Raw genomic sequence first — 56540 nt, 5'->3', positions numbered from 1 at the left:
CCGGAGTTGCAGAAGAACACCTTGCCCGGCTCGCCCGCGAGGTGCAGCAGGCGCTCGGCGAGCTGCAGCGCGGGCTCGTTGACGTAGAGGTTCGAGGAATGACCGAGCTTGCTGATCTGCGTGGTCACCGCCTCGACGATCTTCGGGTGCGCGTGCCCGAGCACGTTCACCGCGATGCCGCTCAGCAGATCGAGGTAGCGGTTGCCGCCGGTGTCCCAGACGTGGGCGCCCTCGCCGCGTTCCAGCGCGAGCTGAGGCGTGCCGTAGTTGTCCATCATGGACTCTTGCCACCGCGTGGTCACTTGTCCCCCAACACCATCGTGCCCACACCCGAGGAGGTGAAGACTTCCAGCAACACCGAGTGGGCCAGCCGCCCGTCGATCACGTGCGCCTGCGGAACCCCGCCGCGCACCGCGCGCAGGCAGGCCTCCATCTTCGGCACCATGCCGCTTTCCAGGTCCGGCAACATCTTCTCGAGCTCGGACGCGCGAACCTGGTTCAGCAACGACGACTTGTCCGGCCAGTTCGCGTAGAGACCCTCGACGTCGGTCAGCACGACGAGCTTCTCCGCGCCCAGAGCGACCGCGAGAGCACCCGCCGCCGTGTCCGCGTTCACGTTGTGCGGCACGCCGTCGACGTCCGGCGCGACCGACGACACGACCGGGATGCGGCCCGCACGCACGATGTCGAGCACCGCGTCCGGGTTGACCTCGGTGATGTCGCCGACGAGACCGATGTCGACCTCTTCGCCGTCCACCAGCGCACCGCGCCGCGTGGCCGTGAACAGGTGCGCGTCCTCACCGGAAATGCCGACCGCGTAAGGACCGTGCTGGTTGATCAGGCCGACGAGCTCACGCCCGACCTGACCGACCAGGACCATCCGCACGACGTCCATGGCTTCCGGGGCCGTGACGCGCAGACCGCCGCGGAACTCGCTGTGGATGCCGAGCCGGTCCAGCATCGACTTGATCTGCGGGCCACCGCCGTGCACGACGACCGGGCGCAGGCCGCAAAGCCGCAGGAACACCATGTCTTCGGCGAACGCCTTCTTCAGCTCGTCGTCGACCATGGCGTTGCCGCCGTACTTGACGACCACCAGGGCGCCGCGGAACCGCTGCAACCACGGCAGTGCCTCGACGAGGACCGCCGCCTTCTCTTGTGCGTTCATGAGGAGTAAGCGCTGTTCTCTTCGACGTAGTCGTGGGACAGGTCCGTGGTCAGCACGGTGGCCTCGGCGCCACCGACGTTGAGGTCGATGACGATCTCGATCTCGCGGCCGCTCAGGTCCGCCTCGGAGCGGTCGCGGTCGCGCGTCCCGTTGCGGTACAGCGACACCCCGTTGATCAGGATCTGCAGCACGTCCGGGTCGATCTGGGCGTCCGCGCGGCCCAGCGCCATCGCGATGCGGCCCCAGTTCGGGTCGCTGCCGAACAACGCGGTCTTGACGAGGTTGTCCTCGGCGATCGTCCGTCCGATGTGGACGGCCTCGGCCTCGGTGGCGGCCTGCTTGACGGTGATGCTGATTTCCTTCGTCACACCCTCGGCGTCGCCCTGGAGCTGCTTGACCAGGTCGGCGGAGACCTCGGTGAGCAGAGCCACGAAGTCCTCGAACGACGGCTCGACACCCGAAGCGCCGGAAGCCAAAACCAGCACGGTGTCGTTGGTGGACGTGCCGCCGTCGACGTCGAGGCGGTCGAACGTGCGGCCCGTCGCGGTGCGCAGCGCCTGGTCGAGCTGGTCACCGGAGATCTTGGCGTCGGTGGTGATGACCGACAGCATCGTGGCCATGTTCGGCGCGAGCATGCCCGCGCCCTTCACGAACCCGCCGACGGACCAGCCCTGCACGGAGGCCTTCCACGACTGCTTGGGGTGCTTGTCCGTGGTCATCACGGCGGTGGCGGCGTTCAGACCTGCCTCGACCGAGGAGGCCAGTTCCTTGGCGGCCGTTTCGACACCGCTCAGCACGTTCTCCATCGGCAGCCGCTCACCGATCAGACCGGTGGAGCACACCGCGACGTCGACCGCGCCGGTGCCGAGCACCTCGGCGACCTTCTCGGCGGTGGCGTGCGTGTCCTGGAAGCCCTCGGGACCGGTGCACGCGTTGGCGCCGCCGGAGTTCAGAACGACCGCGGTGAGGCGTCGCGACTGGATCACCTGCTGCGACCAGAGCACCGGCGCGGCCTTCACCTTGTTCGTGGTGAAGACTCCGGCAGCGGCGTCGGAGGGCCCGTCGTTGACGACGAGCGCGAGGTCGAGCGCGCCGGTCTGCTTGATCCCGGCGGCGATCCCGGCGGCACGGAAGCCCTGGGGTCCGGTGACGCCCTTGTTGCGGTTCACGGAGCGACTCCAACGGTCGAGAGGCCGGTCGTTTCCGGCAGTCCGAGAGCGAGGTTCATGCACTGGACAGCGGCACCCGCGGTGCCCTTGGCCAGGTTGTCGACGGCGGCCACCACCACGAGCCGGTTCAGGTCCTCGTCGACGGTGACTTGCATCTGGACGGCGTTCGAGCCGAGAACGGCGTTCGTCGTCGGCCAGAAGCCTTCGGGCAGAACGTGGACGAACGGCTCGTTCGCGTACGCCTTCTCGTAGGCCTCGCGTACACCGGTGACGTCCTTGAGCTGCGCACTGCAGGTCGCGAGGATGCCGCGCGACATCGGCGCCAGCACCGGCGTGAAGCTGACCTTGATCGGCCTGCCCGCGGCGGCGCTCAGGTTCTGGCTGATCTCCGGCGTGTGCCGGTGGGCGCCACCGACGCCGTACGCGCTGGCCGAGCCCATGACCTCGGAGCCGAGCAGGTTCGGCTTCAGCGACTTGCCGGCGCCCGACGTGCCGGACACCGCGACGACGACGACCTCGTCCTCGATCAGGTCCACGGCCGGGGCCAGGGCCAGTGACGACACCGTCGGGTAGCAGCCGGGAACCGCGACGCGGCGCGCACCGACGAGCCTGTCCCGCTGGCCGGGAAGCTCGGGCAGCCCGTACGGCCAGGTGCCCGCGTGTTCGCCGCCGTACCACCGCTGCCAGTCGTCGGCGCTGGTCAGCCGGTGGTCGGCACCGCAGTCGATCACCACGGTGTCGTCGCCGAGTTGCTCGGCCAGTTCGGCTGAGTGACCGTGGGGCAGTGCGAGGAACACCACGTCGTGACCCTTGAGGGTCTCGGCTGTGGTGTCTTGCAGCTGTCGGTCCGCGAGCGGCAGGAGGTGCGGCTGGTGCCTGAGCAGCTTGTCACCGGCGCTGCTGTTGGCGGTCAGCGCGCCGATCTCGATGTCCGGATGAGCCAGTAGCAGGCGGAGCAGCTCGCCACCCGCGTACCCGCTGGCGCCCGCGACCGCGATCCTCACTGTCATGCGCATGATTATGCACGGCCATGCAAACTCACTCAACCGAGTATGGCCACCTGTCCACCCGATCGAGGCCACCTGGCGCTGTGGCCCCCGGTGCGGGTCGACCATGATGATCAGCGTGAACGTGAGGGTGCGCGACGGGCTGTGGACGGCAGTCGCCTTCCTGTTGGCGCTGGTGGCGCTGCTGGCACCGCTCGGCAGGCCGGTCCAGTGGTGGCTGGTGGTGGCCTCCGCGGTGTGGGCCGCGGCGCTCGTGCCGATCAGCGCGCGGTGGCCGCGGTGGGCGATTTTGCTCACCACTCCCCTGCACGCGGTGAACAACCTGCTCGCGATCGCCCCGACCTCGCTCGTGATCTTCCGGTCCGCCAGGTCCATCCGCTCGCAGCCGCAGTTGTGGGCGCTGGTGGGTGCCACCGCGGTGCTGCAGGCCGCGTTCGGTGCCCTGCACGCGTGGCGCGCAGGGGACAGCCTGTTCGAGTACCTGCTCGGCACCGCGTTCACCGTCGTGTTCCTGCTGGTCTTCCCAGCTGTGGCCGGTGCGCTCGTCGGGCGGCGCAAGCCGTTGACGCAGGTGCTGATGGAACGCAACGACTACTTGGAACACACGCGTGTGTTGACCGCGAGCACCGCGAGGTCGGACACGCGCGCGCACATCGCGAGCGAGATGCACGACATGCTCAGCCACCGGCTCCGGCAACTGACCGCGCACGCGGACGCGCTCGAGCAGTCCGCCGCCGAGCACGCCCCTGAGCTGCGGGAACAGGTCGAGTTGATCCGCAAGACGTCCGCGGTCGCGATGGACGAGCTGCGCGAGATCCTCGGCGTGCTCGGAACGTCCACCGACGCCGATGAGGACGCCGGCACGCGCGCGGACGTCGAACGGCTCGTCGCAGCGTCAGCCGCGGCGGGCGTGTCCGTCGCCTTGGACTGGTCAGGTCCTGATCTGGCCGACGCCGACGCACGCGTTCGCAGGGCCGTGCATCGGGTCGTGCGCGAAGCACTCACGAACGTCCACAAGCACGCGCCGTCGGCACGGACCCGCGTCTCGGTGCAGGTCGGCGAACGCGTGCGGGTCGAGGTCGTCAATGGTCCGAGTGGCGAGCCCAGGGGTGGTGGCACACGTCGCGGTCTCATCGGGCTGGAGGAACGGGTCGCGCTGATCGGCGGGTCGTTCGGCGCCGGTCCCGTCCACGGCGGGTTCCGGGTGACGGCCGACCTCCCGGCGCATCCGGTGGTGCAGGAGGAATCGGGTGCGGCGGGTGCCGTCGCGGAGGCGCCGCCGCCGATCACCGCCGAGGTGCTGACCGTGCCGCGGGTGATCGGCAGCGGCTGTCTCGGCACGCTCGCCGTCGTCCCGGCGCTCGGCACGGTGCTCGTCCTGCTGATCGTCGCGCTCTTCAGCCGTGCCGAGATGACCAGGCAGGAGTTCGACGCGTTCCAGGTGTCGGTCACGCAGGAGGACGACGTCACCGAGACACACGGCTTCGGCGTGCCGTCGGACAACACGGGGTGCTACCGCTACCACGTGCGCGACGACGCAAGCCGCGACTTCGAGCTCTGCTTCGACCGCAAAGCCGTTCTGATCACGAAGAGGGAGCTGGCCCGGTGAGGTTCGTCTGGCCGTCACTGGCGTTCCTGGTCGGCCTGGTGCCGCTGATCGCTCCGCTGGCACCCGTCCCGCACCCGTTGCTGACGATCGCCACGGCCGCGTGGATCGCGGTTCTCGTGTGGCTCGCCCCGCGCAAACCGGAGTGGGCGCTGCTGCTCACCGCACCACTGTTCGCGGTCAACAACCTCTGGGCGCAGGCCGCCACCGTGTTCGTGGTCTTCACCGCGGCCCGGCGGGTCCCGCGGCTCGGGCGGCTGTGGGCGCTGCTCGGGCTGGCGACGGTGCTGCAGAGCGCGTTCAGCCTGCTGCAGGAGAGCTACCGGAGCATGCCGCTCTGGGAGGCGGTGGCCGGAGCGGCGATCAGCGCGGTGTTCTTCGTGCTCTTCCCCGCCGTGTCGGGGATGCTCCTCGGCCGCCGCAAGCCGATGGTCCGGCTGCTGCAGGAACGCAACGACTACCTGGAGCGGGCTCGCGCGCTGACCGCCGCGTCTGCCAGGTCAGAGGAACGCGCGCACATAGCGGGCGAGATGCACGACATGCTCGGGCACCGGCTCAGCCTGATCTCGATCCACGCCGGGGCGCTGGAGCTGGCGACCGCCAGGAAGGCCCCGCAGTTGCACGAGCAGGCGGAGCTGATCCGCACCACCTCGTCGCTCGCGATGGCGGAGCTGCGCGAGATCCTCGGCGTGCTGCGGACCAACCCCGAACCCGAGTCGCTCGACGAGGACACCGGCACGCGGACCGACATCGAGAGCCTGGTCGCCGGCTCGGTTGCCGCCGGGATCACGGTGACACTCGACTGGACGGGCGACGACCTGCACGGCGCCGATCCGCGCACCCGCCGCGCGGTGCACCGGGTGGTCCGCGAAGCGCTGACGAACGTCCACAAGCACGCCCCTGAGGCCCGCACGCGGGTGCAGGTCGCGGTCCAGGGTGGACGGGCGCGCATCCAGGTGCTGAACGGGCCGTCCGCGACGGCACCCGGCAAGGGCACCCGGCGCGGTCTGATCGGACTGGAGGAACGAGTCGGCCTGCTCGGCGGCTCGTTCAGCGCGGGCCCGCCGGCCGAGGGCGGGTTCCGGGTGGCGGCGGACGTGCCGCTGCACCCGGCGGCCCAGGCGCAGTCCGCGGCCGAGGTCGCGGAGGTGCCGCCGCCGCTCGCGGCCGAGGTGCTGACCGTGCCGCGGGTGCTGGGCGGCGGGTGCCTCGGGCTTCTCGCGCTGCTGCCGATCGCCGGGGCGCTCATCGTGCTGCTGCTCTTCGCGTTGCTCAACCCGACGCTGATGAACGCGCCGTACTTCGACTCGCTGCGGGTGGGCGTCACCACCGAGCAGGAGGTCATGGACCAGTTCGGCGTCGGCCAGCTCGGGGTGGACGGGTGCTCGCGGTTCCGGACGTCGCACAACGCGGAGCTGTACTACAAACTCTGCTTCCGGAACGGCAGACTGGCCTCGAAGGAGCAGGAACGCCCGTAGTCTGACCCGCGTGATCCGAGTCCTCATCGCCGACGACGAGACGCTCATGCGTGCCGGAATCCGGCTGATCCTCGAGAACGATCCGGAGATCACGGTCGTGGCCGAGGCCGGCGACGGCAGACAAGCCGTCGAGCTCGCCCTCAAGCACTCCGTCGACGTCGCGTTGCTCGACATCCGCATGCCCGGCGGCGACGGGCTCAAAGCCGCCGAGAAGATCGCGTCGAGCACGAACGTCGTCATGCTCACGACGTTCGGCGAGGACTCCTACGTGGCGCAGGCGCTGAAGGTCGGCGCGACCGGCTTCCTGCTCAAGGACACGCCGCCCCAGGAGCTGATCAACGCTGTCCGCAAGGCCGCGAACGGCGACCCGATCCTCGCACCGCAGATCACCAGGCGCCTGATCGAGAAGCACCTCGCCGCGCCCGACGACAGCGGCGCGGCCCGCCGCAAGATCGACACGCTCACCGAGACCGAGCGCAACGTGCTCAAGCTCGTCGGCGAAGGACTGTCCAACACCGAGATCGGCGAGCAGCTCTTCATGGCGACCGGCACGGTGAAGGCGCACATCAGCCGGATCCTGCCCAAGCTGGAGTGCGCCAACCGCGTGCAGGCCGCCATCGTGGCCCACGACGCCGGGCTCACCCGGTCGTGAAGCGGTCCAGGGCGCGGATCTTGTTGGTGGCGTCCAGGGCGGCGACCTTGTACGCCTCGGACAGCGTCGGGTAGTTGAAGACCGTGTCGACGAGGTAGTCGACCGTGCCACCGCAGCCCATCACGGCCTGACCGATGTGCACCAGGTCCGTGGCGCCCGTGCCGAACACGTGCACGCCGAGGATCTTCCGGTCCACAGTGGACACCAGCAGCTTCAGCATGCCGTACGCGTCGCCGACGATCTGGCCGCGCGCGAGCTCGCGGTAGCGGGAGATGCCGACCTCGTACGGAACCGCGGACGACGTCAGCTCCGCTTCCGTAGCGCCGCAGTAGGAGATCTCCGGAATCGTGTAGATGCCGATGGGCTGCAACGCGGTCAGCTCGTGCGCCGCCTCGCCGAACGCGTGGTACGCGGCCAGGCGGCCCTGGTCCATCGACGTCGCGGCCAGCGCCGGGAAGCCGATCACGTCACCGACGGCGTAGATGTGCTCGACCGGCGTGCGGTAGTGCTCGTCGACGGCCAGCCGGCCGCGGCGGTCGGCTTCCAGACCGGCGGCGGCGAGGTCCAGCTTGTCCGTGCAGCCCTGACGGCCGGCGGAGTACATGACCGCGGCGGCCGGGATGCGCTTGCCGGACGCCAGGGTCGTGATGGTGCCGCCGTCGGACACCTCGACGTTCACGACCTTCTCGTCGAACCGGAACGTGACCGCGAGGTCGCGCAGGTGGAACTTCAGCGACTCCACGATCTCCGGGTCGCAGAACTCCAGCATCCGCTCGCGCTGCTCGACGACCGTGACACGGGTGCCGAGCGCGGCGAACATCGACGCGTACTCGATGCCGATCACGCCCGCGCCGACCACGACCAGCGACGTCGGGATCTCGGTGAGGGCGAAGACCTCGTCGGAGTCGAGGATCCGCTCCTCGTCGAAGTCCACGATGGACGGACGGGCGGGCGTCGTGCCGGTCGCGATGACGATGTACTCGCCGGTGATCCTGGTGTGGTCGCCGCGATGGCTTCCTTCCACCGCAACGGTGTGCGGGTCGACGAAGCGCCCGAAGCCGTTCAGCAGATCGATGCCGTTGCGGTGCAGCTGCGCGCGCACGACCTGGACCTCGCGGCCGATCACGTGCTTCGTGCGGGCCATCAGGTCGGTGATCGTGATGTCGTGCTTGACCCGGTAGCTCGCGCCGTACAGCTCGCGCTGGCTCATGCCCGTCAGGTACATGACGGCTTCCCGCAGCGTCTTGGACGGGATGGTGCCCGTGTTCGCACAGACGCCGCCGACCATCTCCTGCTTGTCGATGACGGCCACTCGCTTGCCCAGTTTCGCACCCGCGATCGCCGCCTTCTGGCCACCAGGGCCAGAGCCGATGACGATCAGGTCGTAGTCGTACGGCGTCATGGTCAGCAGCCTACTAAGACGGATCCGATTCCACCCCCGAAAGAAATATGAACCCTGCGGCTACAAGCGCCGTTCGTGGGGCCATGACCGAACTACGCACCTTCCGTCTGCCCGAGACCGTCACCGGTTCGGACGACGACGTCGAACTCGGCCGCCAGTTGATCGCAGCCTGGCAGGCCGACGGGATTCTGCAGATCGCGACGGACGCGGTGCAGGACCGGAAGACCGAGGCCGCCATGGCGGCCAGCAGGCGGTTCTTCCACGGGTTGTCACTCGAGGAGAAGTCACGGTTGGTCAGCGACCTGACCTACGCCGGTTACATCGCGTCCGGCGAGGAGGTCACCGACGGCATCGCGGACTACTCGGAGATCTTCACCGTCTGCAAGGACGTTCCGCCCGACGACTCACGTGTCGTCGGCAAATGGCCGTGTCACGGGCCGGTGCCGTGGCCGGACGACAGCTACCGCGACACCATGCGGGAGTTCATGGCGATGCTCGGCGACTCCGGCGAACGCCTCCTGAAGCTCACCGCACTGGGCTTCGGGCTCGACATCGACACCTTCACCCGGCTCACCGCCGACGGCTGGCACCACATGCGAGTGCTGAGATTCCCACCGAGATCGGAGGCGGTCGACCGCGGCATCGGCGCCCACACCGACTACGGAATGCTCGTCCTGGCCGCGCAGGACGACGTCGGCGGCCTCCACGTCCGGCCGCCGATCGAGGGCGAGGAACGGCCCCGCAACTGGCTGCCCGACGAGTCGGCGGCCGGGTGCTTCCAGGACGCGGAGGGCTGGACCTTCGTCGAACCGGTCCAGCACGTCTTCACCGTCTTCCCCGGTGACATCCTGCAGTTCCTGACCGGCGGCCGGCTGCTGTCCACACCGCACAAGGTCCTGCTGAACACGCGCGAGCGGTTCACCATGGCGTACTTCCACGAACCGAACTTCGAAGCCGTCGTGCGCCCGTTGGACGACCCTCACGGCGACGACGTGATCCACTACGGAACGCACTTCACCAGCATGTTCATGCGCTGCTATCCCGACCGCGTCACCACGCGGCGGATCCTCGACGAGGACCGGCTGACCGTGCTCAGCGAACTCCGGTCCGGGCTTCGCCACTCCTGAACGGCAGCAGGTCGAGCAGGCGGGCCGTGGCGCGGTACTCCGCGACACGGTCCGCGAACGGCCGCTGCACCAGCCTGCGCACGGTGTCCTTCGACAACCGCTCGTAGGCCGGAACCGTGTCGTTGCTGAGGAAGTCCCACCGCGCTTCCCGGTCCGCGTAGTTGAACGCGGGCAGCGGGCCGCCGAACAGCGGCCGGTACTGCGCGGGCGTCTTCCCGCCAGGCACCGGCATCGGACCGGCTACGGTGATCGCGTACGTGACGATCTCGCCGGGAGGCAGCAACCGTGCGCGCATCCGGTCGAACTGTTCGGGGATCACCAGGTTCTGCTCGCGCGACGAGAACTCCATGACGGCCTGCGCCGGATCCGCCCACGCGGCGGTCGTCCCGGCGTCGATGATCCCCGCGTCGCGCATCTCCTCCACTGCCTTGATGCCACCGTGCAGGTAGGCGGCGTGCATCGCGCCGAGGTCCATGAAGATGTGCTTCTGCATGGACATCAGCATCGACGAGAAGAACCGCAGCTCCGGCAGCGTGCCGAGGTCGAGCATGCCGGCGGCGAACGCGGGCGCGCCGATGTTCGCGAACCCCATCCACCGCAACGTGTCCGGGTGCTGCAGGTAGAGCCGCGCGTAGAAGTCGTAGACGGCGAAGATGACCGCGCGGTTGGCCTCCGCGGGACGCTGCGGGTCCCAGGCGGACAGGTCGACCCCGGCGTCCTCGGCGGCGCGGACGATCCAGTAGTGCCACAGCAACGCCTTGAACCTGGCCGGCGGGATGCCCTTGGCGCGATGGCGGTTCAGCGCGGCCTCGAGCGTGGCCCTGTCGTACGGCAGGTCGGGGTGGACGCCACCCCGCTGTTCACCGTTCCCGTTGGACAGCGGCAGATCCAGGTAGTCCACCGTGTCCGCCTTGGTGGCACCCATGCTGGTGAGCACGAGCGCCGCCACAACCATGAGCACACGCATGAATGCAAATGGTAGTGGCCAGCAGCGGCGTTTCCGTTCACAGTCGCACGCGGCAAGTGATTCGAGACCACTTTCGGACGGCGATGCGGCCAACGATCTCAACGCCCTACTCCTTCTGCCTATACCGTTCAGGCGTGGATTCGTTCGTCGAGGCGGTCCGGACAGGACTGCGAGAGCTGGCAGATCCGGTGAAAGCCCCGGAGATGCAGGCGTACATGAAGTCCGAGATGCCGTTTCTGGGCGTGCAGAAACCGGGACGGGTCGCGTTGCTCAAATCACTTCCCCGGATCGACTCGCGAGACGAGTGGCTCGACGCCGTGCGGACGTTGTGGCGGGAGGCGACGTACAGGGAGGAGCGGTACGTGGCCCTCGCGTTGAGCGGGGACCGCCGCTTCCAGTCGGTCGAGCTGCTGCCGTGGTTCGACGAGATGATCGTGACCGGGGCGTGGTGGGACTACGTCGACGAGATCGCGTCGAAGCGGATCGGGCCGTTGCTGCGGTCTTCGCCCGATGTCGTGCGGCCGCTGATGCTGAAGTGGTCGGTGGACGCGGACCGGTGGCGGCGGCGGACGTCGATCATCTGCCAGCTCGGGTTCAAGGGCGCGACCGACGTGGAGCTGCTGACCGCGTGCGTCGACGCCAACGTGGAAGACCCCGACTTCTTCCTGCGCAAGGGGATCGGGTGGGCGCTGCGGGAGTTCGCCAAGACCGAGCCCGGCTGGGTGCGGGCGTTCGTCGAGGCGCGGCCGGGGCTGTCGCCGTTGTCACGGCGCGAGGCCCTGAAGCACCTTTAGAGTTGATCTCATGGAGGGCAAGCACGTAAGGCTGGAACCGCTGTCGCTGGACCACGCCGAGGAGTTGTTCGAGGTCACGCGTGACCCGGCCATCTGGACCTGGTTGCTGTCCGGCCAACCGCGCGACGTCGGCGACATGCGGTCGTGGATCGCGGAGGCGCTGGAGCAACGGGAGGCCTTCGCGCAGATCGAGGTCGCTTCGGGACGCGTCGTCGGCACTACGTCGTTCTACGAGGTGGTGCCGGCGCATCGCAGGCTGGTCATCGGTTTCACGATCGTCGGCAGCGAGTGGCAGGGCACGGCGATCAACCCGGAGGCCAAGCTGCTGTTGCTGTCCGAGGCGTTCGACGTGCGCGGCACGCTGCGGGTCGCCTGGTACACGGACGCCCAGAACGTGCGGTCGCAGCGGGCGATCGAGAAGCTCGGCGCCGTGCGGGACGGGGTGCTGCGCGCCCACATGACGCGGCCGGACGGAACTCAGCGGGACACGGTCGTCTATTCGATGGTGGCCTCGGAATGGCCGGCTGCGCGCGAGCGGCTGACTAGCCGTGTTTCGCGCGACCCGAGTAGGTGAGCGGGAAGACCAGCTCGGCGCACGCGGCCGGCACGTCCTTCGCGACCTGGACCTTCATGACGACCTCGACCGCTCCCCCGGCCGGGATCTCCACGATGTCCTTCAGCGGCACCACGGTCAGCACGCCGGCCGGGCACCCGGCCACGCGCTGCTGGGTGGCGTCGAGCGGCTGACCGGGCACCGCGGACAGGCTCTCGACGATGATGTCGACGGGGTTCGGGTTGGACAGCCGCACCTTGCGCTCGCCCTCGGCTCCCGGGGTGAGTTCCACGGCCGCGCCGGAGATGTCGTTGATTTCGAACGGCTTCAGCTGCTGCATTCCGGACTCGCCACTGCTCACGGAGTACGCCATGGCCGGCAACTGCTGCTCGGGCCACGTCAGGTGCATGGCCGCCACGACGGCCGCGCCGAGCATGAGAATCGTCAACGACACGGCGATCTCAAGGCGCGGACCCAGACTACGCATGGCGCAACTCTCCAGAGTTGTTGCTCCAGGCGGTGGGTTCGCCTCTAGCTCCCCACCGGACCGGCGACCAGACTCGCCCGGTGGTTCATCGCTTCGCCCCTCGGCCCAGCGGGCCGCGTCGCCAATCTTGGAGAAGCTTCACGTACTGCGCAAGCGTCTGACGGGCGCCGATTTCCCCTTGTAATGCGGGACCTTTGGCACCTTGACAGCTACGCAGGGCTACCACCTGCTGATTTGATCCCAAATCCCGATTTCCGGGACTCGACCGATCGAGCGAACTTTACGGACAATCCATCTGGCTGTACGTCGTGGTCCAGCTGCCGACCTTCGCTTCACGCCGGTTCCCTGTTGCCACAATACTGTGTACGTATCGGCGCCCGGCACCGGCTGCCACGTCACGTCGGCTTGCCGGGGACAGAAGACGTGATCACCGGCGAGTTCGGCAGCGTGATCGTGACGGTCTCTCCTGCGGAACACAGGTCAGAGCCCTGATGACGCGGAGAGGCCCGAGATCCTCAGAGAATCTCGGGCCTCACCCGGAGTAACCGCTCAGGCGCGGAGGGCCGCACCCAAACGCTCGCCGGCGGCCGCGACGGCCGCATCGCGAGCACTCGTCGCTTCTTCCACCGTCAGCGTGCGGTCCGGCGCGCGGAAGCGCAAGGAGTACGCGAGCGACTTCTTGCCCTCGCCCACCTGCTCGCCCGTGTAGACGTCGAACAGGCGGATGTCCTCCAGCAGATCGCCCGCTGACGCGCCGAGCACCTCGGACACCGACTGCACCGGCACGGACGCGTCGACGACGAGCGCGACGTCCAGCAGCACCGGCGGGTACGGCGACACCGTCGGCGCCGGGCGGTGGTCGTCCAGCGGCAGGGCGTCGAGGTCGAGCTCGAACGCCACGGTGCGCTTGGGCAGGCCCAGCGCCTCGACCACCTTCGGGTGCAGCTCGCCGGCGTGGCCCACGGGCCAGTCGCCGACGCGCAGCTCCGCACAACGGCCGGGGTGCCACGGCAGCAGGTCCGAAGCCACGACGCGCAACGTCACGCCGTACGCCTGCCCGACGCGCCGGGCCGCCTCGACGGCGTCCGACCACTCGGCCATGCGGCCCTTGCCCCACCAGCCGGCGAGCTCGCGGTGACCCGTGAGCACACCCGCGACGTGCAGCGGCTGCTGCGGCAGAGCGGCGAGCATCGAGGCCACCTCGGCCTCGGTCGGGCGGCGGTCGACACCCAGCGCGGGCACCGGAACCTGTTGCGCGCGCGGCAAAGTCACCTGCGCGATGTTGTACAGCGCGACGTCGCGGGCACCGCGGGCCAGGTTGCGCTGGAGGGTCTCCAGCAGGCCGGGCAGCAGCGTGGTGGCGAGGACGTTCTTGTCCGCCTCCAACGGGTTCAGCACACCGACCGTGTTGCGACGGACGTCGTCTGACGACAGACCGAACGCGTCGAACACCGACGGGTCGATGAACGGGAACGGCTTCACCTCGACGAAACCGTCCTCGGCCAGCGTGCGCCACACCGTGCGGCGGCGGCGCTGCTGCTCGGTCAGGCCACGACCGGCGGGAGCGGGCGGCAGCGTGGACGGGATCGTGTCGTAACCCTCCAGCCGCAGCACCTCCTCGACCAGGTCGGCGGGCTGCACGAGGTCGGCACGCCACGTCGGCGGCACAGCCGTGACGATCGTCTGGCCGTCGTCGGACGTGGTCACCGCGACCTGGCAGCCGATCTGGCCCAGGCGGCGAGCCGTGACGCCACGCGCGTAGCGGACACCGGCGACGCGGTCCGGCAGGTCGATCGGCATCGACACCGGCTCGGGCAGCGCGGGCACGCCCACGTCGGTGCGACCTGGCTTGATCTGGCCCTCGGCGTAGTGGTTGAGCAGCTTCGCGGCCCGCTCCAGCGCCACGGGTGCCAGTGCCGGGTCGACGGTGCGCTCGAAGCGCTTGGCGGCCTCGGACGGCAGCTTGTGGCGGCGGACCGTGCGCGCGATGGACGCCGGGTCCCAGTTCGCGGCCTCCAGCAGGATGTCCGACGAGTTGTCGCGGACCTCCGTGGACGCACCACCCATGACACCGGCGAGCGAGATCACGCCGGAGTCGTCGGCGATCACGATGTCGTCCGGGTCGAGCGCGCGCACCGCGTCGTCCAGCGTCGTCAGCTTCTCGCCGGCTGCGGCACGCCGGACGGTCAGCGCGCCGGACAGGGCGGCCGCGTCGAACGCGTGCAGCGGCTGGCCCAGTTCGAGCATCACGTAGTTCGTGACGTCGACCGGCAGCGAGATTGAACGCATGCCGGCGAGCATCAGGCGGCGGCGCATCCACCACGGCGTGGGCGCGGTGGGGTCGACACCGGTGACCCGGCGCGCGACGAACCGCGAGCAGCCGGTGCGGTCCTCGATGTGGACGGGCCACACCTCGCCCTCGGCCTCGGGGATCTCGACGACACCGGGGTCGCCGAACGGCACGTCGAGCGCGCAGGCGATCTCGCGGGCCAGGCCGCGGACCGAGAACGCGTAGCCGCGGTCGGGGGTCGGCGCGACCTCGATGACCGTGTCGCCCAGGCCGAGCAGCTCCAGCGCGTCGTCGCCGGGCTGCGCGGTGCCGGTGGGCAGCACGAGGATGCCGGAGTGGTCGTCGCCGATGCCGAGCTCGTCCGCGGCGCAGATCATGCCCTGCGACACGCGGCCGTACGTCTTGCGCTCGGCGATCGTGAAGTCGCCGGGCAGGACTGCGCCGGGCAGCGCGACGACGACCGAGTCGCCCTCGACGAAGTTCGTGGCGCCGCAGATGATGTTGTTGACCTGCTCGGGGCCGACCTCGACCCGGCAGTAGCGGATCGGCTTCTTGAACTCGGTGAGCTCCTCGATCTCGACGACGCGACCGGCGACGATCGGGCCGGTCACGGGACCGAGCGGGCTCACCTCCTCGACCTCGATGCCGATGCGCGTGAACGCCTCGGCGAGCTCGTCGGGCGTGGGGACTTCGTCGAAACCGATGTGTTCGACCAGCCAGCTGACCGGGATGCGCACCGGATCAGGCCTCCGTTCCGAATGGCTGGGTGAAGCGGACGTCGCCCTCGACCATGTCGCGCATGTCGGGCAGTCCGTTGCGGAACTGCAGCGTGCGCTCGAGGCCCATGCCGAACGCGAAGCCGGAGTAGACGTCCGGGTCGACGCCGGTGGCGCGCAGCACGTTGGGGTTGACCATGCCGCAGCCGCCCCACTCGACCCAGCCGGCGCCGCCCTTCTTCTCCGGGAACCACACGTCGACCTCCGCCGACGGCTCGGTGAAGGGGAAGAAGCTCGGGCGCAGGCGCGTCTTGGAGTCCTCGCCGAACATGGCGCGCGCGAACGCGTCGAGCGTGCCCTTGAGGTGGCCCATGGTCAGGCCCTTGTCGACCGCGAGGCCCTCGACCTGGTGGAACACCGGGGTGTGGGTCGCGTCGAGCTCGTCGGTGCGGAACGTGCGGCCGGGGCACACCACGTACACCGGGAGCTCGCGGTCCAGCAGCGTGCGGGCCTGCACGGGCGAGGTGTGCGTGCGCAGGACCAGGCTGCTGTCGTTCGGCGCGATGTAGAAGGTGTCCTGCATCGACCGGGCGGGGTGGTCCTTGCCGAAGTTCAGCGCGTCGAAGTTGAACCACTCGGTCTCGAGCTCGGGGCCCTCGGCGATCTCGTAGCCCATGGCCACGAAGACGTCTCCGATGCGCTCGGCGAGCGTCGTGATCGGGTGGCGCGCGCCGCGCGGGAAACGGTCCCAGGGCAGCGTGACGTCGACGGACTCCTCGCGCAGCACCCGCTCGTCGCGCTCGACCTGGAGCACGGCGTGGCGCTCGTCGAACGCCGTCCTGATCGCGGACTGCGCCTCGTTCACCCGCTTGCCGGCCTCGGCCTTCGCCTTCGGAGGCAGTGCACCGATCTCGCGGCGGGCCAGCAGCACGGGCGACCGGTCACCCAGGTGGCCCGGCTTGACCGCCGCCAGTGCCTCCAGGTCGGCCGCTCCGGCGAACGCCTCGCGCGCCTTCTGCACGGCCGCGTCGAGGTTCTCGGCCGACAGCGCCGCGACCTCCTTGGGGTCGTACGGGTCGTTGGCTCCGGACATGGTTGGTGGACAGCTCCCGTCGCGGACTTCGGAAATCAACTCCCCGATCCTAGTGGGTGCGCTCTTGACCGCTCCCGGACGTTCCATTAAAGAGCGGCACCGGCCCCTGGTGCGTCCCTAGGATGGGCGGCATCATGTCGCACACCTTCCGCGTCGACCTGCGCGGCATCATCGACCTGCTCAGCCATCACCTGTACAGCAGCCCCCGCGTCTACGTGCGTGAACTGCTGCAGAACGCCGTCGACGCGATCACGGCGCGGCGTGAGCTCGACCCGTCCTGCCCCGCCGAGGTCTCGATCACCTGCGGCGCGGAGCTCCGGATCACCGACAGCGGCGTGGGCCTCACCGAGGACGAGGTGCACGAGCTGCTGTCGACGCTCGGCCGCACCTCGAAGCGCGATGACCTGGGGTTCGCGCGCACCGGGTTCCTCGGCCAGTTCGGCGTCGGCATGCTGTCGTGCTTCCTCGTCGCTTCTTCAGTGACGGTCATCACCCGGTCCGCCCGCGGTGGTTCCGCCGTGCGCTGGCAAGCGGATTCCTCGGGCAACTACACGGTTTCCGCGGTGGACGACGACGTGCCGGTCGGCACGACGGTGCTGCTGACGGCGTCGCACGGCAACGAGCACTGGCTCGAAGCGGACGTGGTGCGGCCGCTGGTGAGCGACTACGGCGATCTGCTCCCGGCCGCCGTGACGCTGGACGGCTCCGTCGTGACCCGCGGCGAACGGCCGTGGGACGACGAGGACGCGGACCTGTCGTCGTACTGCGAGCAGATCTTCGGGTTCACGCCGTTCGAGGCGATCCCGATCGACGTCGAGGCGGCCGGGCTGACCGGTGTCGCGTTCGTGCTGCCGTCCGGGGTGCATCCGGGCACGCGGCAGACGCACCGGGTCTACCTGAAGCGGATGCTGGTCGGCGACAACGTCGAGGGCCTGCTGCCGGACTGGGCCTACTTCGTGCGGTGCGTGGTCGACGCGTCCGCGATCCGGCCGACGGCGTCGCGCGAGTCGCTGTACCAGGACGAGATGCTGCTGGCGGTGCGCGAGGAGCTGGGCGAGCAGATCCGCGACTGGCTGATCAGGCTGGACGCGATCGAGCCGCGCCGCGCCGGTGAGCTGCTGGCCGCGCACCACCTGGGGATCAAGTCGCTGGCGCGGTCGGACGACGAGATGCTGCGGCTGGTCGAGCGCTGGCTGCCGTTCGAGACGACGGACGGCCCGATCCCGTTGCGGCAGTTCAGACGCAAGCACGGCGCGATCCTCTACATCCCGGACGTCGACGAGTTCCACCAGCTCGCGCCGGTCGCGGCCGCGCAGGGGCTGGGCCTCGTGAACGCCGGCTACGCCTACGACCTGGAACTGCTGAACCGCCTGAGCGCGCTGGACGGACCGGCCGTCGCGCGCCGGGTGGCGCCTTCCGAGCTGCTGGCGGCGCTGGCCGATCCGGAACCGGGCATCGAGACGGCGTTGCGGCTGCGGCTGTCCGAGGGCGCGGCGGCACTGGACCGGCACGACTGCGACGCGGTGATCCGCGACTTCGACCCGGTCTCGCTGCCGGCCCTGCTGATCAGCAACGCCGAGCAGCAGCGCAAGCTCGACACCGAGCAGACCGCGGAGGAGGTCACCGATCCGTTGTGGGCGGAGCTGCTGGGACAGCTCACGGCGGAGTCCGGTTCCGCGCGGCCGGAGCAGCTGGTGCTGAACTGCCGCAACCCGCTCGTGCAGCGGCTCGCGCGGTTGACCGACCCGGCGCTGGTGGAACTGACGTTGGAGTCTCTGTACGTGCACGCCGTTCTTCAAGCGCGGCGGGCGATGCGACCGAAGGACACGGCGGCGCTCAACCGTTCGTTCCTGGAACTGCTGGACCGCGCCGTTGGGGGTAGATGACCATGACCGACTTCACCGCCGAGGACGCCGAAAGCGCGTTCCTGGAGGCGTACAACATGCCCACGGGCATGCCGAAGCACGAGGCGCTGGAACGTGCCGCGCGGATGTCCGACGCGCTCGGGCACCTGCCGCTCGGGGTGTCGTGCCGGATCGCGTTGATCGACTCCGCCTACTACCTCTCGCGCTACGACCTGATGCTCGCGCCGTTCGCGTGGGCCCGTGCCGCCGAGGAGAAGGATCCGGAGGCGTTCAACGACTACGAGATCCACTCGCTGAACTGGTCGCACAAGTGGATCGCGACCGGGCTGCGGCGGGACCCGCGGTTCTCGCTGGAGCAGCTGGAGGCCGTGATCGGGCAGCTCGCCGACCGCTACGGGCGGCTCGGGTTCTCGGTGCAGCCGGTGCACGGTGCGCGCGCCGAGCTCGCCTACCACGTCGGTGACCTGACGGGACTGGCCGAGCACCTCGGGAAGTACCTGGCCACCGAGTCCGGCCCGATGGCGGACTGCGACGCGTGCGTGGTCGAGGAGCAGGTCTGGATGCTGGCGCGGCTGGGGCGGCACCAGGAGGCCGCCGCGCACGGCTGGGAAGGCTTGTCCGGCAACACGAACTGTTCCACGCAGCCGCAGGGAATTCTCACGGCGCTGCTGTGGCCGTTGCTGGAGATCGGTGACGCCGAACGGGCGGCGCACGCGCACACGACCGCGTACCGGTTGATCAAGGACGACGAGATCACGTCGTACGTGCACGAGCACATCCGGTTCTGCGCGTTGACGGGCAACATCGCCCGCGGCGAGGACATCCTGCGCCGGTCGCTGCACAAGGTGACCGCGGCGCAGCTGCCGGCCGACGAGATGTCGTTCGCCGAGTGCGCTTCCGTGCTGCTGCAACGGATTCCCGCGGACACGGTGTTCGAGGTGCCGTCCGTCGGCACGCTGACGGCTGCCGCGTTGCTCGACCGGCTGTCGGCGCGGGCGGTGGAGCTGGCCAAGGCGTTCGACGCCCGCAACGGCACGACGGCGTGGCTCGACCGGGTGACGAAGGCCTTGGAGCAGGCCGGTTATCCGCACGTCGAGCTGGCGGTCCCGTCCGCGCCGGTGGCCGTGCCCGCCGACGAGCCGGTCGTGTTCGGAGATCCGGTGGAGATCGCCGAGGCGATGGTGACGCTGTACGAGCAGGGCGACTTCGTGCGGGCGCGGCGGATGCTCGACTCGCTGCCAGCGGACATGGACTCGTTGCTGCCGCCCGATCTCGCTGCGCACGCGGGCATCCGGCGGATGACGACGGGGCTGGTGCCGTTCGATCCCGCGGTGTTCGAGGAGCTGCTGACCCAGCTGCCGCGCGACCACGCGCTGCGGTACCAGGCGCGGATGGCGATCGGGCTGGAAGGCGGCCTGGAGCTCGCCGAGCGGTGCCTGGCCGAGGCCGAGTCCGACTTCACGCGGTCGGTCGCGGCGCTGACGCTGGCCGAGTTGCTCGACGACGCGCACGCGCACGAGCGGGCTTCGGAGATGCTGGCTTTGGCGTCCTCTTTGGACGTTCCGGAGCTGCGCGGCCGGGTCCTGGTCGAGGCGGCGGAACACCGGGCGCGGCAACAGGATCTCGAAGGCGCCTACGCCGGCGTCGTGGCGGCCATGGCCGGTGAGCTGCCGCCGAGCGCGCGGTTCGAGGGCTTCCGGCTGCGATTGCGGCTGGAGACGGTGCAAGGTCGCGTGGCAGAGGCGATGGCGACGGCGCGCGAGTTCGTGTCGGCGTTCCCGCTCCCGGAAGCCGCCGAGGCGCGCTGGTACCAGGTCGCCGCCATCCAGGAGCTGGACCAGGAGGCCGCGTGCCTGTCCGACCTGCGCGAGGCCGTGGCGATCTCGCGCGTGCACCTCTCCCCCGGCCACACCGCGCACTTCTGCTTCGCGCTGAGCGGCGGGTACGTGCAGACGGACAGGTTCGTCGAGGCCGCCGAGGTGCTCGAGGAGTCGTTGCGGCTGCTGCAGGACGGCCAGGAGGACCTGCGGCTGCAGGTGGTGTTCCGGCTCGGGCAGGTGTGCCGCAAGCTGGGTGAGCTCCCGGCGGCCGAGCGGTACCTGCGCGAGGCGTCCGAACTGCTGCCGCCGGAGGAGGTGGCGCGCCGGGCGTTCCTGCTGGACGCGCTCGCCTCCGTGCAGGGCCGGATGAACAAGCACGACGAGGCCACGGCTTCCTGGCGTGCGGCGGCCGCGTTGTGGCAGCAGGAGGGCAACGTCTCGGAGGCGATCGGTTCGCTGGTCGAGCTGGCCTCGAACCTGCCGGACGACGACATCGTCGAGACCCGTGCCGCCGTCGACGAGGCCGAGGCGCTGCTGCCGGCGCTCGACGACCCGACGGAGGTCACGCGGCGGCAGGCGGAGATCGTCGCGATCCGCGCGTGGGTGCACGGCCAGGCCGGTGAGTTCGCGCTGGCGATGAAGCACTACCGGGACGCCGAGGCGCTGGTGGTGTCGCTGGGCGACGAGGGCTGGCGGGTGTTCGTCGTGCTGCGGGCGGCGCACGTGCTGCTGAACGCCGACGACCCCGAGGGCGCGGAGGCCGAGGCGCGCCGGGCGGCATCGCTGCTGCCCGACGACAGCCAGGTCGGGAACGTGCTGTCGGTGCTGTCGGAGGCGTTGCAGCGCCAGAAGAAGGCGTCCGGAACGGATCCGCTGGTGCGTGAGCTGACAGCCAGGCTGGACTAGCCGCTCAAGGCTTGCTCGGCGGCCTCCGCGATCGTGCGGCGGGGGCCGTCGTTGCCGAGCGTCAGCACGTGTTCCAGCGCCTTCTTGTAGGCGACGTCGAACGCCTCGTCCGCGGGCACCTCGATGTGGGGGACGACGCCGACGGCTTCCCAGTTCGTGCCGGAGATCGGGTTGATCGCGCGGCCGTTGGGGATCGACGACTTGAGATGCGGGCCGACCCGGTAGCGGTCGCCGGGGTGGGCACCGCCCCGGGTGGTCTCGCCGATGAGGGTGGCGCGCTTGTTCTGCTGCAGGTTGTAGCTCAGCTCTTCCGCGCCGGAGAACGTGCGGTTGCTGGTGAGCACGAAGATCGGCTTCTCGCCGCCGAACCTGGGGCCGGGAACGTGCGGCAGCGTCCAGTACTGCTCGGTGGTGTCGTCCGGGCGGTTGTAGATGTCGTTGAGGTGCACGCGCTCGTCGAACAGGTAGCTGCAGATCAGGGCGACGGTGTTGGGGTCACCGCCGCCGTTGTCGCGCAGGTCGATGATCAGCGCGTCGGTGTGGGCGATCAGGTTCATGGCCGCGGTGACGGCAGGCGTGGCGATCTCGGCGTCGTGCAGCAGCCGGAGGTTCAGCAGGCCGACGTTGCCCTTGAGCCGCTCGACCTTGGTGATGCCGAACGCGTCGAGCTCGGCTTCCCTGCGGTAGGCCACCGGGTCCCAGGCCGACTCCTGACCGGTCTCCGGCACCTCGTCGTGGCTGTACAGCAGGCGGAGGTGCTTGTCGCCGTTGACCGACTGGAGGTCGGCGGTGACGCGCTCGGCGAACCCCTCATCGTCCACATCGGAGTAAGCGCCCTCTGCCAGCCTGGCCCGCAGGACCTTGGTGATGTCCTCGGCGACGTCCGGGAAGACGTAGTAGGAAGCCAGCTGGGAGCATAGGAGTTCGACCTCTGATTCGCGCACGGGCGCACAGTAGCCGCGCACCCGGCTCGCGTCAGCTCAATTCCGTTGGTCGCGGGCGGAGGCGTAGAGGCACACCGCGGCGGCCGTCGCGAGGTTGAGGCTTTCGGCGGCGCCGTACAGCGGCACCTTGAGCGAGGTGTCGAGGGAGGCGACGACGTCGTCGGGCAGGCCGTGGGCCTCGCTGCCGAACACCCACGCGGTGGGCTGGGCCAGCTCACCCCTGACCGAGGCCTCGACGAGGTCGGTCTCGGCGTAGCCGTCGGCGGCGACGAGCCGGAGACCGGCGGCGCGGCAGGCGGCGAAAACCTCTGCGGCGTCACGGGAACGCGCGATCGGCAGGTGGAAGAGCGAGCCCGTGGAGGCGCGCACGCACTTGCCGTTGTGCGGGTCGACGGTGTCACCGGCGAAGATCACCGCGTCGGCACCGGCCGCGTCCGCCACGCGCGTGACGGTGCCCGCGTTGCCGGGATCGGAGACGCCGTGGAGCACGGCGACGAGGCGGGGTGTGCCCTGCAGCGCGGTGTCCAGCGGCTGCGGCACGGCGTCGCAGACCGCGACAAGGCCTTGGGGCGTCACGGTTTCCGACAGCGACGCGGCGGCCTTGTCGGTGACCTCGCTGATCCGGATGCCCGCCTGCGCGGCGCTCTGGAGCAGCTCGGGGTTGCGTTCCGCGGCCATCGCCGTGACGAAGAGTTCGTGGACCTGACCGTTCTTCCAGGCGAGTGCCTCGCGCACGGCCTGGGCGCCCTCGACGAGGAAGCGGCCTGCCTTGTCACGGCCCTGGCGGCGGGTCAGGTGGCGAGCAGCAACGACCCGAGGTGTCCGTTCGGTGAACGGAGCTGCCTCGGGTCGTTGTCCGCGTGCGTGCTGGCTCAGGCCTTGTCCTCGGCCGGGGCGTTCACGTCGGCCGGGAGCGCCTTGCGGGCGATCTCGACGAGGGCCGCGAAGGCGGTGGCGTCGGTGACGGCGAGGTCCGCGAGGATCTTGCGGTCGACCTCGACGCCTCCGAGCCGCAGGCCCTGGATGAGACGGTTGTAGGTCATGCCGTTCGCGCGGGCAGCGGCGTTGATGCGCTGGATCCACAGCTTGCGGAAGTCACCCTTGCGCGCGCGGCGGTCGCGGTACGCGTAGTTGAGCGAGTGGAGCACCTGCTCCTTGGCCTTGCGGTACAGCCTCGAGCGCTGGCCGCGGTAACCGCTCGCCAGCTCAAGGGTGGTACGACGCTTCTTCTGGGCATTCACAGCCCGCTTGACGCGTGCCACGGGTCCATCCTGTCGATCTCATGGGGGAGGGGTCGGGGCCCTCCCCCGAGTTGCTAAGGGGTGTCGAAGCGGGTCAGAGACCGAGCAGCTTCTTGATGCGCGGCGCGTCGTTCTCCGACACGACCGCGGTGCCGCTCATGCGACGGGTGACGCGGCTCGACTTCTTCTCCAGGATGTGGCGCTTGCCGGCCTTCTCCCGGACGATCTTGCCGCTACCGGTGACCTTGAAACGCTTCGAGGTCCCGCTGTGCGTCTTGTTCTTCGGCATTTCCGTCCTCGTCTCGTGCTACCCACCGGGTCGGGGGCGGGCATGCGTCCTATTCGGCGGCTTCGGCGGCGTCGTCCCCCTGGACGACGTCGTCCTGGTCCTGCTTGACCGGACGCGCCTTGATGTTCTTGTGCGGCGCCAACACCATGATCATGTTGCGGCCGTCCTGCTTGGGGTTGGACTCGACGAAGCCCAGCTCCGCGACGTCCTCCGCCAGCTTCTGCAGCAACCGGTAGCCGAGCTCGGGGCGCGACTGCTCTCGACCGCGGAACATGATGGTCACCTTGACCTTGTTCCCGTGCGAGAGGAAGCGGGCCACGTGGCCCTTCTTCGTCTGATAGTCGTGCGGGTCGATCTTCGGCCGGAGCTTCTGCTCCTTGATGACCGTCAGCTGCTGGTTACGGCGAGATTCACGAGCCTTCTGAGCGGTCTCGTACTTGAACTTGCCGTAGTCCATGAGCTTGCAGACCGGAGGTCGAGCCTGCGCGGCGACCTCGACGAGGTCCAGATCCGATTCCTGCGCGAGTCGGAGTGCGTCCTCGATGCGAACGATCCCGACCTGCTCGCCGTTCGGTCCGACCAGACGGACCTCAGGCACGCGGATGCGGTCGTTGATGCGCGGCTCGGTGCTCGCGGGAGCACCTCGGTTCGAGGGACTTGTCATTCACGTCCTTTGCGACTCGTTTGCGCCAAAAACAAGAGCCCCGTCGTCGATGTCGACAACAGGGCCCGCTTCCGACCGATCGCAAACCTGCACATTGGGCACCCGTGTGCCCTGATGTCAGGAGGACCGGACCCGGCCACCTCGTGAGGCGGTGAACGCGGGTGGGAGCGGGGCTCCACTTGCCGCTCTCGCACTAACGAGAGCTGGTCGCGTCGGAAATAGTAGCAGACGCCGTTGTCAACCCCCGAATCGCGGGCCCGCGACGTCCGCTTGCTTGAATGGTGCCGTGACTGAGCCGCTTGAAGACAGCATCCGTGACCTGGGCGATGTTCCCAGCATCGAGGTCATCAGCCGGGCGGCCGTGATGCTGCTGTCCGCCGCCGCGGAGCGCCTGGGCCTCGCCGACCCGGACCCGGACACCTCCCCGCGCCGCGACCTGGACGAGGCCCGCCGCCTGATCACCGCCCTGGCCGGCCTGGTCACCGCGTCCTCGGAGTACCTCGGCCCGCACGCCGCACCGCTGAAGGACGGCCTGCAGTCGGTGCAGCGCGCGTTCCGCGAGGCCTCCGTCGTACCCGACGAACCGGGCCAGGGCCCCGGCGAGAAGTACACCGGCCCGGTCTACTGATCCGCTCTCACCACGACGGGCTCCCAGGGCTCGGCCCTGATCTGGAACACCGCACTGGCCCGCTGCCCGGTGGCCGCCCTGAACGTGATGGCGCTGCCGTTGTGGAGCGGCCCGATCTCCAGGTGCTCGGCCGGGGGCTCGTCGTGCTGGGAAAGACCGAGCACCCTGCTCCCCGGCACCACGGACACCGTGAGCTGCTCGATGACGGCGGGCCCGCCGAAGTAGCTGAGCCGGAACTCGTCCGGCGCACCGGGCGTGATGGCGAACGTCGGCATGCCCCGCCTGCTCCGTTCGGCGGCGAGGGCCTCGGTGATCTCGTTGACCTGCTGCGTGGCCTGCTGGGCTGTGAGTTGCGCCTCATCGGCCAGCATCCGCGACGCCGTGGCCGCCTCCTGCGCCTGCGCCGCTTCCTTCCTGGCTTCCTCCGCCGCAGTCCTGGCCTGCAGCGCACTCGTCGCGGCCTGCTCGACGGCCTTGCGCGCGGCCTGCGCCTCTTCCTGCGCCCTGTTCGCGGCCTGCTCGGCGTTCCTGGCGGCTTCCTGGGCCTTCTTCGCCTCACGGGCCTGCCACAACGCGGCGGCCATCGCGCACATCGCCACGACGGCGGAAATCACGGCCAGCGCGATCATGCCCGCACCCCCAGCGCCGCGAGCTGCCTTCTGGCCAGCTCCTCGATGGTGTCGGTGTCACCGGTGCGCCATCCGACCGCGGGGTCGTTGGGGAACCTGCTCAGCTCCTTCGGCTTCAGGCTGGTAAGCGCTCTCAGGGCAAGCAGGTCCGGCATGTCCTTGAGTCTCGCGGTGTGGCCGGCTTTGAGGGCGTACCGGAGTCTGAGCGGCAGCCAGGTGACGAGCAGGAACAGGACGGGGATCGCGATGAGAGCGGTTGCAAGCCAGACCGCGGTGTCCTGAACCACACTGATCTGGGTGTTGCCCGCGCCGATGAGCGACTCGCCGGCCTTGGTGCCGTTGCCGAGCGCCCCGGACAGGTCGTCGCCGACGAACGGGACACCTTTGGCTTTGCTGGCGGCGTTGGTGAAGACGTCGCGGATGTCGCCGCCCGCGTTGACCAGGCCGTCGCCGGGGGCTCTCAGCTCGAGGACCCAGTCGTGGGCGGTGGTGGCCACCCAGATCCACAGGGCCACCCATCCGACGGCGAGGAGGTCGGCGATCAGCTGACGCGTGAGCCTGACAGGTCTGTCCGCGTACCACTTCATGGAGCGATGGTTTCACAAACAACAACCAACGGATCCGTGTCGTCCGTCGAGGAGAACGCTCACGCCGTGGTGATGAGCCCGGCCCAGTGCTCGCCCGGCTGCCGCCCGATCCAGTCGCCGTACAGCAGCGCCCACCGCCGGCTCGGCAGACCCCAGAACTCGTTGACCTTTCGCACCGACTCCTCACGCGACAAGCCCTGCGCGGTGAGGGCCTCGGCGGTGTCGGCCATGACCTTCTCGTGGTCCTCGGTGCACGCGTACAGGAAGTCGGTGTTCGCGGTGCTCAACAGCATCAACGGCCGGAGGTCGTCCTCGAACCCTTCCACGCGTGTGCCGCGGTCGGCCCAGAACGTCACTGTGGTGGTCACGGGGATGACGTCGTCGTACGGCTCGGAGATGGAGAACAGCGCGGTGACCGGTTTGCGTGCTTGTCTGAGGCATGCGCGCGCATAGGCCAATGACACGCCCAGCAGTTCGGCCACGTCGTTGCCACGCGGGATTTCCTGGCTGTTGATGTTCGCCTCGTAAGCGTGCAGGTCGCCGTCCGGGCTGGTGCCGTCGGACAGGTTGCGCAGCAGGTAGGCGCCGGAGTCGTGCTCGGTCCAGCCCTTGGTCGCGGTGGCGGCAGGGTGGGTGGCAGAGGGGCTTCGTCGGGCCTGATCGCGTGCAGTGCTGCCCGCATTCGGAGGTTGGCCTTCTCCGCTATCAACCGTGTCCTCCAAACTGGTGATGGCGTGCTTCCGGGTGGAGGCAGGCCATCAGCAAAGCACCTGTCGATCAGGGTCCGCGCGTTGGATTCCATCCAGCAGACCGACCGGGTCACTCCGGATGCGCGTCGAGCCACCGCCGGATCGCGTTCCGAGTGAATTCCGGGGAATCCGGCCAATCGGCCATCCACTCGCCATGGCTTCGCAGGACGGGCATGCGGTTCGGACAGCGATGTACACCAATGCCAACTCCGCCCTGCTCACGAGCAGCGCGCACAACCACATTCCCGTCCAACGACAGCATCACGAATGCCGGGTAGCCGGCTCCGGTCCCGAGCACGCCCGTTGCCGCACCAGCACCGGCGAGATCCCAACTGTCCATCAGCGCGACCTCAGCCCACCACCACACAGGATCCTCGTCGTCGCTCTCCTCGATCTTGACGCCGACGAGGAACCGATGGCTGTTGTCGAACAGACCCGCGTCTGTGCACATCCGCATCCAGGCAGCGTTCAGCTTCGCCACCCGCTGCGGGTCGTCATAGGCGACTTCCTCAGCACACACGAACTCGCCGCCGCCTCCGGCATGGGCGAACGTGACGAGAGTCGGCGGCGCGTAGGTGGCGGTGGTGGCGACCATCCCCACGTAGTCGAGCCCGGCGGTCGCAAGAGACTCCGCCAGGCCGATTTCATCCATTCTCACGATCTCCAACGTAGGGGGTGGGCCGGTGTGCGCCGCGCACACCGGCCCGTCGGTCATGGCCGGCCGCCGCTGTTGCCAACCGGCCAGGTTGCGCAGCAGGCAGGCGCCGGAGTCGTGCTCGACCCGGCCCCCTGGCAACGGTCGTGGGCAGCGTGCGCGACGCGGGTACTTCGTCTGGCCTGATCGCGTGCAGTGCGGCCCGCACTCGGAGGTTGGCCTTCGCCGATATCAACCGTGGCCTCAAAACTGGTGATGGCGTACCTCCGGGTGGAGGCACGCCATCAGCAAAGCATCACGCCGTCGTGGTCCAGTCACTCAGGCTCCGCGCCCCTCGTTGTGGCGAGTGTCCTGATCGCGTCCTGCAATGCCTCTGCCAAACCGGAACGACTGGTCAGGCGTCATACACAGCGTGCTGAAGGTTGCTGTCGAGGGCCGCCAACTCGGCCTCCAGCCGAATGCGTCCCCTGGCCCCGCCCATGTCGCCGAGAAACCACAGCGTCAACAAGGAGCGTTCAGCGATCCACTGCCCGACGAGCACTCGAACGTTGTGACCTACCGTCTTGTCGTCGGACAGCAGCCTGATCGCCAGGTTCGTGCCGGGATCGTTCGTGGGCGCCTCCAGCTCCTGCGGCGGCCTCCACTCATCGGGCAGCTCATCGACCCACTCCCAGCCGTCCGGCTCTTTCATCACGACCCCTGCCTCCGTTGATTCGCCGCGTGCTGATTCCGGAACCACGAATGAACATCATTCAGCACGTTCGTCGACGCATCCGGCTGTCCAGCGTGGGCCACCCGAGCACAGCAGTCGACCACGCCACCGGGCCACACCGGCGCCGTGAGTCAGCCGTAGCTGATCGCTGAACGGGAAAGGCGCACCCTGAAACCAGGGCGCGCCTTCCTCGTTCAACACCGGTCAGTCGACGACGGCCAGCGCGTCGATCTCCACCAGCAGACCGGCCGGCAGTCCCACGTAGACGGTCGTGCGGGCGGGCGCCGGCTCCGTCACGAACTCGCCGTAGACCTCGTTCAGCTCCGCGAAGTGCGCGGTGTCGGTGAGGTAGACGCGGATCATCACCACGTCGTCGATGGACGCGCCACCGGCGGCCAGCACCGCGTTGAGGTTCGCGAACGTCTGGCGCGTCTGCTCGGCCACCGTGGTGCCGACGATCTCGCCGGACTTCGGGTCGAACGCGACCTGACCGGCGACCTGCAGGATGTTGCCCTTGCGCACACCCTGCGAGAACTTCGCCACCGGCTGCGGTGCGTCGGCAGTCTTGATCTCAACCTTGGACAACGGATTTCCCCTTATCTCGGAACGTAACCGCACTCGACGGAGGCAGCTTCGGCGGTGGCGAGCAGGTCGGGCAGGTGGGCCAGCAGCCCGTCGAAGTCGAGCAGCACCTTCGGCACCGACATCGAGACCGCGGCGAGCACCTCGCCCCGCGCACCCTTGATCGGGGCGGCGATGCAGTGGATGAAGTCCTCGTGCTCGGCGTTGTCGACGGCGTAACCGTTGGCGCGCACGCGTTCCAGCTCCGCCAGGTAGGCGGTCGGGCCGATGATGGTGTTCGCCGTGAGCCGCGGGAACTCCATGCCGGCCAGCAGCTTCTGCAGCGTCGGCGCGGGCAGGTCGGCCAGGAGGATCTTCGCGACGGCCGTGCAGTGCAACGGCGCGCGGCGGCCGATGCGTGAGTACATCCGCATCGGGTGGCTCGACTCGTACTTGTCGATGTAGATCACCTCACCGTCCTCGTAGGACGCCAGGTGGATCGTGTAACCCAGGCGGGAGTTCAGGTCGCGCAACGCGGGCTCGGCCGCGCGCCGGACGTCGCGTTCCTCCAGGGCGCGGTTGGCGAGGTCGAAGAGCGCCGTGCCGAGGCGGTAGTGGTGCACACCGTCGCGCTGCACGAACCGGTGCGACTCCAGCGTGCGCAGCAGCCGCAGCGTCGTCGACTTGTGCACACCGATCACGCCGGACAGCTCGTCCAGCGTCTTCGGGCCCGTCGCGAGCTGGCTCACCAGCGTGAGCGCGCGGTCGAGGCTCTGGCTCATCTAGACCTCCAGGCGGGCGGACGCCCAGGTCCGCGGGTCGGCGCGCAGCAGCGGATCTGTCACGTCGTCCGGCAAAGGATCGCCGACGTCCTCCGCGGTGAGCAAAGCGGCAGCGGCCTGCAGGTGCCCCGCGCGCAACCGCACCGACGGCGTCTCCCCCGCCAGCGTCGCCGCCAGGAACCCGGCCGCGAACGCGTCACCCGCGCCGACCGGTTCCACGACCTCGACCTTCAGCGCCGGTTCGAAGTGCGTCGAACCGCCTTCCAGCAGGGTCGCGCCGTCCGCCCCGTGCTTCACCACCAGCGAGGCCGGGCCGGGCAGCAGCATCCGCAGCCGGGCCGGATCACCGGTGCCCCACACCAGTTCCGCCTCGTCGGAACCCGCGAGGACGATGTCGGACAGGTCCGCGAGCTCCCGCAGCACGCGCGGATCGCGATCGGCCCACAGCGCGGGCCGCCAGTTCAGGTCGAACGAGATCTTGAAGCCGTGCCGCGGCCGCCTCAGCAGCTCGCGCATCATCGCGAGGCACGAGTCGGACAGGGCGGCCGTGATTCCGCTGACGTGCACCAGCTTCACCTCGCGGAGGTCGAGCCGGTCGATCATCTCCAGCCCCATGCCCGACGCCGCGGAGCCCTGCCGGTAGTAGCGCACCGGGCTGCCGTGCGGTGAGGCCTCCTTGACGTAGAGGCCGGTCGGGCGGGCCGGGTCGACGCGCACGCGCGACACGTCCACGCCGAAGCCGCCGATCGTGTCGAGCACCGCCAGCCCGAACGAGTCGTCGCCGACCGCGCCGACCCACGCCGCGTCGACGCCGAGGCGCGTGAGGTGGCAGGCGACGTTGGACTCGGCGCCGCCGATGGCCCGGTGCCAGGTCCGCACGAGGTGCACGGGACCGGGCTCAGCCGGAACCATCATCACCATGGTCTCGCCGAGGCAAACGACACCGCCTACGTGTTCGAACCGCATGCGTGCTCCAGAGGTGTTCGTTGACGGCGGCGCACCCGAATGCTACACACTCCAGCATCACATCGCGCAATGGGAGTTGCAAAATATGCAACAACTGATGGAGATGGACCTCTCGGCCGTCGCGGACATCAGGTCGGAACGGATCAGCTGGCGGTTCAAGGGCCTGCCCTCGAGCACGTTCGGCTCGACCATCGGCGAGGTCGCCGACCGGCGGCTGGACCTCTTCGCCGACGAGTTCGTCGGCCCGCTCGTCGTGCTGGACGCGGACGCGTTGACGCACAACCTGACGACGATGGCGAAGTGGTGTGACAACCACGGCGTCAAGCTGGCACCGCACGGCAAGACGACGATGGCGCCGCAGTTGTTCCAGCGGCAGGTCGAGCACGGCGTCTGGGGTCTCACCGCGGCCAACGCGTCGCAGTTGCGCGTCTACCGGGCATTCGGCATCTCACGCGTCCTGCTGGCGAACCAGCTGCTCGACCCGGCCGCGCTGCGCTGGCTGGTGGCCGAGCTGGACCGCGACCCGCGCTTCGAGTTCAGCTGCTGGGCCGACTCCGAGGCGGGCGTCGCGCTGATGAGCGAGACGTTGCAGGAGCTGCAGCCGTCGCGGCCGGTCGACGTGCTGGTCGAGCTCGGCGCTCCTGGCGGGCGGACCGGGGCGCGCGACCTGGAGACGGCACTCGCCGTCGCCCGCGCGGTCGGCCAGAGCCCGGTGCTGCGCCTGGCCGGTGCCGGCGGCTACGAAGGCGCGCTGGCGCACGACGCGTCCGAGTCCTCGCAGTCCATTGTGGACCGATACCTGACCGACCTGCGCACGCTGGTGCTGCGAATGGCCGACACCGGGATGCTCGACGAGCTGGACGAGGTGATCGTCACCGCGGGTGGCAGCGCGTACTTCGACCAGGTCGCCACGACGCTGGCGCAGCCGTGGCCGGTACCGGTGACGCCGGTGCTGCGCAGCGGCGCGTACATCACGCACGACGACGGCTTCTACCGCGGGATCTCACCGTTCGCGCGCATCGAAGGTGTGGAGCCGTTCCGCAGTGCGTTGCGTGCGTGGGCCCAAGTGACGTCACGGCCGCAGCGCGACCTGGCGCTGCTGACGATCGGCAAGCGCGACGCGTCGTTCGACGAGGGCCTGCCGGAACCACAGCTGGTGCGCCGCCCGGACGGCGCGATCGCCCCGCTGACACAGGCGAAGGTGACCGCGCTGAACGACCAGCACGCGTTCCTGTCGCTCGGCGCCGAGGCCACGGTCCGGGTCGGTGACTGGGTCGGGCTCGGTCTTTCCCACCCCTGCACGGTGTTCGACAAGTGGCAGCTCATCCCGGTCGTCGAGGGCACGACCGTGGTCGACCTCATCCGCACCTACTTCTGATCGGAGTGCACTGATGGACGACGTCGTCCTGCGCGGACCACTGATCGCTGACGGCACGGGCACATCCGCCTACCGCGCGGATGTGGCGATCAAGGACGGCGTCATCTCGTCCATTGGACACGGGTTGACGGGCAGGAGGTCGATCGACGCGGACGGGCTCGTGCTCGCGCCGGGTTTCATCGACATGCACTCGCACTCGGACCTGCGGATCCTGGCCGAGCCGGACCACCTGGCCAAGGTCTCGCAGGGCGTCACGACCGAGGTCCTCGGCCAGGACGGGCTGTCGTACGCGCCGGTGAACGACGAGGTGCTCGCCACGCTGCGAGGCCAGCTCGCCGGGTGGAACGACGACCCGCCCGGCTTCGACTGGAACTGGCGCTCGGTCGGCGAGTACCTCGACCGGCTCGACCAGGGCATCGCGGTGAACGCCGCCTACCTGGTGCCACAGGGCACGCTCAGGATGCTCGTCGTCGGCTGGGACGACCGGCCGCCGACGGAGTCCGAAATGGACAGCATGAGATCCGTTCTCGCGCAGTCGCTCGCGGAGGGCGCGATGGGCATGTCGTCCGGGCTCACCTACACGCCGGGCATGTACGCGGACACGTCCGAACTCGTGCGACTCTGCGAGGTCGTCGGGCAGCACGGTGGGTTCTACAGCCCCCACCACCGCAGCTACGGCGCGGGCGCGCTGGAGGCGTACGCCGAGATGGTGGACGTTTCCAAGCGCTCGGGCTGTGCACTGCACCTCGCACACGCCACGATGAACTTTCCCGTCAACAAGGGCAGAGCGCCCGAGCTGCTGGCGTTGCTGGACGACGCGATCGCTCACGGCGCGGACATCTCGCTGGACACCTACCCGTACCTGCCGGGTGCGACCTACCTGAGCGCGCTGCTGCCGTCGTGGGCGACGGAGGGTGGACCGGAGAAGGCGCTGGCCCGGTTGTCCGATGTGGACACCCGAGAGCGGATCCGCGAGGAGATCGAGGAGATCGGTTCGGACGGGTGCCACGGCGTGCCGGTCGACTGGGACTCCATCGAGATCAACGGGGTGCGCAACGACCACAACACGCACCTGGTCGGCGCGAGTGTCCGGGCTTCCGCGCAAAGGCTGGGACGCGCGCCCGCAGACCTGTACTTCGACGTGCTGGTCGACGAACGCCTGGGCACGTCCTGCCTCATGCACGTGGGCCACGAGGAGAACGTGCAGGCGATCATGAAGCACCCGGCGCACACCGGCGGCAGCGACGGGCTGCTCGTCGGCGACCGCCCGCACCCGCGCGCGTGGGGCACGTTCCCCCGCTACTTCGCGCGCTACGTCCGCGAGCTGGGCGTGCTGAGCCTGGAGGAGTGCGTCGAGCACCTCACCGGCCGTGCCGCCAAGCGTTTGCGGCTCACCGACCGGGGTCTGGTCCGCGAGGGTTACGCGGCCGACCTGGTGCTGTTCGACGCCTCGACGATCGCCGACACGGCGACGTTCGACCAGCCTCGGCAGCAGGCCGCCGGCATCCCGTACGTGTTCTGCAACGGGGTGACGGTGATCGACGACGGAACCGCCACCGGCGCATTGCCAGGCCATTCACTCAGGAGCCGCCCGTGATCGACTGGTTGCAACACACAACACCGGGTCTGCTGACCCTCGCGGTGGTCAGCATCGCGGTGCTGCTGCTCCTCATCATCAAGTTCAAGGTCGAGCCGTTCATCGCGTTGATCGTGGTGGCACTGCTGGTCGCGCTGGCCGCGGGCGTGCCGACCGAGACGTTGGTCGGTTCGGCGCAGAAGGCCTCGGACTCGTTGCTGGAGAGGGGCTTCGGCGGCATCCTCGGCCACATCGCCGCCATCATCGGTCTCGGCACGTTGCTCGGCGCGATTCTCGAGGCGTCCGGCGGCGCGCAGGTGCTGATGGACAAGCTGATGCACGCGTTCGGCGAGAAGCGCGCGCCGGTCGCGATCGGCCTGGCCGGTCTGATCTTCGGTGTGCCGGTCTTCTTCGACATCGGCATCTTCGTCCTGGCGCCGCTGGTGTACGTGGCGGCGCAGCGCAGCGGCAAGTCGATCGTCCTGTTCAGCATGCCTTTGCTGGCGGGCCTTTCGGTCATGCACGCGTTCATGCCGCCTCACCCCGGTCCGGTGGCGGCTGCCGGTCTGCTCAAGGTGTCGCTCGGCTGGATCATCATCATGGGTCTCGCGGTCGCGATCCCGTCGTGGTTCGTCGGTGGTGTCCTGTACTCGTACTGGATCGGCAAGCGGATCAACGTCGCGGTGCCGGAGGAGATGCTGGTCGCGGCCGAGGAGGCCCGCAAGGAGAACGGTGACCGCCAGCCGCCGTCGCTCGGCCTGGTGCTCTCGATCATCGGCCTGCCACTGGTGCTGATCCTCGCCGGCACGTTCGGCTCGATCCTGTTGCAGAAGGGCTCCGCGCCGTACGCGATCGCCACGTTCTTCGGCACGCCCGCGGTGGCGTTGACGATCTCGGTGCTGCTCGCGTTCTGGCTGCTGGGTTTCCGGCGCGGCATGACGCGGGAGAAGATCGCGGAGCTGTCCGGCGCGTCGCTGCGGCCGGTCGCCATGATCCTGCTCGTGGTGGGTGCCGGTGGCTTCTTCGGCGCCGTGCTGGCCGCGACCGGCATCGGCAAGACGCTGGCGGGTGAGCTGTCCGGCATCGGCTTGCCGGTGATCGCGCTGTCGTACGTGATCAGCTGCGTGATCCGGATCGCGCAGGGCTCGGCGACGGTCGCGATCGTGACGACCGCGGGCATCGTGGCACCGGTGCTGGCGGACCTGAACTACTCGCAGCCGCAGCTGGCACTGGTGGTCATGGCGATCGCGGCGGGTTCGATCATCGCCTCGCACGTCAACGACGGCGGGTTCTGGATCGTCTCCCGCTACTTCGGCCTTTCGGTGAAGGAAACGCTGCAGTCGTGGACGGTGCTGGAAACCATCCTCTCCGTGGTCGGTTTCGTGGTTGCCGCACTGCTCAGCCTGGTCGTCTAATCGGACACAACTCAACAAGTTCGAACGCTTGACATCGTGAGCCCCGCGTCTCAGGATCGGCACATTGTTCATTTGTGTTTGATGTGGACGGGGCCCGCATGAACAACACGGAGGTCGTGCACCTGCACGACGCCACCTCCAGCGTGGTGATCGACGTCCCGGGAGCAGGACTCCCGGTCGTGACGCACTGGGGGCGAACGCTCGGCGACGTCGGCCAGGACGCCCTGCGCACCCTGGCCGACGTGCTGACGCGAACCATCCCCAACAGCGCACCCGATCACCCGGTCGCGGTCGCACTGCTGCCGGACGCGGGCGCCGGGCACTCCGGTCGTCCCGGCCTGCGCGGACATCGCGGCGGTGAGCACTTCGCGCCCGCGCTGAAGGTGACGTCGTTCTCGGTCGAGGATTCGATCTTCCGTTACGTGGCGGAGGATCCCGCGGCCGAGCTGACCGTGACCGGTGTGGTGGAACTGGCGTCGTCCGGGATGCTCCGGCTGCGGCACACCGTTCGCAACGACGGCTCGGCGCCGTATGCGTTGGAGGGACTGGAGACCGCGCTACCCGCGCCTGCTCACGCCACCGAGTTGCTCGACTTCACCGGGCGCTGGAGCCGTGAGCGTTCACCGCAACGGCACCCGTTCGCCTACGGCACCTGGGTGCGGGAGAACCGGCGTGGGCGCACCGGGCCGGACGCGACGATCGGGCTGCTGGCCGGCACGCCGGGGTTCTCGTTCCGCTCCGGCGAGGTGTGGGCGCTGCACGTGGCGTGGAGCGGCAACCACGTGACGTACGCGGAGAGCTTCCCCGACTCGACGCCCGTCCTGGGTGGCGGGGAACTGCTGCTGCCGGGCGAGATCATTCTCCAGCCGGGCGAGACCTACGAGTCGCCGTGGCTGTACGCGGCCTACTCCTCCGAGGGCATCGACGGCATCAGCGCTGCTTTCCACCGTCAGCTGCGCGAGCGTTCGCTGCGCCCCCGCCCCGTCGTGCTCAACACGTGGGAGGCCGTCTACTTCGACCACGACCTCGCGCGGTTGAAGTCACTGGCCGACACGGCCGCCGCCGTGGGCGTCGAACGGTTCGTGCTCGACGACGGCTGGTTCCGCCACCGCCGCGACGACACCGCGGGGCTCGGTGACTGGTACGTCGACGAAACGGTGTGGCCCGACGGCCTCACCCCGCTGATCGAGCACGTCCGCTCGCTGGGCATGGAGTTCGGCCTCTGGTTCGAGCCGGAAATGATCAACACCGACTCCGACCTCTACCGTGCCCACCCCGACTGGGTGCTGGGCCCGCGCCCCGGCGTGCTCGCGCCGTCGTGGCGCAACCAGCAGGTCCTGAACATCGCGCACCCCGAGGCTTACGCGTACATCCTCGAACGCGTCTCGTCCGTGTTGTCCGACAACGACATCGCGTTCGTGAAGTGGGACCACAACCGCGACCTGATCGCCTCGCGGGTGCACGACCAGACCGAGGCGTTCTACCGGCTGCTGGACGACCTGCGGCTGCGGCACCCGCACGTGGAGATCGAAAGCTGCTCGTCAGGAGGCTCCCGGATCGACCTGGGCGTGCTCTCGCGCACCGACCGCGTGTGGACCTCCGACTGCAACGACGCCCTGGAACGCCAGCTGATCCAGCGCTGGACCGGCGTCTTCCTGCCACCGGAGCTGATGGGCGCGCACGTCGGCCCGACCCGGTCGCACACCACCGGCCGCGTGCACGACCTCTCGTTCCGCGTGGCCACCGCCCTGTTCGGCCACTTCGGCATCGAATGGGACATCAACTCGGCCACGGACGAGGAACGCGCGCGGCTGCAGGCGGCGATCGAGTACTACAAGGACGTGCGCTCCCTGGTGCACAGCGGTGTCTCGGTGCACTCCGACCACCCGGACCCCGCCGCGTGGGTGCACGGCGTGGTCGCCGCCGATCGGTCCGAGGCGCTGTTCTGCTACGCCCAGATCGCGACTTCGGTGCAGCACAAGCCGGCGCGGGTGCGCTTGCCCGGCCTCGATCCCGCGCGGACGTACGAGCTGTCGTTCGACGCGCCGGCCGGTTGGCCGAGGCTGATCGGGCGGGACTCGCCGAAGTGGGAACCGGTCTCGTTGCCCGGCTCGGTGCTCGGTGACGTCGGGATCCAGCTCCCGGTGCTCGAGCCTGAGCAGGCGATCCTGCTGCGGTTGCGCTGAGCATGCGAAAGCCCCGGCGGGAAGGATCCCGCCGGGGCTCTTCCCCTTACTGGCCGGCACGACTTCCGTCGGCCTTGGTAGCCCACCACTTGCCGCCAACGCCCTGCCCGATGGCTTCGCCGCAGACCTTGTCACCTGAGAAGAGGTACTGCGGCGATCCTGCGATGGTGAGCTGTTTCTTCCCGTCCCGCTCAATCGTCCCCACGATCGAGGGATCCACGCCCTGCACCTGGAAACCCTCGCTGACGAAAGCGGGCGGCCACTGCACCGCACACTCGCCGGAGCAGTTGCTCGCGGGCGGGTTCGCGGAGTCGTCGTCGAACCGGTAGAGCGTCATGCCGTCGGCGTCGGTGGCGACGACGCCCAGGTCCTTGACGGTCGCGCTGGTGAGTGCGATCGCCTTGTTCTGCTGAGCCTTCTTGCCGTCGGTGGCGGTGGCGAACCACTTCGGCACCGCGATCCCCTTGGCCTCACCGGGCTTGGTGTCGTTCTTGAACGTGTACTGCGGCCAGTTCGCGACGGTGAGCTGCTTCTTGCCGTCCGCGCGGGTGATCGTGCCGAGCAGCTTCGGGTCGACGCCCTTCACGCGCGGCTGGTCACCCTCCACGGACACCGGCGGCCAGGTCGCGGCGCACCCACCGTCGCAAGTGGACTCACCCGGCTTGTCGCCGTCGAACCGGTAGAGCGTGAGGCCGGCGTCGTTGGTCAGCACCGCGCCGAGACCAGCGATCACACCGGTGCGGGCGGCCAACCGGGTGCGTTCGCCGTTCTTGCCGGTGGCGAACCACTTGCCCTGCAGGCCCTGGCCCTTGGTCTCGCCCGGCTTGCCGTCCTTGGCGAACCGGTACTGCGGCAGGCCGTCGACGGTCAGCTGACGGCTGCCGTCCTTGCGGACGATCGTGCCGACGAGCGCCTCGTCCACGCCGTTCACCGTGAAGTTCTCGTCGGCAACCGTGGCGGGAGGCCAGGTCGCGGCACATTCACCGTCGCAAGTGGACTCACCAGGCTTGTCGCCGTCGAAGCGGTAGAGCGTGAAACCCTTGACGTCGGTGACCACCGGCCCGAGGTCGTCGATCTCCGCGACGCCGAGCGCCACGACGTTCTCCTGCTGCTGTGCGACCGGCTTGCTCTCCGGCGTGCCGGCGCAGGCGGTCAGCGAGATCAACCCCAGTGCGACGACCGCAACCGTCTTGCGGATCATCATGAACCTCCCGGCTCGTGCCCTCCAACGCCACTCACACGTACAGAGCGCCCGGTCGGTTCAAATTTTTTCAGTCCCCCTGACCAGCGAACATCGCGCGCTTCAGCGCGGGGACCGCACTCGCGGTCCTCAGGACGGTCTTGAAGATCGTCCGCACCACCGGGCTGCCGTCCGCGAACTGCTTCGCCGCCCGCAGCGAGTCGCGGACCGCCGCGAACCCGTAGTCGTACATCTCCTGCTCGTACCGGGCGATGGCGTCGCCACCCTCGGCGATGCAGCGTGCGAGCAACTGCGCGTCCCGCAAGGCGATGTTCGCCCCGGCTCCCCTCATCGGCGTCATCGCGTGGATGGCGTCGCCGAGCAACGTGACGTTCGTTGGCTGCCAGCGGTCGATCGCCCTAGAGGACCTGATGCGCCACTCGCTGATCGTCTCGACCGGTGAGGCCGCCACGATCCGCTGCAGCTCCGGGCTCCACCGCGAGATCCTCCCCAGCACCTCACGTTGCAGGTCGAGTCCATCGTGGACGGTCATGCCCGCTGCCGCGTAGGCCCACATCAGGTAGGGACGTGCGTTGTCGAACAACGGGTCGTCCGGGTGGTCGGTGACGCCGAGCCCGTCGTGGGCGGCCAGGAACATCCCCGCGCGACCCGTCGGGATGATCGAGTTCGCCCGGACGACCAGTTCCGACGGCACCCGGGCGTTCTCGTCGAGGAACAGCTTCCCCGCGATCGCCGTGACACCGACCTCCTCGGTGCCCGCGTGCGGGAGGTACTGCTTGCGCACCCGCGACCGGATCCCGTCCGCACCCACCAGCACGTCGCACGACGCGGTGGTGCCGTCCTCGAAGTGCAGCGTGATGTCGTCGCCCTGCTCGTACCGCTCGAACCGCTTGCCGAACCGCACGTCCAGGCCGTCGAGCAACACCTGCCTGAGCGTGATCCGGCTCGCCGAGTAGTGCTGTTCCGCCTCGGGATCGAGCAGCAGCAACGGCTTGAGCTGCTCCGTCAGGAACCCGAACCCGTTGCCGCCACTTCCGGCACTCCGCTCGAACCTCTCCCAGTTCGCCGCGGGCAGGCATTCCCGCAGAGCCGCGGCTCCGTGCGGGTTGATGTGCACCCGATAGCCCTGCAGGCGGTCCGTGCGCGACCGATCGCGCTCGTACACCGCCACGTCCACACCGGCCTTGCGCAACCCGTGCGCCAGGCACAGCCCGCCGATTCCTCCACCGATCACCGCGATTCTCATGCCCCAAGTTTCAACCGCTTGGTTGATTAAGTCAATCCATTGGTTGATAACGGACGGTCGGCTACCGTGTGGCGGTGGATCAACGCCGCTCTCCCAGCGCCTCGGAGCGCAAGCGCGACCCGGAACGCACGCGGGCCCGCATCATCGAGGCGGCCGCGGTGGAGTTCGGCGCGAAGGGCTACGCGGCCGCGCGCACGTCGGACATCGCGGCGCGCGCGGGCGTGAACAAGCAGCTGATCTCGTACTACTTCGGCGGCAAAGAGGGCCTGTACAAGGAACTCGCGACGAGCTGGCACGGCACCGCCGCCGAGATGGCGAGCCAGGAGCAGCCGCTGGACGCGGTGCTGGCGAGCTTCGTGGCGACCACGCTCACCGATCACGGCCGGGTGTGGGCGTGGTCGAACCTGGCGGATGACAGCCCGTCCACCGACCAGGAGTTCCTGCGCGCCCAGGTCGACCAGCTGCGCGACCGGCAGGCCGCCGGCGAGCTCCCCGCGGACCTCGACCCCGGGCTGTTGCTGCTGACACTGATGGCGGCCGCCGCGGCACCGCTGACCCTGCGGCAGACCGCGCGCCAGATCACCGGCGAGGACCCGGGGACTCGTGAGTTCGCCGAGAAGTACGCGGCCCAGCTGGCGTTGCTGGTGCGGCACCTGTCCGGCCGAACCTGATTTCTTTTGCACCCGAACTCGCTACCCTGCGATTCATGGACGAGATCAGGCTTTCCGCGTCGACAGGGGGAGACGGGCTGTCGCCCTCGACGTCCGCCGCGATCAAGAACGCGCACGAGAAGCTCGAAGAAGAGCCGGACCGCAACCCCAAGTACTCGGTGGACCTGAGCGACGCGAAGGGCGTCGTCGTCGGAGACAACGCGAGCCAGACCAACAACTTCGGCTGACCATGAGGGTCGAACCACCGCCCGGCGGGGAGCCGGTGTCCATCGACCTCCGTGGTGCGCAAGGCATTTCGGTCGGCGACCACACCGTCCAGAAGAACACCTTCTGGATCGCCCTGCCTCCTGCCGTGCGGCGGCTGCTGATCGTCGTGCTCGCCGGTGTGCTGGTCGTGGGCAGCGGATTCGTGGCCGTGCGGTGGATCGTCCCGATGTTCGCGCCCATCTACAAGACGACGTTCCTGATCGACGCGGCCGAAGGTGACCTCGCGAGCGTCACGAACGCGCTGACGACGGTCGTCGGCAACTCCGGTGAGCACGACTCCCAGTCGTTGCGCAGTTTCGGCGGCGACTGCGGCAGCGAGGACAACACGACGCAGCTCGTCGGGTTCGGCACCGGCAACCGGCAGGAGATCGCCGAGGCCGCGCGATCGGTGCGGCAGGGCTCGAAAGCGACGCTGCAGCGCGGAATCGTCGAGGCGGTCGGTGACTTCACCACGCCGATGTCGCTGAAAGCCAAGCAGGTCAACAGGATCATCGTCGTGACGAGGCACGGCAAGGACGCGTGCGACCCCGACGACGAGTTCGTCCAGGCCCAGATCCGGGACCGGGTCGCGGCCGCCGGGCTGACCATCGAGTTCCGGTTCATCGGCTACCAGGTCCTCGACGACGGCGAACGGCTGAAAGAGCTGACCGCGCAGCTCAAGTCGCAGGAGCCGACGTTCACGAACTCGCCGGAGGAGCTGAGCCGCGCGCTCGCCTGGTTCGCGACCATCGAACCGGTGCTGCGGTCGTCGCAGTCGGTCGTCAACGTGCTGAACCCGACCGTGGACAAACTGAACTCCGCTTCCGAGGCTCTCAAGAACGGCCGGTTCGACCTGGCGGACAACGCGCTGGCCGAGGCCCGCGACGCCGTCGTCGACATCGAGATCAAGGACCTGGACGGCCGCACCAGCTCGGCGGAAGCGGTGCGGCTGCGGGACCTCGCGGTCCGGCTGCGCTCCCTGCAGGCGTCGGTGATCGAGGCAGCCGACGCGTTGCTGACTTCGGCTCGTTCGGGGCGGAACCTGGCGGAGCCGCTCTCCGTCTACACCAAGGCCGCCGACGGCTACAACGCCGTGGCGCGGGAGATGACGAACGCGCTGACATCGCTGCGCGCGCAGGGTCCAGGGGGAACGCGGTGAAACGCTGGTTGCTGGTGGCAGGTGCTGTCGTGGTGGTGCTGGGGCTGGTCTCCGGAGGCCTGTGGATCCTGTTGCCGCCCGATCACCGCACGACGTTCCTGGTCGACGCGTCCGAGTCGGCCGACTTCGGCGAGGTTGCCGACGCCGTCGGTACCGCCGCCTCGAACATGTCCGCCGACGACTCCCTGGCACTGCGCCGTTTTGGTGGTGCCTGCGATGCCGGGAACACCGCCGAACTCGTCCCACCGGGCACCGGCCAGGCGGCGGAGATCAGTGCCGCGGCGCGCGCGATCACGCCCAGTGGCAAGGCGACGCTGCTCAGCGGCATCCTCGCGACGATCGACGACTTCGCGCGCACCTATCCGTTCCGCGGTGACAAGACGAACCGCGTGGTGGTGATCGCGCGAGGTGGCGCCGACGCGTGCGGCAAGAGCGCCGAGGAGGTGCGCGCGATCATCAAGGAGCACATCGCGAAGACCGGCGTGAAGATCGACTTCCGGTTCGTCGGCCACAAGCTGAACCGGGACCAGGTCAAGGTCCTCAACGAGATCGCGGCTGCGGCCGACGCACAGCAACCGCGCCTCACCAAGAACTCCGCAGAGCTCGTCACCACGATGAAGGAGGTCTCCGTCCCCGCCGACCTGGTGGCGAAGGAGGTCAAGACCTCGCCGTGCGACGCAGCGACCCCGGAAGTGCTGCTGGCCGCGCACAAGCCCCAGGTGGACGGAGCTCGGTACTTCGACATCAAGTGCGAGCAGGACCGGTACCTGCTGGCGAAGGCGAACAACGAACAGCGGTTCAGCGACGATCTGATCGCCGTCTTCGAGTTCAAGGACGACACGTGGCAGTACGTGGTGGCGGGAACAGACCTGCCGTGCGGTCAGGTGCCGAAGGACGTGTGGCAGAAGTGGGACTTCAGGTGCAACTTCGACCCGGTCGTCTGCCGTGACGGCGAAAGCAAGATCACCGTTCTGGAAGGCTGGGTCGACTGCCCGGCCGCGATCGACATCGCCGACCGCTACAACGCCGCGATCAACGCCCAGCAGGCACAGGGACAAGGCCTGTTCTGGACCTACGGCGAGTGGTCCTGCTCATGGCCTTACGAGGACGGCCTGGCGCACTCCCAGGTCCCGCTCAAGTGCGGCAGGAAGAGCGACCGCGCCCTGATTCAGATCGGCGACTACCAGTGGTGACGGCTAGGACTCGCTGGCCGCGCGGTCGGCGAGGACCTGCTTCAGTCCTTTGAGGCCGCCGCGCATCATCAGGTCGTGGTTGCCGCGGAAGAACGGCTTGGCGATAAGCACCAGCCGCCGCAACAAGGGCTTGTTGACCACGACCTCCTGGTCGAACACCAGGTCGGTGCCGCCGTCCCGGCCGATGATCTCCCAGCTCGCGAAGCCTTCGAGATCACCGGACAAAGACGCGCGCAACAGCCCGGCCTGCTGGTTGGCGATGCTGTGCCGCACCTGCACGACGAGGTCGAACGGCAGGAACGCGCGGCAGCGGAGCACGCCGGACTCGTCGTCGATCTTCGTCGCCGACCGCACCTCCGGCCACCACTTCGGGTAGTTCGCGATGTCGGACAGCACGTCGTACACGGCTGCCGGAGACGCGCAGACGTGCCACACGCTGCGGAACCGGTAGCGGTTGAGTGACACGGCCGACATCATCCCGGATAGCTCGTTCGAGTGACAGGTTCTCGGCAGAACTCACACCGATCGCCAATTCCTCACAACGTGTCATGCGGGCCAGCGTCTCATTAGGACAACCGGTTGACGCCGAACGATCACCCCGCCGCCGACACGTCCTCGTCACCGAGCACCTGCAGCAGGAACTGGCCCGTGTAGCTCTTCTCGACCTCGGAGACCTGTTCGGGGGTGCCCTCCGCGACGACCATGCCGCCGCCGGAGCCGCCTTCCGGCCCCATGTCGACGATCCAGTCGGAGGTCTTGATGACGTCGAGGTTGTGCTCGATGACGATGACGGTGTTTCCCTTGTCCACCAGGCCGTTGATCACGCCCAGCAGCTTGCGGATGTCCTCGAAGTGCAGGCCCGTCGTGGGTTCGTCGAGGATGTAGACCGTCTTGCCGGTCGACCGCTTCTGCAGCTCCGACGCGAGCTTCACGCGCTGCGCCTCACCACCGGACAGCGTCGGCGCGGGCTGGCCCAGCCGGACGTAGCCGAGGCCGACGTCGACCAGCGTGCGCAGGTGCCGGTGGATGGCGTTGATCGGCTCGAAGAACGTGGCCGCTTCCTCGATCGGCATGTCGAGGACCTCGGAGATCGTCTTGCCCTTGTAGTGCACCTCGAGCGTCTCGCGGTTGTACCGCGCGCCCTTGCACACCTCACAGGGGACGTAGACGTCCGGGAGGAAGTTCATCTCGATCTTGATGGTGCCGTCGCCCGCGCACGCCTCGCAGCGACCGCCCTTGACGTTGAACGAGAAGCGGCCCGGCTGGTAGCCGCGGACCTTCGCCTCGGTGGTGGCCGCGAAGAGCTTGCGGACGTGGTCGAACACGCCGGTGTAGGTGGCCGGGTTCGACCGCGGCGTGCGGCCGATCGGCGACTGGTCGACCCGCACCAGCTTGTCGACCTGGTCCAGGCCCTTGATCCGGGTGTGCCTGCCGGGCACCTGGCGCGCGCCGTTGAGCTTGTTCGCGAGCACCGTGGCGAGGATGTCGTTGACCAGCGTCGACTTGCCCGAGCCGGACACGCCCGTCACCGCCGTGAGCGTGCCGAGGGGGAACGACACGTCGATGCCGCGCAGGTTGTGCTCGCGGGCGCCGACGACGGTCAGCTGCCGCTTCTTGTCGATCTTGCGGCGCTTGGCGGGCATCGCGATCTGCTTGCGCCCCGACAGGTACGCGCCGGTGATCGAGTCCTTGTTCTGCAGGAGCTTCTTGTACGGGCCGCTGTGCACGACCTTGCCGCCGTGCTCGCCGGCGCCGGGACCGATGTCGACGACCCAGTCCGACGTGCGGATCGTGTCCTCGTCGTGCTCGACGACGATCAGCGTGTTGCCGAGGTCGCGCAGCCTGGTCAGCGTCTCGATCAGCCGGTGGTTGTCGCGCTGGTGCAGGCCGATCGACGGCTCGTCCAGCACGTACAGCACGCCCACGAGACCCGAACCGATCTGCGTGGCGAGCCGGATGCGCTGGGCCTCACCGCCGGACAGCGTGCCGGACGCGCGGTCGAGCGACAGGTAGTCGAGACCGACGTCGAGCAGGAAGTGCAGGCGGGCCTGGATCTCCTTGAGCACCGCGCCCGCGATCATCGACTCGCGCTTGCCGAGCTTGAGGCCGTCGAGGAAGTCGGAGCACTCCGCGACGCTCATCGCGCAGACCTCGGCGATGGACTTGTCGCCCTTCTTGCCGTGGTGCAGCGTGACCGCGAGGATCTCGGGCTTGAGGCGGGTGCCGGCACACGCGGGGCACGGGACCTCGCGCATGTAGCCCTCGTACTTCTCCCGCATGTACTCGGACTCGGTCTGCTCCTGGCGCCGCTCGAGGAACGGGATCACGCCCTCGTAGTTGGCGTAGTAGGAGCGCTCGCGGCCGTAGCGGTTGCGGTAGCGGACGTGCACCTGCTCGTCGATGCCGTGCAGGATCGCCTTCTGCGCCTTGGCGGGCAGCAGCCGCCACTGCTGGTCCATCCGGAAGCCGATGGTCTCGCCGAGCGACTGCAGCAGGCGCGTGAAGTACTCGGCGGTCTGCCCGCCGGCCCACGGCGCGATGGCGCCCTCTTCGAGGCTCAGCTCGTCGTCCGGGACCACGAGCTCCGGGTCGACCTCCTTGCGCACACCGATGCCCGTGCAGACCGTGCACGCGCCGTACGGCGAGTTGAAGGAGAACGAGCGAGGCTCCAGGTCCTCGATCGCGAGCGGGTGGCCGTTGGGGCACGCCAGGTTCTCGGAGAAGCCCCTGATCCGCTTCGGGTCCGTCTCCGGCAGGTCGACGAACTCCAGCTCGACCAGACCGTCCGCCAGGCGCAGCGCGGTCTCGACCGAGTCGGTGAGGCGCTGCTTGGACGACGCCTTCACGGTGAGCCGGTCGATCACCACCGCGATGTGGTGCTTCTCCTGCTTCTTGAGCTTGGGCACGTCGGCGAGCGCGTAGACGACCCCGTCGACCTTCGCGCGCGAGTAGCCCTGCCCCTGCAGGTTCTGGAAGAGGTCGACGTACTCGCCCTTGCGGCCGCGGATGACCGGCGCGAGGACCTGGAACTTGGTGCCCTGCTCCATCGCGAGCACCTGGTCGACGATCTCCTGCGGCGTCTGCTTGCCGATCGCCTCGCCGCACTGCGGGCAGTGCGGCTTGCCGGCGCGCGCGTAGAGCAGGCGCAGGTAGTCGTAGACCTCGGTGATCGTGCCGACGGTCGAGCGCGGGTTGCGGCTCGTGGACTTCTGGTCGATCGACACCGCGGGCGACAGGCCCTCGATGAAGTCGACGTCCGGTTTGTCCATCTGACCGAGGAACTGGCGCGCGTACGCCGAGAGCGACTCGACGTAGCGGCGCTGCCCCTCGGCGAAGATCGTGTCGAACGCGAGGCTCGACTTGCCGGAGCCGGACAGCCCCGTGAAGACGATGAGGCTGTCCCGCGGCAGGTCGAGATCCACGCTGCGCAGGTTGTGCTCGCGGGCGCCGCGAACGACAAGACGGTCTGCCACTGGGGTCCCTTCGGCTGCGATCGGCGGGCCACTCACGCCGCACTCTTCCGAACAAGCGTTCGAAGCGTACTAGCATCAATTCGGAGGCTGCGACCGACCCGCCGACCATGCTAGGTCCCACCCCTGACAAAAACGGTTCTGGCCGCCGACGCATTCCCCTGAGCAGGCTTTACTCCTAGGCTGGTCACTTCGATCAGAGCCTCAACGTCGGGGAGAGGCAGCACACATGACCTACACGCCGTCCACGCAGCACACCTCCGTACCGGCACCGCGAAGAGTGCCGGACCGGCACATCAACGCGGTGCGCCAGGCGACGGACGTGCTGTACGAGGTCGTCGAGGAGCTGGACCAGGCCGCCGTGCGCGGTCAGAGCCTGCTGCCCGGATGGACCCGCGGACACGTCCTCACCCACCTCGCGCGCAACGCGGACGCGCTGGTGAACCTGCTCACCTGGGCGCGAACCGGGGTCGAGCACCAGGCCTACACGTCACGCACGGACCGCGACGCGGACATCGAGGAGGGCTCGCGACGGCTCCTGCAGCTGATCAAGGCCGATCTCGACTCAGCGTGCCTGCGCTTCGACGCCGCGTGCCGCGACATGCCGGCGCACGCGTGGCGTTCCGAGGTCATCGCACCCAGCGGCACCACGATCGCGGCGTCGGTCGTGCCTTTGTTCCGGCTGCGCGAGGTCTGGATCCACCTCGTCGACCTGAACTGCGGCGTCGGGTTCGACGACCTGCCCGCGGAGTTCGTGGCGGAGTTGCTCGACGACGCCGTGAAGCAGTTCGAGGGCAGGGTCGACCCGTTCAGCATCGAGGTCGACCTGCCGGAGGGCGGTCAGCGCATCTGGACCGTCAGCGGCCCGGCCAGCCGCAGCTCGGTCAGCGGGTCCGCCAGCGCCGTCCTGGGCTGGCTGACCGGCAGGACCGACGGCACCGGCCTGCGCGGTGAGCTGCCGGAGCTGCCCGACTGGATCTGAGTCAGCAACCGGTACGCGGGCCGCTCGACGAACTTCGTCATCAGCCAGCCCAGCACCACGGCCGAGGTGAGGAACCCGGCGAGCAGCCACCAGGACCGCAGCCCAACGGCGTGCATGCGGTCCATCACCACGGTGCCGATCTGCTGGTGCACGAGGTACACCCCGTACGAGATGCCGGCGAGCCAGGTGACGGGCCTGGCGACCGGCGCGAAGAACACCCAGTCGGGGCCGGCCGCCGCGGCGCACACCAGGAGTAGCAGAACAGCGAAGCCGAGCGTCGAACCGTACTCGGTCGTGTGAATCGCCTGAGCCACCAACGTGGCGGTGAGGAGAGCGACCAGGTGCGGGGTGCTCATCCGGTGCTTGTGCCACAGCCAGATCGCGATTCCGGCGGCGAACAGCTGCGCCCGGTGCAGCGCGAAACCGTTGTAGATCACGAAGAGCGTGTGCGAGTGGTCGAGCAACGGCCGCAGCAGCAGCGGCGTGACGATGAGCGCCCACAGGAAGAACCGGAGCTTCTTGCCGCGCATGTGTTTCACGAGCACGGCCCCGGCGATGAACGCCGCGATCTGCACCGGCACGGTCCAGTACGCGAAGTCGACGATGTCGACGTCGGGGAACCACTGGTTGACCAGCAGCAGGTTGTAGACGACGTCTCTGCCGTCGAGCTGGCTCCACCCCTCGGGTGCGATCCACCGCTGCACGGCATATGTCAGCAGCACGGCCGCCATGTACGCCGGCAGCAGGCGCGCGAGTCTTCTCCACAGGAACTGCCCCGGCTTGCCGCTGTCGAGCGAGGCGCAGGCGAAGAAGGCCGAGACGACCATCAACGTGCTGGCGCCCATCGACATCGGGAAGCGGAACGGCAGCGGCCCGAGGTCGGGGTGGCTGCTGACGCTGGTGAGCGTGGCGTGGTGGAGCAGCACACACCCGATGGCGACGACCCGGAGGACGTCCCAGCTGACCCTGCGGGCCGTCCGGGGCTTGTGCCGTTGCGCTGGAATCACGAGAGGCGGGGACCTGTCCGTTTGGTGCTTTCGGAGTAATCGGCGGGTCGGCGGTGATCCTTTACTACCCTATGAGTGCGACCTGTACGCAACCTGAAGGTGTGCGTTGCACCGCTTCGAGCGACTACCGTCTGCCACCGTGGACGTACTCGAGAACTACACCGGACACGTCGAGCCGGACGGCCCCGCGGCCCGCCGCACCCTGGACGCGCTGACCATCACGAAGATCTCCGTCGGACCGATGGACAACAACGCCTACCTGCTTGTTTGCCGGTCCACGAACGAGGCGTTGCTCATCGACGCGGCCAACGACTACGAGCGCCTGTCCGACCTGCTCGGCCACATCCCGAACCGCCCCCGCCTGCGCACGATCGTGACGACCCACCAGCACGCCGATCACTGGCAGGCGCTGGGCGCCCTGGCCGGCGCCCACGGTTCGAACACCGTCGCCCACGAGCTCGACGCCTCCGTCCTCCCGGTCCCGCCGGACGTCCTGGTGGACCACGGCGACACCATCAACGTGGGCGAAGTCCCTCTCTCGATCATCCACCTGCGCGGCCACACCCCCGGCTCGATCGCCGTCCTCTACGACGACCCGGCCGGCCACCCGCACCTCTTCACCGGAGATTCACTCTTTCCGGGGGGTGTGGGAAAGACCCCGTCCCCGGACAACTTCGCGTCCCTGATCAACGACGTGGAGGACCGCCTGTTCGCCGTCCTGCCCGACGACACCTGGTTCTACCCGGGCCACGGCGACGACTCGACGCTGGGCAAGGAACGCCCGTCGCTCGCGGAGTGGCGCGCCCGCGGCTGGTGAGCTCGGCCGACCGAGGGGGCCGGTCACCGCGGGCTTCCTCGGTCACAATCAGACTTCGATGATCGTGACCATGCCGTCGAGCCCTTTGAAGTCATCGGCGTTACGCGTGTAGAGCGGTATTCCTCGCGATGACGCGACGGCGGCGATCATCAGGTCCATCCGCCGGGGTTTCGGATTTCGATTCGCCGCCATCGTCAGCGCCACCAGCGTGCCGTACCGGGCGGCCGCTTGAGCATCGAATGGCAGTGGTTCGAAGTCGACGATCGCTGCACCGAGTTTCTCGGTGCGAGCAGCCCTGGATGCGGCGTCCTTGGCCATCGCCACACCTTGATGCAACTCAGCCATCGTGATCGCTGTGAGCTCCGGCACCTCCGGCAGCGCCGCCGGATCCAACAGGCCGAGGTCGATGTACGCACACGTGTCGAGCACTCCGGACTCGGGGCGCTCAGTCACGACTGCGCTCCCACGGGTCGAAGTCGCCCACGCGGTCTTCATCGCCGAAGAACTCATCGGCTTCCTGACGCATGCGAGCATGGTCGACCCGAGGCAGAGTCCTGTGGCGTTCGACAAGCTCTTCGGCCGTCAGCCGACGACGACGAGGCAAGGGCCGAAGTTCGGCAATCTCAACACCATTGCGCGTCACGTGGTATGTCTCGCCCGCCTCCACCGCGTCCATGACGGCGGCGGAGTGGTTGCGGAACTCCCGCTGACTGATGACCTTCACATCCCAAGTGTAGCCCCGCGTAGCACACCACGCTACAGCAGCTGGACTTGTTCACCGCTGGCGTGATTCACTCTTTCCGGGGGGAGTGGGAAAGACCACGTCCCCGGACAACTTCGCGTCCCTGATCAACGACGTGGAGGACCGCCTGTTCGCCGTCTTGCCGACGACACCTGGTTCTACCCGGGCCACGGCGACGACTCGACGCTGGGCAAGGAACGCCCGTCCCTCGCGGAGTGGCGCGCCCGCGGCTGGTCAGCTCGGCCGAGCGGGGCCGTCTACCGGCGACGTGGGCGGCTCCTCGGTGAACGTTTCCCCGCTAGGCGTGAGCCTGTGCGTCCAGCAGGTCGAGGTAGCCGGTGGTCGTGCGCCACAGCGCGTCCGAGTACGGGGTGAGCTTGCCGGGACTCCAGCGTCGGTCGGTGTAGTCCCGGTTCGCCCGGCGCAACGCCCGCAAGCTCACCTCCAGCTCGTCCTCGACCCGCCGTCGGAGTTCCTCCGGCGACGGCGCGGCCTGACGCACGAGCTCGGCCGTGCCGTCGCTCACCGCCACAAGGGCTTCCTCGATGATGCCGTCCGCGGCACTCCAGATCAGCGCGGGCCGCTCGACGCGGTGGTTCCACACCGGTGCGTCCTTCGACCGCCACACCGCCTCGAACGGGTTGCGCGACAACCGCATGGAGTTCGCCCAGTGCTCGGCCCCGACCGGCTCGCTGAGCCACGGCACCTCGTCCACCGGCAGGTCCGTCACCAGGGCGACCTCGATGACGTCGAGATCCTTCGGCACGTCGAGCAGGCCACCGAAGACCCACAGCTCGACCACCTGGAACCGGAAGAACGAGGCAGGCAGCTCACCGCACTTCTCCGCGAGCTCAGCCAGGTGGTGCACAGCGCGAGTCCATTTCACGAGGTGGATCATGCCTGACCTGGTTCGTGCGGCCTTGGCCCGGCTGGATCGCGTGGAACCGGTGCTGTGTGCGTTCCACGAGGTCTTCCGCTCCTTCGCTCCGGTGGATCCCTCGTTGCCGCTGGCCGGTCTGCCCATCGCGGTGAAGCGCGGCGAGCGCCGCAGCCACCGCGAGTCGTTGATGGCTCTCGGTTGCGTCCCCATCGGCCTGACAACCACGCCCGATGGCAGCACCCCGTGGCAGACGTGGGGCCGCAACTCTCGCGGCGTCACACGCAACCCGTGGAACCTCGACCGGACGCCCGGAGGCTCGTCCGCCGGGTCTGCCGTGGCCGTGGCTTCAGGGGTCGTGCCGCTGGCCACGGGCGTCGACGGGGCGGGCTCGATCCGCATCCCGGCGGCGTGGTGCGGGGTGTTCGGCCTGAAGACCACTTCCGCGGAAAGGGCTGCGGTCGGGGTGTTCACCCGCGACCCCGACCTGCTCGCGGCCTACCTGGGCACGTCGGAAGTCGGCTCGCCGACCGCGGTCTGGTCACCTGACCTCGGTTTCGCCTCGGTGGACGCGGAACAGGCCGAGATCGCCTGGCAGGCGGCGGCGAAGCTGCGTCCGCGCCCCGTGGACCTGGTGCTGCCGGACCCCGCCGAGGACTGGTTCGCGAACCGCTGCGGCCCGAATCCCGCGCTGGACGAGCTGTTCGAGAGCACCGACCTGCTGCTCACCCCGGCAACGCCCGGTCCGCCGCACGGGCACGACGGGCCGGGTACGCGGATCAACACCTCACTGACGTGGGCGTTCAACCTCAGCGGGCATCCGGCGATCAGCATCCCGGCGGGTTTCGACTCCTGCGGCCTGCCGGTCGGGCTGCAGGCCGTGGCGCGGCACGGACGGGAAGCCGACCTGGTGGCGGCGGCGCGCTTGATCTCCGGTGCGGTCGGGGTCGCACCCTTCGCGAACTGAGCCGATCGGGTGGTTTGACCCCAATCCACCTCGCGCGCCACACCACGTGCGGTCTCCTCGTCGCTCGAGGAGGCCACGGATGGCGCGACGAATCGGCGGCAAGGGCGGCGGATCGGATCCCGGCGCGGGCAAGGCGGGCGCGGTGGTGGCGGCGGGCGTGCTGGCGGTGTCCGTCGCGGCGGGCAGCGGAGGTCTGTCGGCCGGAGGTGGTGCGACTGCCGTGGACGCCGTCGGGACGAACCTGACGAGAGCGAAGTCCGAGGGCGGGAAGGCCGCCCGCAAAGGGGACGCGGACGGCGCGTGGCGGCAGCTGAACATGCGCACCCTGAAACGCACCGCCAAGCCGGCGCTGGAGTGCGTGTCGCATTCGTTCGGCCAGGTGCGGGACCACTTCGTGCGCAACCCGTGCCGGTCGCTCGACCGCACGCTGTTCGCGATCGGCGACGACCGGGGCAACGTCGCGGTCGTGTCCGTGGCCCACGTCGGCTTCCGGAACCGCCGCGACGCCGGCGAGTTCAAGAAGCTGATCGACGTGCACGGCACCGGTGACATCACCCCGCTCGGGGCCCCTCTGCTCGGCCTGGCGGACATCCGCTTCACCGGCCTGCACTACCAGTCCCGGCCGTCCGGCAGCACCGTGGTGATCGCCGAGGCCGAGACCGCATCCGGGCAGGTCAGCGGCGAGACGCTGGACGCGGTGGCCGACATGGCCAGCTGGCTGCCGCGCTAGACCTTCCGGCACCATGTAGAGAACCGACGATCGGCTGCGACACAGGGCTATGAGCACCGATCCGCGCGTTGACGACTACATCGCCGGGCTGCCGGACTGGCAACAGGACATCTGCCGCGAGGTCCGCAGGCTCGTCCACGAGGCCGACCCCGGCGTCGAGGAGACGATCAAGTTCACCAACCGGCCGTACTTCGTGCTGGACGGCAACATCTGCGCGTTGCTCGGCACCAAGGACCACGTGAACGTGTTCCTCTACGACAAGGCAATCGTGCCGGACCCGGAGAACATCATCACGAGCGGCCACGCGAACAAGACGGCGCGCATGATCTCCGTGTACCGCGACCAGCCCATCAACGGGCCGGCTCTGGTCGAGATGTTCCGCCGCATCATCGCCAACAACCGTCGGCGGAGGAGTGTCGGGCCCCGTCGGTAATCTCCTGGCGCATGGAGGTCGAGATCTACACCGACGGTGCGTGCAGCCCCAATCCCGGTCCGGGTGGCTGGGGTGCCGTGTTGCGTTACGGCGAGCACGAAAAGGACATGTACGGCGGTGACATCGGCCCTACTACGAACAACCGCATGGAACTGATGGCGCCCATCGTGGCGTTGGAGAGCCTCACGCGACCATCCACCGTGAGGCTCTACACGGACAGCACGTACGTCCGCAACGGCATCACCTCATGGGTGCACGGGTGGAAGGCGAACGGCTGGCTCACGAAGGCACGTGAGCCGGTCAAGAACGCCGACCTGTGGCGCCGCCTGGAAGAAGCTGCCAACAGGCACGAGGTGGAGTGGCATTGGGTGAAAGGCCATGCGGGCCACCCGGAGAACGAGCGCGCGGACAGGCTGGCCGTGCGCGGCGTGGAGGAGGTGACGGGGCGGGAGATCACGCAGCCCCAGGCAAAACCGAAGAAAGCGGCCAAGCAGAAGCAACCGCGCGAGCTGAGCGGCGAACCGTGTGGCGCGCCCACGAAGAAGGGCACGCCGTGTCCGATCACCGCTGGGGCGAACGGACTGTGTCACGTGCACGACCCGGCGTTGCAGTGCGGTGCCGTCACGAAGAAGGGCACGCCCTGCACGATCGCGACCGGCGGCGGCCGGTGCGAGTACCACCAGGACGCACTGGAGCTGTTCACGTGACGGCGAGAGAAGCCAGCAGCCGCAACGCTTCCTCCGACGGGCTACCAGGCGCGGCCACGTAGGTCACCAACGCCTGCCCCGCGTCCGAGGTCAGCGTCTCCACGGCCAGTTCGAGCGGCCCCAGCTGCGGGTGGTTCATGCGCTTGAACATGGGCTCTCGCGCGCGCACCGGATGCTCCGCCCACAGCGCGCGGAACAACGGCGACGCCTCGGACATCTCCTCGACCAGCGCGAGCAGCGCCGGGTCGTCCGGGTGCATGCCGTAGTCCGCCCGCAGGTAGCCGACGTTCTCACGCGCGCAGTCCGTCCAGCCGGGGTAGAGCTCCCGCGCGGCCGGGTCGGTGAACATGTACCGCACCATGTTCGGCTGCTCGCGGAAGTCCGTCACGAGCGCCGCGGCCAGCGGGTTCCAGGCGAGCACGTCGAGCCGCCGCCCGAGGACCATCGCTGGCACGCCCTGCAGCGCGTCGAGCAACCACCGCAACGCCGGCCGCACCTCCTCCGGCGGCGCCTCCACCCGAGCGGGCCGCGCCAGCCGGTAAAGATGCGCGCGCTCAGCGCTGTCCAGCCCGAGCGCCTGGGCCAGCGCGTCCAGGATCGAGTCGGACGCGTTGGACGCGCGTCCCTGCTCCATGCGCGTGTAGTAGTCAACGCTGATCCCGGCCAGCTGCGCCAGCTCCTCACGCCGCAGCCCCGGCACCCGCCTGCGCGAAGCCCGCTCGGGCGGGTCCAGCACCGCACGACGAGCCCGCAGGAACTCCCCCAACTCGCTCACGGCTCCCATCATGCCGGGATCGCTCCGACCAGTCCGCCGTCCACGACGAAGTCCTGCCCCGTCACATACCCCGCACGCTCCGACAGCAGGAACGCCACGACGTGCGCCACGTCCTCCGGCTCCCCCAGCCGCCCCATCGCCACCTGCCGCCGGTACGGCTCGTCGTCGACGACGTTGTCGCGGAACATGTCCGTCGCGATGTACCCGGGACTCACCGTGTTGACCCGAACCCCGGGCAGCTCGGCCCCGAGAGTCCGCGCCAAGCTGTGCACCGCAGCCTTGCTGGCCGCGTAGAGCGACGCGCCGGACAGCCCGCGATGCACCGTCCACGACGCGTTGATCACCACCGACGCCCCCGGCTTCAACCGCGCCCGCTGCACCGTGAAGTACACGCCCTTGAAGTTCGTGGCGAGGACCAGGTCCACGTCCTCCTCGGTGACCTTCCCGAACTCCCGGAACACCCCGATCCCCGCGTTCGCGAAGACCCCGTCCACCTCCCCGGCCTGCTCCATCAACGCCTCGACGTCGGCCACCTTCGACACGTCCGCGACCACGGTCTCAACACCGAGCTCCTGACACGCCACCGCCAACCGCTCCGGCGAACGCCCGGCCACCACGACCCGCGCACCGTCCTCGACCAGCACCCGCGCCGTCGCCAGGCCGATGCCGCTACCGCCACCCGTGATCAGAAACGTCTTCACGGCTCCGAGACTCCAGCCCGCAGCGTCCCCGAACCAGACCCGCCGTTTCCCAGGTCTGCCAAGACCAGGCTGACCCGCGCGAACCGGCGTAGCGTCGCCGGCATGCTTCCCGAATCCGCCAGGGCGGTGCTGGAGTCCAACGCTCTCGCCCACCTCGTGACGCTGGGCCAGGACGGCGCACCCCAGGTCACCATCGTCTGGGTGGGCCTGGACGGCGACGAGATCGTCTCCGGTCACCTCTCCGAACACCAGAAGGTCCGCAACATCCGCAACGACAGCCGCGTGGTGCTCTCCCTGGAAACCCCGAACATCAACGACATGGGCCTGCAGGAGTACCTGGTCATCTACGGCACCGCCCGCATCACCGAGGGCGGGGCGCCGGAGCTGCTCCAACGCCTCGCGCACACCTACCTCGGCCCGGACGTGAAGTTCCCGCCCTTCGACAACCCGCCGCCCGGCTTCATCACGCGCATCAAGATCGACCGCGTGACCGGCGTCGGCCCCTGGGCCTCCTAGTACTACAGCCGCAGGCCGTGATCTTTGAGTCGTCGCTGGTAGTGGCATTGCCGGGCGCGGTGTTGGTGGCGTCGTCGCCAGTGTGACCAGGCCTCGGTGTGTGAACGCGGGTGCGGGGTGAAGGTCAGGGCGGCGTGCAGGCGCCTGATCTCGTTGACGCTCAACGGGATCAGGCCGTCATCGGGGTCTGCAGAGCCCCCTTTTGTGTCCTTGCGGTGACCGCGAGGAAGGCGTGGGCGAGCATCGCGAGGGTGATGTGCCGGTACCAGGCGCCGTAGCGGCGGACCTGGTAGTGGTCCAGGCCGACCTCGTTCTTGGCCGCTTGGAAGCATTCTTCGACTGCCCACCGGGTCCCGGCGACCTGGACCAGCACGTCCAGCGGGACCGGATTCGGTGTGTGGCAGAGGAAGTAGGCCAGCTCACGGATGCCCTTGGCGTTGGGGGTGAGCGAGCGGCGGATCAGCAGACTGTGGTGTTCGCCGGCGTCGACCAGTGCCCAGTCATACAGCCGTGGTCCCTTGGCGCCGTCGCCGCAGGAGCGGCGTTGCCAGGCTGTCTTCGGTACGAGCCTGGCCAGTGTGTCGGCCCGTCGTTTTCCCGCGGACGTGGGGAGCTCCTGCTTGCAGGGAATCGCCATGACGTAGGCGATACCCCGTTGTTCCAGCCAGGACCGCAGGCCGGGGTTCTGGCCGTAGGCCTCGTCGGCGGTGAACCAGGAGAACGGCACCCCCGCGTCCACGGCCCGTTCGAGCATGAGCCGGGCCAGTTCCGGCTTGGTCGCGAACTCGACCTCGTCGTCGATCCCGGCCTCCCGGCATCGGTCCCGGTCAGCGCACCAGCTGACCTTGGGCAGGTAGAGCTCGCGGTCGATCAGCGCCCGCCCGTGCGGGGAGGCGTAGACCAGGAACACCCCGAGCTGGCAGTTCTCGATCCGCCCGGCGGTGCCGGAGTACTGCCGTTGCACCCCGGCGGACTTGACTCCCTTCTTCAGGAACCCGGTCTCGTCCGCGACCAGTACCGCCTGCTCATGCCCGAGAT

General features: G+C 68.9%; 55 protein-coding genes and 3 pseudogenes (1 of these 58 running past the window's edge). 25 read left to right on the top strand and 33 right to left on the bottom strand.

What is annotated here, in order from left to right:
- The 4 genes in view from ABFX45_RS40535 to argC are tightly spaced (at most 20 nt apart) and all read right to left on the bottom strand, a layout consistent with a single transcriptional unit that may run on beyond the window.
- On the bottom strand, positions 1-278 hold the 5' end (the start) of the coding sequence (locus ABFX45_RS40535) for an acetylornithine transaminase (RefSeq protein ID WP_346136154.1). It extends 856 nt beyond the left edge of the window; only the first 278 of its 1134 coding nucleotides appear in the window; the start codon lies at positions 276-278; its stop codon lies off the left edge, out of view.
- 20 nt (positions 279-298) lie between these two features.
- Positions 299-1168: an acetylglutamate kinase gene (argB, locus tag ABFX45_RS40530; RefSeq protein WP_346136140.1), complete on the bottom strand. Its 870-nt coding sequence runs from the start codon at positions 1166-1168 to the stop codon at positions 299-301.
- Positions 1165-2337, bottom strand: coding sequence for a bifunctional glutamate N-acetyltransferase/amino-acid acetyltransferase ArgJ (argJ, locus tag ABFX45_RS40525; protein WP_112230122.1), 1173 nt, complete (start codon positions 2335-2337; stop codon positions 1165-1167). Before argJ ends, argB begins: the two co-directional genes overlap by 4 nt.
- The gene (argC, locus tag ABFX45_RS40520) at positions 2334-3347 is read right to left on the bottom strand and encodes an N-acetyl-gamma-glutamyl-phosphate reductase (protein ID WP_109641059.1); all 1014 of its coding nucleotides are present in this window, start codon (positions 3345-3347) and stop codon (positions 2334-2336) included. The genes argJ and argC overlap by 4 nt, the downstream gene beginning before the upstream one ends.
- Positions 3348-3462: 115 nt before the next feature.
- Here argC and ABFX45_RS40515 point away from each other — a divergent pair, with 115 nt between their 5' ends.
- Genes ABFX45_RS40515 through ABFX45_RS40505 form a run of 3 tightly spaced genes read left to right on the top strand, consistent with a single transcriptional unit; the run spans position 3463 to position 7080 of the window.
- A complete protein-coding gene (locus ABFX45_RS40515) occupies positions 3463-4953 on the top strand; it encodes a sensor histidine kinase (RefSeq protein ID WP_346136138.1) in 1491 nt (496 codons plus the stop codon).
- Positions 4950-6428, top strand: a complete 1479-nt coding sequence (locus ABFX45_RS40510; protein ID WP_346136136.1) for a sensor histidine kinase — start codon at positions 4950-4952, stop codon at positions 6426-6428. Before ABFX45_RS40515 ends, ABFX45_RS40510 begins: the two co-directional genes overlap by 4 nt.
- 10 nt (positions 6429-6438) lie before the next feature.
- The gene (locus tag ABFX45_RS40505; RefSeq protein ID WP_112230128.1) at positions 6439-7080 is read left to right on the top strand and encodes a response regulator; all 642 of its coding nucleotides are present in this window, start codon (positions 6439-6441) and stop codon (positions 7078-7080) included.
- On the opposite strand, the gene sthA is transcribed toward ABFX45_RS40505, so the two are convergent.
- Complete coding sequence (sthA, locus tag ABFX45_RS40500) at positions 7067-8482, bottom strand: Si-specific NAD(P)(+) transhydrogenase (protein ID WP_109640896.1); 1416 nt, start codon at positions 8480-8482, stop codon at positions 7067-7069. The genes ABFX45_RS40505 and sthA overlap by 14 nt on opposite strands.
- Positions 8483-8565: 83 nt before the next feature.
- On the opposite strand from sthA, the gene ABFX45_RS40495 reads away from it, so the two are divergent.
- A complete protein-coding gene (locus tag ABFX45_RS40495; protein WP_346136133.1) occupies positions 8566-9609 on the top strand; it encodes a 2OG-Fe(II) oxygenase family protein in 1044 nt (347 codons plus the stop codon).
- On the opposite strand, the gene ABFX45_RS40490 is transcribed toward ABFX45_RS40495, so the two are convergent.
- Positions 9575-10576, bottom strand: a complete 1002-nt coding sequence (locus ABFX45_RS40490; RefSeq protein WP_112230132.1) for a hypothetical protein — start codon at positions 10574-10576, stop codon at positions 9575-9577. The genes ABFX45_RS40495 and ABFX45_RS40490 overlap by 35 nt on opposite strands.
- A gap of 83 nt (positions 10577-10659) precedes the next feature.
- On the opposite strand from ABFX45_RS40490, the gene ABFX45_RS40485 reads away from it, so the two are divergent.
- Together ABFX45_RS40485 and ABFX45_RS40480 are read left to right on the top strand one after the other, a co-directional pair.
- A complete protein-coding gene (locus ABFX45_RS40485) occupies positions 10660-11370 on the top strand; it encodes a DNA alkylation repair protein (RefSeq protein ID WP_233440143.1) in 711 nt (236 codons plus the stop codon).
- Positions 11371-11380: 10 nt separating this feature from the next.
- On the top strand, positions 11381-11944 hold the full coding sequence (locus tag ABFX45_RS40480) for a GNAT family N-acetyltransferase (RefSeq protein ID WP_112230134.1): 564 nt from the start codon (positions 11381-11383) through the stop codon (positions 11942-11944).
- Here the strand turns inward: ABFX45_RS40480 and ABFX45_RS40475 are convergent.
- The 3 genes from ABFX45_RS40475 to pheS all read right to left on the bottom strand — a co-directional run bounded on the left by ABFX45_RS40475 (position 11913) and on the right by pheS (position 16509).
- The gene (locus tag ABFX45_RS40475) at positions 11913-12410 is read right to left on the bottom strand and encodes a hypothetical protein (protein WP_109640901.1); all 498 of its coding nucleotides are present in this window, start codon (positions 12408-12410) and stop codon (positions 11913-11915) included. The genes ABFX45_RS40480 and ABFX45_RS40475 overlap by 32 nt on opposite strands.
- A gap of 549 nt (positions 12411-12959) precedes the next feature.
- Positions 12960-15437, bottom strand: coding sequence for a phenylalanine--tRNA ligase subunit beta (gene pheT / locus ABFX45_RS40470; protein ID WP_109640902.1), 2478 nt, complete (start codon positions 15435-15437; stop codon positions 12960-12962).
- Between the two features lie 4 nt (positions 15438-15441).
- Positions 15442-16509 carry a phenylalanine--tRNA ligase subunit alpha gene (gene pheS, locus ABFX45_RS40465; RefSeq protein WP_109640903.1) on the bottom strand — a complete coding sequence of 356 codons (1068 nt, stop codon included), beginning with the start codon at positions 16507-16509 and terminating at the stop codon, positions 15442-15444.
- Positions 16510-16643: 134 nt separating this feature from the next.
- Here pheS and ABFX45_RS40460 point away from each other — a divergent pair, with 134 nt between their 5' ends.
- Positions 16644-18395, top strand: a complete 1752-nt coding sequence (locus ABFX45_RS40460) for an HSP90 family protein (protein WP_346136129.1) — start codon at positions 16644-16646, stop codon at positions 18393-18395.
- A 2-nt stretch (positions 18396-18397) separates the two neighbouring features.
- On the top strand, positions 18398-21100 hold the full coding sequence (locus ABFX45_RS40455; protein WP_346136128.1) for a hypothetical protein: 2703 nt from the start codon (positions 18398-18400) through the stop codon (positions 21098-21100).
- Here the strand turns inward: ABFX45_RS40455 and ABFX45_RS40450 are convergent.
- The 5 genes from ABFX45_RS40450 to infC form a co-directional block, all read right to left on the bottom strand.
- Entirely contained in the window at positions 21097-22044 is a 948-nt protein-coding gene (locus ABFX45_RS40450) for a S41 family peptidase (protein ID WP_109641062.1), read from the bottom strand. The two genes, ABFX45_RS40455 and ABFX45_RS40450, sit on opposite strands and share 4 nt — an antisense overlap.
- A 36-nt stretch (positions 22045-22080) precedes the next feature.
- A complete protein-coding gene (locus ABFX45_RS40445) occupies positions 22081-22920 on the bottom strand; it encodes a TrmH family RNA methyltransferase (RefSeq protein ID WP_109641063.1) in 840 nt (279 codons plus the stop codon).
- Positions 22917-23306, bottom strand: a complete 390-nt coding sequence (rplT, locus tag ABFX45_RS40440) for a 50S ribosomal protein L20 (RefSeq protein WP_109640905.1) — start codon at positions 23304-23306, stop codon at positions 22917-22919. Before rplT ends, ABFX45_RS40445 begins: the two co-directional genes overlap by 4 nt.
- Positions 23307-23379: 73 nt before the next feature.
- Positions 23380-23574: a 50S ribosomal protein L35 gene (gene rpmI, locus ABFX45_RS40435; protein WP_109640906.1), complete on the bottom strand. Its 195-nt coding sequence runs from the start codon at positions 23572-23574 to the stop codon at positions 23380-23382.
- A gap of 49 nt (positions 23575-23623) precedes the next feature.
- Positions 23624-24238 (bottom strand): translation initiation factor IF-3, encoded by a 615-nt coding sequence (gene infC / locus ABFX45_RS40430; protein ID WP_109640907.1) that lies wholly within the window; start codon positions 24236-24238, stop codon positions 23624-23626.
- 286 nt (positions 24239-24524) lie between these two features.
- On the opposite strand from infC, the gene ABFX45_RS40425 reads away from it, so the two are divergent.
- Entirely contained in the window at positions 24525-24866 is a 342-nt protein-coding gene (locus ABFX45_RS40425) for a DUF1844 domain-containing protein (protein ID WP_109640908.1), read from the top strand.
- Here ABFX45_RS40425 and ABFX45_RS40420 read toward each other — a convergent pair.
- The 8 genes from ABFX45_RS40420 to ABFX45_RS40385 all read right to left on the bottom strand — a co-directional run bounded on the left by ABFX45_RS40420 (position 24860) and on the right by ABFX45_RS40385 (position 30507).
- Positions 24860-25495, bottom strand: coding sequence for a hypothetical protein (locus ABFX45_RS40420; protein WP_346136124.1), 636 nt, complete (start codon positions 25493-25495; stop codon positions 24860-24862). The two genes, ABFX45_RS40425 and ABFX45_RS40420, sit on opposite strands and share 7 nt — an antisense overlap.
- On the bottom strand, positions 25492-26082 hold the full coding sequence (locus ABFX45_RS40415) for a hypothetical protein (protein ID WP_346136123.1): 591 nt from the start codon (positions 26080-26082) through the stop codon (positions 25492-25494). Before ABFX45_RS40415 ends, ABFX45_RS40420 begins: the two co-directional genes overlap by 4 nt.
- A gap of 59 nt (positions 26083-26141) precedes the next feature.
- Positions 26142-26804: a hypothetical protein gene (locus ABFX45_RS40410; protein ID WP_346136121.1), complete on the bottom strand. Its 663-nt coding sequence runs from the start codon at positions 26802-26804 to the stop codon at positions 26142-26144.
- Between the two features lie 97 nt (positions 26805-26901).
- Positions 26902-27489 (bottom strand): baseplate J/gp47 family protein, encoded by a 588-nt coding sequence (locus ABFX45_RS40405; protein WP_346136119.1) that lies wholly within the window; start codon positions 27487-27489, stop codon positions 26902-26904.
- A 391-nt stretch (positions 27490-27880) separates the two neighbouring features.
- Positions 27881-28177 carry a hypothetical protein gene (locus ABFX45_RS40400; RefSeq protein ID WP_146231809.1) on the bottom strand — a complete coding sequence of 99 codons (297 nt, stop codon included), beginning with the start codon at positions 28175-28177 and terminating at the stop codon, positions 27881-27883.
- Positions 28178-28402: 225 nt separating this feature from the next.
- Entirely contained in the window at positions 28403-28783 is a 381-nt protein-coding gene (locus ABFX45_RS40395) for a RidA family protein (RefSeq protein ID WP_109640914.1), read from the bottom strand.
- A gap of 11 nt (positions 28784-28794) precedes the next feature.
- Entirely contained in the window at positions 28795-29541 is a 747-nt protein-coding gene (locus tag ABFX45_RS40390) for an IclR family transcriptional regulator (protein WP_109640915.1), read from the bottom strand.
- On the bottom strand, positions 29542-30507 hold the full coding sequence (locus ABFX45_RS40385) for a sugar kinase (RefSeq protein ID WP_109640916.1): 966 nt from the start codon (positions 30505-30507) through the stop codon (positions 29542-29544).
- A 97-nt stretch (positions 30508-30604) separates the two neighbouring features.
- Between ABFX45_RS40385 and ABFX45_RS40380 the strand changes: the two genes are divergently transcribed.
- From ABFX45_RS40380 to ABFX45_RS40365, 4 genes are all read left to right on the top strand, one after another.
- A complete protein-coding gene (locus ABFX45_RS40380) occupies positions 30605-31885 on the top strand; it encodes an amino acid deaminase (protein WP_428834286.1) in 1281 nt (426 codons plus the stop codon).
- 13 nt (positions 31886-31898) lie between these two features.
- The gene (locus tag ABFX45_RS40375) at positions 31899-33482 is read left to right on the top strand and encodes an N-acyl-D-amino-acid deacylase family protein (RefSeq protein ID WP_346136113.1); all 1584 of its coding nucleotides are present in this window, start codon (positions 31899-31901) and stop codon (positions 33480-33482) included.
- Entirely contained in the window at positions 33479-34876 is a 1398-nt protein-coding gene (locus ABFX45_RS40370) for a GntP family permease (RefSeq protein WP_112230158.1), read from the top strand. The genes ABFX45_RS40375 and ABFX45_RS40370 overlap by 4 nt, the downstream gene beginning before the upstream one ends.
- Before the next feature lie 98 nt (positions 34877-34974).
- Positions 34975-37062, top strand: a complete 2088-nt coding sequence (locus tag ABFX45_RS40365; RefSeq protein ID WP_346136111.1) for an alpha-galactosidase — start codon at positions 34975-34977, stop codon at positions 37060-37062.
- A gap of 46 nt (positions 37063-37108) precedes the next feature.
- On the opposite strand, the gene ABFX45_RS40360 is transcribed toward ABFX45_RS40365, so the two are convergent.
- Positions 37109-38266, bottom strand: a complete 1158-nt coding sequence (locus ABFX45_RS40360) for a hypothetical protein (protein WP_346136109.1) — start codon at positions 38264-38266, stop codon at positions 37109-37111.
- A 67-nt stretch (positions 38267-38333) separates the two neighbouring features.
- The gene (locus ABFX45_RS40355; protein ID WP_346136108.1) at positions 38334-39509 is read right to left on the bottom strand and encodes an FAD-dependent oxidoreductase; all 1176 of its coding nucleotides are present in this window, start codon (positions 39507-39509) and stop codon (positions 38334-38336) included.
- A 74-nt stretch (positions 39510-39583) separates the two neighbouring features.
- On the opposite strand from ABFX45_RS40355, the gene ABFX45_RS40350 reads away from it, so the two are divergent.
- The 4 genes from ABFX45_RS40350 to ABFX45_RS40335 are packed head-to-tail and all read left to right on the top strand — an operon-like array spanning position 39584 to position 42778.
- Complete coding sequence (locus tag ABFX45_RS40350; RefSeq protein ID WP_346136106.1) at positions 39584-40180, top strand: TetR/AcrR family transcriptional regulator; 597 nt, start codon at positions 39584-39586, stop codon at positions 40178-40180.
- 35 nt (positions 40181-40215) lie between these two features.
- On the top strand, positions 40216-40407 hold the full coding sequence (locus tag ABFX45_RS40345) for a hypothetical protein (protein ID WP_346136104.1): 192 nt from the start codon (positions 40216-40218) through the stop codon (positions 40405-40407).
- Positions 40408-40409: 2 nt separating this feature from the next.
- Positions 40410-41585, top strand: coding sequence for a VWA domain-containing protein (locus tag ABFX45_RS40340; RefSeq protein WP_346136102.1), 1176 nt, complete (start codon positions 40410-40412; stop codon positions 41583-41585).
- On the top strand, positions 41582-42778 hold the full coding sequence (locus ABFX45_RS40335; RefSeq protein WP_346136100.1) for a vWA domain-containing protein: 1197 nt from the start codon (positions 41582-41584) through the stop codon (positions 42776-42778). Before ABFX45_RS40340 ends, ABFX45_RS40335 begins: the two co-directional genes overlap by 4 nt.
- Before the next feature lie 3 nt (positions 42779-42781).
- Here ABFX45_RS40335 and ABFX45_RS40330 read toward each other — a convergent pair whose 3' ends face one another.
- Together ABFX45_RS40330 and uvrA are read right to left on the bottom strand one after the other, a co-directional pair.
- Entirely contained in the window at positions 42782-43243 is a 462-nt protein-coding gene (locus ABFX45_RS40330; protein WP_109641064.1) for an SRPBCC family protein, read from the bottom strand.
- Between the two features lie 128 nt (positions 43244-43371).
- Positions 43372-46251: an excinuclease ABC subunit UvrA gene (gene uvrA, locus ABFX45_RS40325; RefSeq protein ID WP_346136097.1), complete on the bottom strand. Its 2880-nt coding sequence runs from the start codon at positions 46249-46251 to the stop codon at positions 43372-43374.
- Between the two features lie 226 nt (positions 46252-46477).
- Between uvrA and ABFX45_RS40320 the strand changes: the two genes are divergently transcribed.
- A complete protein-coding gene (locus tag ABFX45_RS40320) occupies positions 46478-47230 on the top strand; it encodes a maleylpyruvate isomerase family mycothiol-dependent enzyme (RefSeq protein ID WP_346136095.1) in 753 nt (250 codons plus the stop codon).
- A gap of 47 nt (positions 47231-47277) precedes the next feature.
- On the opposite strand, the pseudogene ABFX45_RS40315 reads toward ABFX45_RS40320, so the two are convergent.
- Positions 47278-48237, bottom strand: a pseudogene (locus tag ABFX45_RS40315) (acyltransferase family protein); the annotation flags it as partial.
- A gap of 139 nt (positions 48238-48376) precedes the next feature.
- Between ABFX45_RS40315 and ABFX45_RS40310 the strand changes: the two are divergent.
- Positions 48377-49054 (top strand): MBL fold metallo-hydrolase, encoded by a 678-nt coding sequence (locus tag ABFX45_RS40310; protein WP_346136093.1) that lies wholly within the window; start codon positions 48377-48379, stop codon positions 49052-49054.
- 48 nt (positions 49055-49102) lie between these two features.
- On the opposite strand, the gene ABFX45_RS40305 is transcribed toward ABFX45_RS40310, so the two are convergent.
- Both ABFX45_RS40305 and ABFX45_RS40300 read right to left on the bottom strand, forming a co-directional pair.
- Positions 49103-49507, bottom strand: coding sequence for a type II toxin-antitoxin system VapC family toxin (locus ABFX45_RS40305; RefSeq protein WP_109640945.1), 405 nt, complete (start codon positions 49505-49507; stop codon positions 49103-49105).
- A complete protein-coding gene (locus ABFX45_RS40300; protein WP_346136092.1) occupies positions 49500-49778 on the bottom strand; it encodes a type II toxin-antitoxin system Phd/YefM family antitoxin in 279 nt (92 codons plus the stop codon). Before ABFX45_RS40300 ends, ABFX45_RS40305 begins: the two co-directional genes overlap by 8 nt.
- 64 nt (positions 49779-49842) lie before the next feature.
- On the opposite strand from ABFX45_RS40300, the pseudogene ABFX45_RS40295 reads away from it, so the two are divergent.
- Positions 49843-50030, top strand: a pseudogene (locus ABFX45_RS40295) (MBL fold metallo-hydrolase); the annotation flags it as partial.
- A gap of 64 nt (positions 50031-50094) precedes the next feature.
- Here the strand turns inward: ABFX45_RS40295 and ABFX45_RS40290 are convergent.
- A complete protein-coding gene (locus ABFX45_RS40290) occupies positions 50095-50682 on the bottom strand; it encodes a DUF7711 family protein (protein WP_346136090.1) in 588 nt (195 codons plus the stop codon).
- A 10-nt stretch (positions 50683-50692) separates the two neighbouring features.
- On the opposite strand from ABFX45_RS40290, the gene ABFX45_RS46675 reads away from it, so the two are divergent.
- The 4 genes and pseudogenes from ABFX45_RS46675 to rnhA all read left to right on the top strand — a co-directional run.
- Entirely contained in the window at positions 50693-51640 is a 948-nt protein-coding gene (locus ABFX45_RS46675; protein ID WP_428834285.1) for an amidase, read from the top strand.
- A 79-nt stretch (positions 51641-51719) separates the two neighbouring features.
- Positions 51720-52370 (top strand): hypothetical protein, encoded by a 651-nt coding sequence (locus tag ABFX45_RS40275; protein ID WP_233440147.1) that lies wholly within the window; start codon positions 51720-51722, stop codon positions 52368-52370.
- Positions 52371-52419: 49 nt separating this feature from the next.
- A complete protein-coding gene (locus tag ABFX45_RS40270) occupies positions 52420-52803 on the top strand; it encodes a DUF1801 domain-containing protein (protein ID WP_346136087.1) in 384 nt (127 codons plus the stop codon).
- 11 nt (positions 52804-52814) lie between these two features.
- Positions 52815-53252 (top strand): annotated as a pseudogene (gene rnhA / locus ABFX45_RS40265) (ribonuclease HI); the annotation flags it as partial.
- A 250-nt stretch (positions 53253-53502) separates the two neighbouring features.
- Here rnhA and ABFX45_RS40260 read toward each other — a convergent pair.
- Together ABFX45_RS40260 and ABFX45_RS40255 are read right to left on the bottom strand one after the other, a co-directional pair.
- On the bottom strand, positions 53503-54294 hold the full coding sequence (locus tag ABFX45_RS40260; RefSeq protein ID WP_346136150.1) for a helix-turn-helix transcriptional regulator: 792 nt from the start codon (positions 54292-54294) through the stop codon (positions 53503-53505).
- On the bottom strand, positions 54294-54986 hold the full coding sequence (locus ABFX45_RS40255; protein WP_346136085.1) for an SDR family NAD(P)-dependent oxidoreductase: 693 nt from the start codon (positions 54984-54986) through the stop codon (positions 54294-54296). Before ABFX45_RS40255 ends, ABFX45_RS40260 begins: the two co-directional genes overlap by 1 nt.
- Before the next feature lie 102 nt (positions 54987-55088).
- On the opposite strand from ABFX45_RS40255, the gene ABFX45_RS40250 reads away from it, so the two are divergent.
- Positions 55089-55502 carry a PPOX class F420-dependent oxidoreductase gene (locus ABFX45_RS40250; RefSeq protein ID WP_109640952.1) on the top strand — a complete coding sequence of 138 codons (414 nt, stop codon included), beginning with the start codon at positions 55089-55091 and terminating at the stop codon, positions 55500-55502.
- A gap of 169 nt (positions 55503-55671) precedes the next feature.
- Here ABFX45_RS40250 and ABFX45_RS40245 read toward each other — a convergent pair.
- Positions 55672-56540, bottom strand: an 869-nt coding sequence (locus ABFX45_RS40245; protein WP_346136083.1) for an IS701 family transposase, incomplete at its 5' end; no start/stop codon positions are given.

The organism is Lentzea roselyniae, from assembly GCF_039537795.1.
In the GTDB taxonomy this organism is placed as follows: domain Bacteria; phylum Actinomycetota; class Actinomycetes; order Mycobacteriales; family Pseudonocardiaceae; genus Lentzea; species Lentzea atacamensis.
This window is presented reverse-complemented; position numbering and strand designations above follow the sequence as displayed.

Excerpts from the sequence above, each read along its gene's own strand:
- argB (WP_346136140.1), bottom strand. The coding sequence starts at position 1,168 with ATGAACGCACAAGAGAAGGCGGCGGTCCTCGTCGAGGCACTGCCGTGG.
- argC (WP_109641059.1), bottom strand. The coding sequence starts at position 3,347 with ATGACAGTGAGGATCGCGGTCGCGGGCGCCAGCGGGTACGCGGGTGGC.
- sthA (WP_109640896.1), bottom strand. The coding sequence starts at position 8,482 with ATGACGCCGTACGACTACGACCTGATCGTCATCGGCTCTGGCCCTGGT.
- ABFX45_RS40495 (WP_346136133.1), top strand. The coding sequence starts at position 8,566 with ATGACCGAACTACGCACCTTCCGTCTGCCCGAGACCGTCACCGGTTCG.
- ABFX45_RS40490 (WP_112230132.1), bottom strand. The coding sequence starts at position 10,576 with ATGCGTGTGCTCATGGTTGTGGCGGCGCTCGTGCTCACCAGCATGGGT.
- ABFX45_RS40485 (WP_233440143.1), top strand. The coding sequence starts at position 10,660 with ATGCGGCCAACGATCTCAACGCCCTACTCCTTCTGCCTATACCGTTCA.
- ABFX45_RS40480 (WP_112230134.1), top strand. The coding sequence starts at position 11,381 with ATGGAGGGCAAGCACGTAAGGCTGGAACCGCTGTCGCTGGACCACGCC.
- ABFX45_RS40475 (WP_109640901.1), bottom strand. The coding sequence starts at position 12,410 with ATGCGTAGTCTGGGTCCGCGCCTTGAGATCGCCGTGTCGTTGACGATT.
- pheS (WP_109640903.1), bottom strand. The coding sequence starts at position 16,509 with ATGTCCGGAGCCAACGACCCGTACGACCCCAAGGAGGTCGCGGCGCTG.
- ABFX45_RS40460 (WP_346136129.1), top strand. The coding sequence starts at position 16,644 with ATGTCGCACACCTTCCGCGTCGACCTGCGCGGCATCATCGACCTGCTC.
- ABFX45_RS40455 (WP_346136128.1), top strand. The coding sequence starts at position 18,398 with ATGACCGACTTCACCGCCGAGGACGCCGAAAGCGCGTTCCTGGAGGCG.
- rpmI (WP_109640906.1), bottom strand. The coding sequence starts at position 23,574 with ATGCCGAAGAACAAGACGCACAGCGGGACCTCGAAGCGTTTCAAGGTC.
- infC (WP_109640907.1), bottom strand. The coding sequence starts at position 24,238 with ATGACAAGTCCCTCGAACCGAGGTGCTCCCGCGAGCACCGAGCCGCGC.
- ABFX45_RS40420 (WP_346136124.1), bottom strand. The coding sequence starts at position 25,495 with ATGATCGCGCTGGCCGTGATTTCCGCCGTCGTGGCGATGTGCGCGATG.
- ABFX45_RS40415 (WP_346136123.1), bottom strand. The coding sequence starts at position 26,082 with ATGAAGTGGTACGCGGACAGACCTGTCAGGCTCACGCGTCAGCTGATC.
- ABFX45_RS40400 (WP_146231809.1), bottom strand. The coding sequence starts at position 28,177 with ATGAAAGAGCCGGACGGCTGGGAGTGGGTCGATGAGCTGCCCGATGAG.
- ABFX45_RS40390 (WP_109640915.1), bottom strand. The coding sequence starts at position 29,541 with ATGAGCCAGAGCCTCGACCGCGCGCTCACGCTGGTGAGCCAGCTCGCG.
- ABFX45_RS40385 (WP_109640916.1), bottom strand. The coding sequence starts at position 30,507 with ATGCGGTTCGAACACGTAGGCGGTGTCGTTTGCCTCGGCGAGACCATG.
- ABFX45_RS40380 (WP_428834286.1), top strand. The coding sequence starts at position 30,605 with ATGGAGATGGACCTCTCGGCCGTCGCGGACATCAGGTCGGAACGGATC.
- ABFX45_RS40375 (WP_346136113.1), top strand. The coding sequence starts at position 31,899 with ATGGACGACGTCGTCCTGCGCGGACCACTGATCGCTGACGGCACGGGC.
- ABFX45_RS40365 (WP_346136111.1), top strand. The coding sequence starts at position 34,975 with ATGAACAACACGGAGGTCGTGCACCTGCACGACGCCACCTCCAGCGTG.
- ABFX45_RS40360 (WP_346136109.1), bottom strand. The coding sequence starts at position 38,266 with ATGATGATCCGCAAGACGGTTGCGGTCGTCGCACTGGGGTTGATCTCG.
- ABFX45_RS40355 (WP_346136108.1), bottom strand. The coding sequence starts at position 39,509 with ATGAGAATCGCGGTGATCGGTGGAGGAATCGGCGGGCTGTGCCTGGCG.
- ABFX45_RS40345 (WP_346136104.1), top strand. The coding sequence starts at position 40,216 with ATGGACGAGATCAGGCTTTCCGCGTCGACAGGGGGAGACGGGCTGTCG.
- ABFX45_RS40340 (WP_346136102.1), top strand. The coding sequence starts at position 40,410 with ATGAGGGTCGAACCACCGCCCGGCGGGGAGCCGGTGTCCATCGACCTC.
- ABFX45_RS40320 (WP_346136095.1), top strand. The coding sequence starts at position 46,478 with ATGACCTACACGCCGTCCACGCAGCACACCTCCGTACCGGCACCGCGA.
- ABFX45_RS46675 (WP_428834285.1), top strand. The coding sequence starts at position 50,693 with ATGCCTGACCTGGTTCGTGCGGCCTTGGCCCGGCTGGATCGCGTGGAA.
- ABFX45_RS40275 (WP_233440147.1), top strand. The coding sequence starts at position 51,720 with ATGGCGCGACGAATCGGCGGCAAGGGCGGCGGATCGGATCCCGGCGCG.
- ABFX45_RS40270 (WP_346136087.1), top strand. The coding sequence starts at position 52,420 with ATGAGCACCGATCCGCGCGTTGACGACTACATCGCCGGGCTGCCGGAC.
- ABFX45_RS40260 (WP_346136150.1), bottom strand. The coding sequence starts at position 54,294 with ATGGGAGCCGTGAGCGAGTTGGGGGAGTTCCTGCGGGCTCGTCGTGCG.
- ABFX45_RS40250 (WP_109640952.1), top strand. The coding sequence starts at position 55,089 with ATGCTTCCCGAATCCGCCAGGGCGGTGCTGGAGTCCAACGCTCTCGCC.